Source organism: Bradyrhizobium sp. CCBAU 45321 (genome assembly GCF_028128975.1).
GTDB classification, from domain to species: domain Bacteria; phylum Pseudomonadota; class Alphaproteobacteria; order Rhizobiales; family Xanthobacteraceae; genus Bradyrhizobium; species Bradyrhizobium yuanmingense.
In genome coordinates, this window is sequence record NZ_LFKZ01000109.1 from 1 (window position 1) to 43,647 (window position 43,647).

The window sequence follows — 43,647 nt, forward strand, 5'->3', positions numbered from 1 at the left end:
CACTGCATCGCTTGTTGATTTTGCCCGCGAGGTGCGAATCGCACTGAGCGAGTTCGATCATTACGCCTGACGCAGTGACGCTTTTCGCCACACCCCATCAGCCGGAAGGAGCCAGCGCCAATCGCCCGAGAGAAAAGCCAGCCCAGAGCAGCTAACGGGCCCACTGACCGAGTTGGAGGCATGTCTGCAAACTGACGTAACTTGGCGTGCCGCCGATGCTCTCTTGGGAGGTGCAACTTGCCCGGCTTGGCGCGGGGAACTTCGACCACTGGCTTGCGAGCTGCCGCTTCGCTTTCTGTTCATCGTTCACGCAGCTCTTTATCGACTGATCAACGGAGAGGCCGGCGGTGGCGGCGACGTCGAGCTTGCAACTCCGGGCAATGTCGAATTTCGGCACTCCGTCTGCCACCGGCGCAACCAACTGCGTCCCCAACACGATCATCGAAACGGTGATAGGCATTTTCGGCCTCCCGATCGGCCCGACGCCGGCCCGCACGGCTCAGGCTCTCACTCAATTTCTAATCGAGCTTTGTGGGTTCGTCCATATGGCGCCGACAATCCCAAACTGGGCAGCCATGGCTGCCCTAAGCAGTACTCTCTTCAGGTACTCCCAGCGGACTTATTCCAGTGGGCAACTGCCGCGCTGCAATATTGACGCGACACCGGCATAAAAATCCAAGTCTCAATTTCATAACCAAGCGCAATGGCACGATAAGTCTGGCCGAGGTCCGCTTGGGGTCAAAACCGGCAATACTCTGATTGAGCAGAAACTTTCTGCTTAGGCTCCAAAAGCAGACGTCTGCGCCTTTATGAGTACACGCCCTGGCAACCAGTTTACGCTCTTGACGGCGGAGCCGAACTTATAGATCGGCGCCATCCGCCCGAAGGCGATGCCCGTGATCCTGACCACGCCAGACGAAGGTCGAGACAGAAATGATCACAGTTCCTGACCAGCCATGAAGCTGCAGCAGGCTGTCGCAGGCCAAACTTGGTTGTCGACGCGACAGATCGCGAAGCGTCTAACCAAGCCGTCCAAGAACTCGCTTGACTGTCACAGCATGCCATAGTCCACCCGATGGTGTCGCAACCTTGCGAGCATTTAGTTCGGCGGCGATCGCACGGTGAGATTTGCCCGCAAGCTCCGCCAATATTGGGCGCAACGACTCGGCTCGTTCCTGGGCCTCTTGCTGATTGGCCATACCCTTTGCGTTTAGCCCTCCCAATTTCACGCCCTTGGCCCTCTTGGCGGCCAAAGCATCTTTGGTGCGCTGGGAGATGTACCGGCGTTCCTTTTCGGCCAGCGCGGCGTAGATGTGAAGCATGAACGGATCCGCATCAGCTCCCAATTCGGCGACGATAAACGGGGTTTTGTGGGACATTAGGCCTGAGATAAAGTGCACGTCACGGCTTAGCCGGTCGAGCTTAGCAACGATGATGGGCGCTTTGTGCTTCCGCGCCGCCTTCAGGGCGGCCGCCAGCTGGGGGCGACGATCCAGAGCATCGGCACCCTTACCGGTCTCGATTTCTTCGAACCTCTGGATCAAGGAAAAGCCCTCGGCTTCCGCAAAGCGCGCTAGAGCGGCCTGTTGCGCTTCGAGACCTAGCCCTGATCGCGCCTGTTTAGAGGTGGAAACACGGATATAGGCGATTGCGGCCTTCATCGAGCCCCTATCTGTAACATAGCAACGAACGTTGGCATGTTACGCCCGTGTGCTTTACACATCAAGGGGGTCTGCAATGGCCGGTTAGCGCTGCTACGACGTGCTACCACACCGACGTCAGACGCTCAGGACCTTGATGGTGCCGCCAGATGTTCGGCAAGTCGGAGACGGTGACGAGGGTCAACCCGTACGTTCGATAGCCAGGCGCGATGGCAAGAGTGAAGGATCGACTTCTCACTCAGGTCGCTACCTCTATCCGGGGGTCGATATCGATACGCTTCCCAGGGTGATCGTGATCTCGATTGGCCCGGACGAGACGAAGCGCGCGGCGCCCAGGACGCCGGCCTTTGCCTTACGGCCGATCGCATCCACGGTAACGAGCACTTCGCTGAAAAGTCCGCGGATCTGCCCCGTCTTCACCGCGGCGCGGACGGCCTGACGGGCCTCATAATCGGCATGGTCGGCCTGATCTAAATCAACGACTCCGGACAAGGCGTTGGTCGAAGGTCACCTTGACGGGCGGCCGGGGGTGGGCGAACCTGACTACAGTATGAGGAGAGCACATCTCGGTCGGTCCTAGTGATCCAGCTCTTCCAAGACCTCTGGCTGACGTCCGGCGCCTCAGGGCGCCTGCTTTCTAGTCGAAACTGGCACGCGGCCTGAGTCGAGCAACAGAGAATTGCCGTGACAAGGTCGAAACCGCTCGGGAGCTTTCAGTTTTTTGTCGCCTTCAATATCCGGATCAACTTGCCCGGATCGAATCCGATCGCGGCTGCAACATCCATGAACTCCAGCACGTCCAGACGCCGATCTCCACCCTCGTATTTTGCCACATAGGACGGCGGTTTTCCCAACCGCGTCGCAACTACCGTTTGGGTAAGGCCAGCCGCTTTGCGCTGCATTTTGAGCAGTTCGCAGAATCTCCTGTGACGGTCGGTGTAGATGGATTTTGGCAATCGGAAAGCCCTAAGTTTGGGCTTCCGATCAACATCAGACTGGAGGATTCTCCCAAAATAGGAGAAACTACCCTTTTGGGGGCTCATCGCTGAGCGACGGAAGGCTAGGTGCACTCCGGAGCGGTGAACCGGGAAAGGCGTTTCATGACGGTTTGCATGCTTCGTTTAGTTTCAACGACGATGATAGTGACGGCCGTCGGTGGACGGGGGCAGCGATGAAGACTATTCTAGCGCTGATTGCCGCTGCAGCGATCATGTTTGTACTCTATGATTTGCAGCATCCCGAGGACCCCGCCAAAGCGCTTGTCTCAAGACAAGTTGCCGCCGACGTGACGTCGCGGCTCGATTCCGGGCCCTATCGACGAAGCTTGAGAATCGATCGTGCAATCTCCGGGAATTTGGCGTTCACGTTAGAATATCTGGACCTGCCTCGTGGGGGTCTGATGACCGTGGAGATCGACACCAAAGATGTCGCGAGGGCAGTTCTTGCGCAGTTAGTGAAAGCTGGCCGATCGCCAACGCAAGAGGGCATCACTGTGTTTATAAGTGCTCAGCAAACCGGTCTGAAAGGCGAGACCGGGATGCCTCTCGTCAGATCTCTGGGGCAGACGTACTACGATCCTAATTCCGATGCCCTGACCTTTAAGCCCCCATCATGACAATTTCCTTTACCTCTGCTCCACGCGCGCCCGCTGGTCATCGCTGGATCATAGATAGAGGCTGAGGGGTATCTAACGGACCGCTGTCACCGTGTTTAGTACGCCCTCTAGCTTTCCGACGGTAGTATTTGAGGCGAGCATGAAACGGCGAGAATTTATCGCGCTTGCAGGTGGTCTACGATGTGGCCGCTTCAAGTGCACGCTCAGAAATCTGAAAAGATTTGGCGGCTTAGGGATGTGGCGGTTGCGAAGGTCGGCTAGGTTGCGGGTAGGCCCCATGTCTTCCGCTTGAATCGCTGCAAGCGGTCGATATGCTCTTGCCTGACGCTCAAGATCGGTTTTCAGAGCGGTGTTCTCATCGGCAGCAAACCGCTCGATGACTTTAGCAAGGTAGTGAAACAAAGCATCGATCATCTGCCTGCTCCGGCAGCATGGGGCTATATGTTGATCGTTTTCCGAGTGATGGAGGAAGAGAGTTGCCGCGTCTATCATGAAAGTGTCGCGCGCCGACAGGCTTCGGGTCGCTCACTTCCGCGTTGTCCAACTCTTGATTTAAAATCAAATCAATCAATCGGCCGGAACCAGGCGGAGGGCCGCTTCCCTTCTATAATAGTAAAAATGGAGGAAGCTTCATCTGGTGAGTTGTCGTGCGACGCGCTGCAGACGCGCGCCCTCGCCGGTTCTCGACCTCCGCGAGGCCCGCTACTCGTGCTTCGGCGGCCGGAACGATGGCGCCGCTTCCAAGAGTTCCTTAAGTCGCTCCCTCGGGACGCGGTCCCAGGCTTCTGCAGGGAGGAGTGAGCCAAAGAGGCTGGCGTCAAAGACGTGCTGCCGGCGCATCACTCGGTCCCACTGGAAAGCGTCGTAGGTGCCCTCGAAGATTAGCTGACGAACCTCGATGAACGGAGGCTCTCCTCGCGATCCTTCATCGAGCCATGTCTGGGCAATCCGCTCCCACAGACTGCCCTTGCGGTCGACACGCCCGATCTGCTGCTCGAGAACAGCAGGATTCCATTCAGCGTGAAATTGGACCACGACACGACAGGACTCATGCAGGTTGAGCCCCTCACGCCCGACTTGACTTTGCGCAATGAGAACCCATGGTGAAGCGCCCGGACGGTTGAACGCGGCCTGGAGATAGCGCCGAGTCTCCCATCCCGTGGCCCCCTGAAGGAGACGTGCGTGAAAGCTTTGGCGACCGTCGTCGTCCTTCAGAAGCGCTTTCAGCGACGCCTGTCGCAGCGTCGCCTGCTCTTCGTTGAGGTCCTCGTCGCCTAGCTCGCCGAGCAGCGGACGCAGGCGCTCTTCAACGAACTCGGTGGTGAGTGCGTCGAACCGCTCGTCGGTGACTTTATCGGACTCCGAGGTTGCCGCGAGAAAGTCATCGAGGATGAACGAGACGAGGTGGTCCTCCAGCGCCCCCTCGAGCTCACGGTCGGGACGGGTGCCACCCAGCAGGGACCGATCGCTCCTCCAGGCGACGACCGGCTTCTTCGCGCGCCTCCGCACCTTGTCCCGCAGTCTCACGTAGGCCTTGTGGCTGTTAGCCAACGCACGGCGCACCTCCGCGCCGTTCCTCATCGAAAGACGACCCGAGAGCATCCCCTCCGCGCGAAGCCGATCGAGCTGGCAAAGCGCGATTCCCAGCAGCGCCGCGTCACTGTGGACAGCGTGAGCGATCGGTCGACCGGCGTCGGCAGCGCGCAGTGCGTGGCGAACGTTGAGCACATCGCGCAGCAGTCGAAGCGGGCGCAAAAAGACGCCGAACACCAGCACCTTCTCGCGCTTTAGCGTCCAGCCTTCGATCTCTTTCACTGCGGCGAGAACGCGCGGATGCTGGGCGTCTGCATCGAGCTCGGCGCCGTTCACGGGGGACAGCCCTTCGAGCACACGCTTGCGCCCAGCGCGGAGCTGCCGATACCAGTAGGCGGCGCGAGCAATCTTGCCTCGCGTATGGTCATCGACGACGCCGAGCTCGGGCACGCGAAGCGGTTCGCTCGTTTCAGACAGGTCGATGCTGACGTGCCCCGCCGAGAGCTTCGTGTACGCGTCGCGCACGGCGCGAGGCCACTCTGCGGTGTCCTTCAGCGTCAGCCCACGAGCGCTCTGGCTCATGCACTCGGCCGCGAAAAGCACATCCAGCCAGGGCGAGCTCTGGCCGACAGTGTCTGTCCAATCGATCTGCACGCGCCGAAGGCGACGATGCGGATGCGGCCGTCCCTCCGGCAGCTCCGCTCTCTCGCGGAAGCTCGTGACAAGCGGGTCCTCGTCGCGCCGCCGCCGCGTCACATGTGGAGACAGCGTCTTGGTGAATTCCCGCGCGGCTGCGCAGAGCTCGTCGAGACGCCTCCCTTCGTCGGGGGCAACTGCGGCGCGCGAGGCAGCATCATGCAAGCGCTTCACGACCTGTCGCCCTCGCTCTTGGTTGAGCCCGCTGCGCGCGCGGCCAAAAAGGTCGAGCCACTGCGACAGTTCCAGCTCCATAGGCGTCGCCGTGAGGCAGAGCCGCCGACCGTCCCCGGGCTGCTTCAAGAGCGCGTCGACCAGACGCGCGAGTACCGTTCCCGATGCCGCGTCCAGTGCCGTGTCTTCGACGTCCACCTCGCCGCGGCTCTTGTGTGCCTCGTCGATGACCAGAAGGTCGAACTCGCCAAGCCAAAGACCCAGCAGCTCCTCGGTCAGCGGACGCCCGTCGCCGCCGTTGCCGAACTGAGCGAGAAGCGCGTCGTTGTTCCAGCTCGACACGTTGAGCGGAGGCAGCGCCTCGATGCGCTTCCGCAGGTCTCGACGCCCGTGCACGCGCGGGGCGACCTCACTCGCGATGCGAGCCATCCCATTCCAGCCCCACCACGACGCCCCCGCATTCTCGATCTCCCGCTGTAGCTTGCCGATCCGTGTTCGCCCGTCTTCGCGCTCGGAGCGCGGGGCGAGATGCAGCTCAACGAACGCCGGGAGCGCAGCACGCCAGACGTGGGAGTTGCTGCGGACCAGCGGCGCGCGGAACCCGTGGGAGATCAGCCACCACTCGGACTCGTTTGGGCGCGGGCTGAGGTCCTTCCACGACGCCTCGTCCGGTGACACCTCGCGCAGAAATTCCGTGAAGGTCGTGAGCTCCTTCGGCGCGGGGCTTTCCGCGCGAAGTTTTCGCGACTCGGCGACCCACTGGTGCATAAGGCCATGAGGCACGACGACGGCCGCGCGACCACCCGCTTCGAGAACCGCGTGAGCCAAGGCGCACGCAATGCGTGTCTTGCCGGTGCCGACCTCGTCGGCGAGCACGAAGCCATTTTGCGGCAGCCGCCCGGCCATCCACGTGAGCGACGCCCGTTGGCCGTCGTCGAGGTGCTGCTCCTCGCGCTGCTTAGCGGCATCCTCCGCGACCAACTTCCGAAGCGCGCTAGCGGCGCGGGCCCACGAGAAGGTCACCTCAGCCCCCACGCGCGCGCCGCGCCGTCGAGCACCTCGAAGTACCGGACCCGCTGCTTGTCAGTAAGGAGCGGAGACCGCAACTCGGGTTCCCGGAGGTGTGCGAACACGTCGAGCCGGTGCATTCGCCACGTGGCGATGAGGGGCTCGGGGAACGCCCCCCGGAACATCCGGTCGAGATGATCGAGCCAGTCGTCGAGCATCGACTCAGGCAGGGCCGCCTGAAGCGCAGCGACCTTCTCGATGAGCTCAGCGGCGGCATGCAGTGCGTAACTCTTCTTCTGCTCGATCGCCGCCACTGTTGCCACACCATTGGTTCCGACGCCTTCGCCGTCATCGCCATCGCCGTCGTCGCTCGCCTCGGTAGGACGGATCGGGAAGTCGAGCAGCGCCGCGAGCGCATCAGCATAGGTGTCGAAGCGCGGCGGCTGCCATCCAACGCGCCCCGCGGCATCCGCGACGGGCACGACCCACCTGCGGTCGCTCCCGCCGGACACGTTGAGCGCGGCCGGATTCTCGTCATTCTGCAGCGGGACCTCGTCCCCTTGCTTCACGTCGAGCCAGTTGCGGCCCGTCCAGCAGATCCTCACGCGGGACGCGCCCGAGAAGTCGTCGCGCCAAAGCAAGCGTAGGTGTCGGGAAGGCGCAGCCTGGATCATCGCCGAGAGAATCGGGGGTGCTTCCAAGATGGGCTGCGCGTCTGGCGCGTCGCCCACCTGACCGATGGTCCACTCCTGGTCGCCGATGGTCTCGGCTTCGTCCGACCAAAACAGCCAACGCTCGATCGCCTCGCCATCGAGCCGTTCGTCGACCGCGAGGACCACGCCGGCCTCAACGTTCCCCTCGGCCATCCCGCCGTGAGTGAGCATGCCGCGCCGTGAGAGGTTACCGGATCCGAGATAGAGCCAGCCGTTGCTCACGTGACCGTCGCGGAGATAGCCCGCGTACACGAACTTGGCGTGGAGCCGCCGATTCTGGTCGAGCGCGTCGTAGGGGCGGACGACCTCCCAGCCTTCCGTATCGCCTCCCCTTGCCCACGTTGCCACTGCGCCCGCTTCGCCGGGCTCGACGAGCGCTACGCGCCGCGCGTTCGTAGTAAACACGCCGAGGTCCTCAAGCTTGCCGAACACGGCCGGCTTTCGCGCCTTGGCGGATGGCTCCTCGTAAAACCCCGAGCCGCATAGTAGCAGGTTTCTCGGCTTGTCGATCGCGCTGCGCATGCGCTCGCGGATCTGGTCGTACAGAGGCCTGTCGAGCGAATGGATGAAGCGCGGCTTTCGGCTCGCAGGAGCAAGCGAAGATGCCGTTGCGAGGAGCACGTCGAGCCGTGCGGTCAACTTGTGCTCCTTCAACGGGAGCGTCTGCTCATCCCGATGGAATCGCCGCGCAAGAATTGTCTCGACGAAGGCACCCGCCGCTGCGACGTCGGCGCGGTCCTCGACACGGGCGCTGCCGATGAGCGGAAGATCGACGACCCACGCCAGCTCTAGCTGCTGCCGCGCCGAGGTGTATGTGTAGTTGGCTGTGAGCACGGCGAGCCGGAGATGGACCGGCCCGCCCGTCCGGTTTGACGCGAACGCCAGCAGCGCGACCTTTGCGTGGAGGAGCGAACCGGGCTCAACCTCCCGCGGCTGAAACTCGTGGAGACCGGGGATGCGTCCAGGTGGAAGTACCTCCTGCCGCGATGACGACGCATGCCCGTCCAGCATCAGGTACACGAGCACGTTGCCAAGCTCCGCGCGCTGCCGTGGCCGGAGTCCCGTGAAACGCTCCACGGCGTCCTCAAGGAAGTCCTCCGCGCCGGTCATAGCGACGAGCGCGGCGCTGTGCCCGACCATGCCCTCCGGTGGCACGAAGATGTCGAGCAGTGTGTCGGCGCTCATCCCGCACCTCGCCGGTCGACGTCGCGCAGGAGCGAATGGAGGTTCGCGATGCGGAACGTTCGCCCCGTCCGATCGGGCTCGATACTCGCCGCACCGTCCTCTAAGTCGCTTGCTTCATCGGCACCGTCGAGGACCCGGAACAGCGAGCCGCGGGTGACCGACCCGGCGGCGATCCCGATCACGTCTCCAGAGCGTCGAGCGAGGATCCCGATGGCTTCCGCGTCGTCGCCAGCGACGACTGCGTTTGAGAACGACCGGCTCGTCGCCTCGTTGACGCCCGCTGTGTTCGCCTTGTCGACGTAATTCTTCGAGGCGGTCCGGAGATCCTTGATAGACCTCTTGAGCAACGAGTCCCTGGCCAAAGTTGAGAGCTTCACACCGCCACGCCCGGGCTCGACCGCACGGGTCAGACGCGCGACCGCGTCACGCGCTCGGTCGAGCACTGCACCGAACGCACGCGCCGCCACGACTTCGTTGGCCTGCTCGCGATGACCGGCCTCGCGGAGACGACCGACGACCCCATCCTCAATGCTGGGCAGGTCTACTGCGCGTCCGATCGCGCGTGCTAGCCGCCGCCGCTTCTCGCTCGCAGGCGTAAACGTTCCAAGCAGCCGTGAGCGGACCAGCGCGCGCTCGTCATCGGTGGCGTATTCGGGCGACAGCGCCTGCAGGAGGGTCTTGGGCCAGCCAGAGATTTCCCGGTCGCCCTCGAGCCATCCAAACAGCCACTTGCGAAGGCTGGTGCCGCCTTTGCCGACGCGCTGCTCGAGGAATGCGTTGGCCAACGCACGCCCGACAGGTTCTAGCTTGAGCAAATCGAAGCGCGAGCCACTCGCGAAACCGAGCCCACCGTCGATACGGAGTGCGCGCGTCGCGGCTTGGCGGTGTGTGTTGCGGACGTAATTCGTCCCTTGGCGTAGGCGGAGGAACGACCAGACCTCACGCTCGGCGTCACGAGCAAACGCGCGTCGCCCGAGGATCCGGCGCGAGGGGTCTTGCGGATCGACGAAGTACTCCAGCTTGCAAGCGAGCGCTTCGATGCCGTGACAGATGGCCGTGGGCTTCGGCGGGCTCAAGCCATGGCTCGCTAGGTCCTCGTGGAGCGCAAGCGCGGCCAGGGGCCACGAGAGCTGCCGAGCGAACCAAATGCGACCAAGCTCAGGCACCACGAGTTCGCGGAAGAACAGGTCGGCCGCACGCAGTTCGAAATCTAGCGATAACCGCGAAGACGAGACTTGGCTTGGCGCTGGCGAGAACCAGTATGTTGCTGCGTCGCTCATGGGTTCGAGCGTCGCTCTGCAAGGCTCAGTGAGATATTGCTGAAGGCGTCGTGCTGATCGCCGGTGCGGCCTTCAAGGGCGAAGCCGCACGCCGCAAAAGCCGAATAGACCTCGGCGATCCCCGAGCCCTGCCGCGGGACGTTCGGAGGACGCGTAGGACGATTTTGCATACTATGGGTCACTCACCAGCCCGACCATGAAAACAGCTTTACGCGTCCTGTACGCCCGTTCCAACCCCATTCTATCGCCTCTCCCCCTCCGGGGGCTCACATCATCAGGCCACCCAAGATCGCCTCTCTCCAATTTGCGAATCTCGGCATGCAACTCTGCCCAGAAGGGCTCAAGATCGACGTGTCTGTTAGGCTGTTCGGTTGGCGGGACTTGCACTGCAAGTTCTTGAGCTAGCATTGAATTGGCTACAACTATCGGTCGGAATTTCGCGTCGTCTGGAGAGACCGCATTCAGGATGCCATGGCAAGTGGTCGGGGGGATGTGCCTTTCGAGTGAGAACTCATAGAACAACGCAGCTTGTTCGACTTGCCGATGCTCCATCATGATCTTCAGTCCTGCCAACTAGACAGACTGAATCACTGATCTCTCTGCGTCGCAACCGCTGCCTTTTTCAACAGAATCGGTCACTAGCGGTCTTCACATGCAGTTGGCGGGACGTCCGCAATAAGTCTGGAAGCCGAAGCTGACTGCCCTGCGTCTCGGAATGTTCAAATCCGTTGCTGCCTCAGATCCGCATTCCCGGATTAACATGCCTGAATCCAAAACCGGGAAAATTCGGCTAAGATCCTACTTTCCCTTGTTGGGGGCATCTGATGTTCGACACGGCGACCACCGCGCTTTTTGCGCGCGGTCTTCGAAGATGTGAATGCTCATTGAACATTGACCCCCATCGGCGGCGTCGAGACCCCTTCAGGACGTTGATTTCATTTAATTGTATGGCGGGACCCGTACGCCGATCATGGTCGAGACCCTACGCCGAAACACAGCCCCATGCGACTCTCATGACGCCGCCATTTTTTGCAGAACGTGAGCGAGCTCACACCGCCGCTCTCCGAAAGCCCATACTCTTGGACCGTATTGCACGTCATTCACGAAGAGCGAACGAGGCGCCGAGCCAGGTGTCGCTCTGTCTGTTGAAGCATCAGTCGCAAGGTCGGCAAGCAAGAGGCGCACATGGTCAACGCATGGCAGGCCCGCCACAACCTCTCGGGCGCTGATTTTCAAGGCGCATTCGATCTTCTGAAGAACCAGGGCTTTCGTCCCATCGACGTGAATGGCGGCAGCGCCAACGGCGTCGAACGGTTCTCCGGCGTCTGGGAGCAATCACCGGGACCCGCAACCCAGGTACGCCACGGCATCAACGCAGCCGCGCACCAGCAGCTGTTCATGACCCTGCCCGCCCAGGGATTCCGCCCGATCGCAGTGAGCGGTCATGACACGGCAGGCGGGATACGCTTCAGCTCCATCTGGCAGGCCATCCCATCGCCGGAAGTGAGGGCGCGGCATGGCCTGACCCCGGCACAATGGCAGAACCAGGTGGACACGCTTCCGAACGAAGGCTTCCGCCCGGTGGACCTGTGTGGCTACGCCGAAGCCGGCCAAGTGCGCTTCGCCTCCATATGGGAGCGGACAACGACGCCGGAATGGGTGGCACGCCACGGCATGACGGCCGGAGAATATCAGCAGCAGTTCAATCATTGGGCCACCCACGGCTTCATCCTGCACCGGGTGAGCGGCTACCTGGACGGCGGGCAAACCCGCTACGCGGCACTCTGGAGCCGCGGACCGGACCTAACCTGGCAGGCCCGGCACGGGATCGACGCCGCGCAACATCAGACTGAATTCAACGCCCTGGTGAATCGCGGCTATCGGCTGGTCAAGGTAAACGGGTATCCCGAGGGCGGCACGGTTCACTACGCCTCGATCTGGCACAAGCCCTTCCTGTCGGATCGCGATGAGACGACGATCCGCCAGGCGGTGCAGAACTTCATGACCGCTCACAACGTGCCCGGTGTCTCGATCGCGATGACCCGCAACGGCGCGCTGATGTTCGCACGCGCCTTTGGCAACGCGGATAGCGCCGGAACGCAGGTCCTGCCAAGCCACCTCTTTCGTATCGCTAGCGTGTCAAAACCGATCACCTCGATGGCGGTCTTCCGGGCGATCGAAGCCGGATTGCTGGCGCTCACCGATCGGGTCTTCGGGCAAGGCGGCATCCTCGGCACGCAGTTCGGGACACTGCCCTATCCGGATCAGCGGGTCACGCAAATCACAGTGCAGCATCTGCTCGAGCACACCAGCGGCTGGAGCGGCGCGCAGGACCCGATGTTCGGCCAGCCCAGCGCCACACACGCGGATCTGATCGGCCAGATGCTTGGCCTCACGCTTGCAAACAACCCGGGGGCGATCTTTGACTATCTGAACTTCGGCTATTGCGTGCTCGGCCGCGTGCTGGAGCAGGTGTCCGGGTTGAGCTACGCCGACTTCGTGCGACAGCGGGTGCTCGCGCCCTGCGGCGTGACGGACATGCACATCGCCGGAGACACCCTGGCTCAGCGCCGTTCGAACGAGGTCACCTACACCCAGCAGGGAACGTTTAACCCCTACGCCCTGCCCGTCGCTCGCATGGATGCCCATGGCGGCTGGATCGCCAACCCGACCGACCTCTTGCGCATCGCGCTCCGGTTCGACGGCTTCCCGTCGAGGCCGGACCTGCTCCAGTCGACGACCGTCGCCACCATGGCGACCGCCGCCACGGCGCCGGCTGCAGGCGGCGGAGCCGCCAACTACGCCAAGGGCTGGGCCGTGAACAGCGCGGGCAACTGGTGGCATCTCGGCGACTTCGCCGGCACCATCAGCGAACTGGTCCGGACCTCCGACGGCTTCTGCTGGGCGATCCTCGCCAACACCCGCAACGACGCCCAGCTCAACGCCATGCGAACGGCGATCGACAATCTCGGATGGACGATCAAGAACGGCATCACCGACTGGCCGGCGGGCGACGCGATTTGAGGTGGTGTCGGATCATTCACTGTGTTCCCACGACCCAGTGAGGATTCTGGCGGACGCTCATCCAGTTGCCAAAGCGCGCCAGCCTCCAACTCGTTGCTTTCATCGGCGGCTCGCCGGCGCGTCCTGGAAGGGGCAGATGATGAAGTGCGCCGACATCATGAGCAACAGGCCGAGCATAGCCAAGCACGATCTCAAGGTGGACGTCCCGGATGGCACTGACATCGACGCGATACTCGATGACGGTGCTCCGCAATGGGAAGACCGCTGGGAAGAATAGTGCTGGAAATCTTACCGGGGCCAGGCGCAACAAGGCGCTGCGCTAGGCTCGCGAACGCTGATCGAATAGTGACGCCTAATTGGCGTCGCCATGTGCCCTTCAGACCATTGAACTATATGAAATGGAGTGGTGGGACCCCGCGCCGATCATGGTTGAGAGCCCACGCCGATGCACAACGGGCCGCTTGGAAGATCGGCGGGTTGGTTCCGGTCTACCTCGATGAGCCGACAATTGTGGGCGCCGCCCGAACTTCGCATTCGGGCCACGTGCGGACCTGATCAATCTAATCGATAAGGTCGCCCGGGCGCCGAGTTCGCTACGGCGCACGAGGACTAAGCGCCTTGCTAGCGTTTGCTGCAACGGTCGGCTATCGTCGGACCTTCTGCCATGAATTACCGTTTGGCCTATCTTCCGAAATCGTTACCCCTCCATCGCGAAAGTCAAAGCTTATCGGTTGACTCCACCAGTACCCGTGATTGTCGTCCACAACGCTCAACCGTGACACGTTCCCACACTCATTAGTGGCGAAAACGGCTCCCGTACCGTCCATAGTAATCTTCGCAAGATTTGTCGGGAATGAATTAGGGGCACCGCCGTTACAGCCTCCACCCGGCCCGAGCCGCACTTGGTAATCGCCCACAAATACTTTGGGAATATCCGGGGCCGTCGGTGGTGGCGGCGCCGGTACGACCGCAGGGATGAAGAACCGCGCACCGTCAATCGTGGAATTGGCAACAACGCTGACCGCTCCGGTCCCTGATCTCTGGCAGGTCTGATATTTCTTAGCGTTGGTTATGACAGTCCGGTCCTTCACTGCCGGACTTGCACAGGTCGCGCCAATTACGACCGGGTCTCCCGTCACTCTTGTCTCCGTCACAGCGCCGAACGGACGAAATCTAAACTCAAGTACGAGAGTATCTCCATTCAACTCTCCATTGATAAAGAAACCACCCGATTTCGTACGGCACTCCGTCCATGCAGACACTATCTCAGGAGCCACTACTTTCTGCAGAATATTTTCGTAGGTAGCGTCAGTCAAAGACGAAGATGAGCTACCACACGATCCTTGTTCATGTAGACTAGAACGCGTTTGACCGAAATTCCCACGAAACCTCACAGGGACACCCTTGATCGGTATCGTGGCATCCCCACCGGCGCTGGTGGACCTTCCACTGCTATCAGTACTCGATTGGCAGAACGCCTCCTGGAATTCCGTTTTTAGATTTCTTGTCCGCAGGGCTTGATATGTATTGAAGACTCCCTGCTCCAATATAGCGGAGCATTCATCCGCGACAGATACCTCCGAAATTCCAACTAACAACAATGCGGAAATGAAGACAGATTTAGCGTGTGCAACCACGGAAACCTCCCTTTCAAGAATGAAATTATAGAGCGATATTAAATCTTACTCCGATTTGGCAAAAGGGGGCAGTCGCTGCCCGGCTCGGTTTTTTAGTCGCAGGCTGCCGTAACCAGTTCACTGGTCCGAGTTCAATATTTCTGGACTAAGTTTCGCCAGCGCCGAGCGAATTCGTCAAGAAGCACTGTTTCCTAGTCCACGCCCCTGCAATGGCGCGCTGCGAAAATCCCCCATCCATTATTAAATCCCCCATCCATTATTAGGGTGTTTAAAGGGCCGCTCTTCGTGAGCCTCCTTTAGGCCCGGATTGGGTTCACAAGCCGCGATCACGCTCGGCGTGGAGAGTTCCGCTTTGCACTCGTAAGCCGACGTTTATGAGTACACCGCAGCTGACTTAACATCCGTCATCCCAGATCAGCGAGCTTAGTCTACTGGTGTCGAACTTTGTCCGGCTCGCCCAAACGCGTCGAGATCTGCCGATAACGGACGCCACCGGCAAGGGCCGCCGGCCGCGTGATCGTTCAGCCAGCATGGTCCAGAGCATGTTTGGAGACGCGTAGGACCATTTTGATTGCCCACGCCATCGAAGCGGCTCGAGGTGTCCAACTCTCTCTCACGCATCCTTCAAGGCCCGTTCTGAGCCCATCTCTTGCCGGAGCGTAGGCGCTCAACCTGAATGCGTTCATTGTGAGTGTCCTCGATCGCTCTCGGATTGACGACGTTCAAGCGGCCGTCGGGCAGAAGCCCGATCGGCCAGTCGTCGTTAGTCATAGTTCCGCGGCTCGATACCGACTTTCGCGGAAGTTTTTCCTTCTTCTCAACTTTCTCAAACATTCTTACTCCGTAGAAATAACAATCTAAAGCAGGCTGCGGCCGGCTTAAAGCCGGCGCACACGTTCGTTTTCTAATTTGAACTCGTTGCCTGTTGGTGGGACCTGAGCGAAGGGCATAGGACGACCAGCCCCGCCAAAATGGCGGAGTTGGTCCCTAGTCCCTCGCGATCTTGCCTGCCGGAGCCGACCGTCGCTTCGGGCGATGACCTCGCGACGCTGCGGATCATCTCGATGCCAACTTTACGGCGCTAAGCGTCGCGCCGGCGATCAGCCCTCGCATCTTTCGGACCGGGCCTTGTCTCTGATCGCGCCCCACAGTAAACATTCCATCGCGTGACGATGGTGGCGCCGCTGCCGTGACTCGCTCCGACCAGCGCCATTGGTGCGGGCTCGACCCTAGGGGTCGGGCCCGTCGTCATTCAGCCGTAATCCTCCGTTCGCTAAGACGGTTCTCCCTGGCCGGCGCGCTGCCAAGACCAATCCAAGCCGGGAGCCCGGCCAAAATGGCGGCAGCCGTCGGGCCGCTGGGGCCAGCGTATTCTCGCGTACAGCGGATCAGCGCCTCAGAGCTCCGGCAGTAGCTGCGACCACGCCAATCGTTTCTACGCGACCTTTTTGGCGATCCTCGGTGCTGAAGGATCCACTGGATCCCGTCCCGGCATTCGACAATGCGCCAATTGGAGTTGAGCTGCGCGACCAAACCGCAATAGTCATCCGCTGTCTCTACGCGACTCATAGGCCGGCTCCCAACGGAGCTGCGGCCCATTGGGACGCCGCGAAGTGGACTTGGTCGGCCTGGCCACCGGGCCGGGAGCAGAGTTCTTCCCGATGCACGATCGTTTCTGAGGGTGAGCCACCACCGGGAAAACCCGAAACCGCATAGTCGAAGGCTATAGCTTGGTGAGCCAGACTAAGCCTTTGACTTTGGCCCACATAGTCGTCCTGCCGGGATCGCCAGCTCGTTGCCTCTCCGCCGCTCTTCACGAACGCGTGGGTAACCATTTGCCGGCCTTTGAACGGCGCCGATCGCCCCTATCTAAGCGCCGGGTGAGACGCACCCATAGGTTTCTGAATGCAGCAATCCGAATTGACGAGAATGGCGATCGCATCTGCGGTCGCGACCGTTGCGATCTCGTATTTGGCCGTCGATGCGGGCGTGGTGAACACAAACGTGGTCACGAGGCCCATCAAGGTGGTCCAGGCCTCGATCATTGGCGCCGCAATGGGACAACGTCAGCCTGCATTTGCCGTTGAGGACTGGAAGAACGGCCACGACAAGCCGCGCCGCGAATATTGCCTGGCGCTCGACTGATCGACGTGCCCGCCCTGCGGCCTATCCACCGCCTGCCCGCTGATGACCGCGCCACCACCGCGCAATGGCCGCGGTGAGATCATCCCACACCTCCGTCGGCAGGTCCGGGACCGCCACCCGGACGCTGTACTGGTCCGTCGTCGCGTCGTGAAACCATTCGGTCGCGGCGAAATCGAAGCCGAAGCTGCCGGCGTGACGGATGGGAAAGCCCTCGCGGCGCAATTCGCAGCTCATGTCCTCGGCAGCCTGCCGCGCCGTCGCCTCGTCGAGCGCGCGCCTTCCGCGAAGGGTCACGTAGAGACCGTGGGTGAAGCGCAGCTGAGCCGAGAGCGCCGGGATCTCGGCGGCAAAGTATCGCGCCGTATTGCGACCGTTGCGCAAGATCACCGCCACGCGCCGCTTCGTCAGCGCCCAATACGCTGCGCTGCCCGCGAACGGCGGGAAGTGAGCCGGCAAGGCCGCGCCGCCGAGCAGCCGCACTGCATTGCGGGTTTCCGACGCGAGACGTGTCCATTCAACTTCCCCTGCTCGCGACGGACGCTCAGGCCCGTGCACGAAGACGGCCGAGCCGAGCCGGCCATATTCCGCTCCGAGCGAATCGAGCTTGTTGTGGCTTCGCACCAGCACCAGCGCAATTCCGTGTCGCCTGGCCCACCCCACCACTCGCCTGATGCGGCCCGACCTGCCGGCGAAGCACGTCGTATCGAAAATCAGGAGATCGAGGCCCGAGCCGTCACGGCGCAACACCGCCTCGATGGCGCCGGCGACGGAGCAGGAATCCAGCAGCAAGATACGCGGTGACTTCTCCGGAGCAAGCGCATCGCCGAGCGGCAGCGGCAAGGGTTCGATCCGCAAATGCGGCATGAAGCTTCGGATCAGCTCCAGCGTCTCGCCGTAGGAGCCCGGCAGCACCAGGATATCGGCTTTCGCGACGATCCGCGCGGAAGCAAGCAGCACGGCGGAGATCGCCGCCATCCCCGAGGCGGTGTAGATCGCCGTGCTCGTGCAGCCACCATCGAGCTCGTAGAATGAAGGACCGCGTACTGTCAGATCGGCCCGCTGGTAGTCGTAGCTGAACTCGAACGGCCCGCTTGCGGGATCGGCCGTGTGCGACCAAGCTGTTTCCGTCGCCTTCCACTCGTGCAATTCATGCTCCGCCCTGAGCGCGGCCGTGATCTGGAATTTGGATCTGACGACGTCATCGACGGAACTCGGCGACGCCAAATCGAGCGGGTTTCTCAGGCCGTCGTTCAACAGCTTGAGTTCCCAGTGCTTGCGTTCCAGATAGGCCCGAACGGTCTCCATCGCGCTTCTTGACAGATCCAATCAGGCGTCAACGTCCGGAAATCCCAACGGGTCCAACGTGCCTGCTGCAACGAACCGGCGCCTTCGCAGTTGAAGCCATGCAAGGAGGACAGCATGGCTGACATCAGAGAACACATGAAAATCATCGGCAAGGACGGCGCCCATGTCGGCACCGTCGATCGTCTCGAGGGCAACCGCATCAAGCTGACGCGCAAGGACAGCCCGGAAGGTCACAAGGACCATCATCACTACATCGACACGAAATATGTCGGTGCCGTCGAAGGCGACGTGGTCAAGCTGTCGGTGAATGCCGACGCCGTCCCGAAGACGGAAGCCGCGTGAAACACTGAGCCCCTGCGGGGGCTTTTTGTTTGTTCACGGTCCGACTCCGCTTCGTTCGCAAGCACGAATCGCGACCGCAATTCGATTGCGCGGAGCATTCGTTAACGCTGACTTTCTGCGGAAGGTCGCTGCAATGCGATCGGATTTCAGCGCTGCAGATTGATCGGAACGAATGCGCGGTCCGCGCGTTGGATAACCGAACAGAGTGGTGCCGACCCGCCAGCCCCGGTCGGCTTTGAAGGACCCCGTGCTTGCCCCCGAGCACGGGGTTTTTCTCATCTCAGCGCTATCGGGCCAAAGGCCTGCGCCCGGCTGGATGTGAGGGGCCGGCTTGCTCATCGTGCAGATCGCGGGCGAGTTCGTGCCATGCCAGGGCCAGCTGGATCAGCCGTTGCCTGTCGGCACCCTCGGCCTCCGCGGCGCGCTTCATAGCGGCCTCGGCCTCGTGTTGCGGATCGTACTCGGTGTACATGCGCAGACTCTAGCCGGCCATCTGGACGAGTGCGTGGCAATTTCGTCCGTATGATTGCGGGGTAACCACCAGCCTTCCTGCACCGGTCTGTGAACCACGTCACAGCCTGTCCGCGACATCTCCGCTAAACTACGTGTCCAGGCTTCATGGGTGATGTCCGGTCATGACACGCAAAGCAGCAACCGAAGTCATCGTCCCGAGGCAGCGACATCGCGCGGACCTGCTCGGCATCGCCTATCTCGGCACCATCGGCGTCGTCATGGTGGCCTGGATCGCCGGCCTGGTCTGGGCCTCGATTGCATTCTTCGACTGGCTCGTGTCCTGACGGAGCAAGGCAATTCGCCTGCCCGCCGATCCCGCCTTTAGAGCATGATCCGGAAAAGTGTGAAGCGGTTTTCCGAAAAGATCATGCTCAAACATAATCTAAAGCGCGATGACGATTCATCCTAATCGCATCGCGCTTTAGAGCAGGTAGGGCAACGCCTGCGAGAGTTTAATTCCGCCGCAAACGATCATGGCCCAGAGCGCCACGCTGATCTGGATGGCATCCAGCATGTCCCACATCCCCCGCGAATCATCCCGCCATTTTTCTTTGAAATTGACGTGAGGGGGCGACGAGCACCAGGGCTATTTCAATGCAACCGCCGCGTGCAAAAGGATGAGGCGGGCCCGAAGCCCGCCTCCATGCTCCAAACCGGCCAAGCGAATTCAATAGCAGGCGCGGGGATCGGCCTGCACATATTGGCCGTTCGGATAGCGGTAATAGCAGGTGCCCTGCGCCCAGTAATAGCCGGGCTGGGACGCCGCGGTCGCGCCGGCGATCGCACCCGTTGCGCCCCCGAAGACCGCGCCTGCGGCGGCCCCCGTTGCATTGCCTGAGATCAGGCCGCCCAGCAGGCCGCCGACGATCGCACCGCCTAGCGCGCTGGCGCCAGGATCGGCCGGCGGTGGCGGCGGCGGAGGGGGCGGCGGAGGGGGCGGCGCATAGGCCACCGGAGGCCGGGCGTAGACCACCGGCACGTCGTCGATATAGTCCTCCGAGATGTAGGCCGGCGGGCCGGCCATACGCTGCGGATAATAATACCAGACACCGCCAACGTCCCACCACCAGCCGGATCGGCCATGGCGGACTTCGTGGCGCCAGCGTCCACCCTCCCAGGCAAGATTGCCGCGATAGGTGTGCCCACCCCAATCACGTGTGGGAGCAGGACCGCGCGCGACGTGACGTCCGGGCGGCGGGCCCCCGGCGTTGTGACCGGCATGGGGCTGACCGCCGGGCTGCGCAGGCCTGGTCGCCTGCTGCGGCGGAGGGCCCTTGCGCATAGGCGGATTGGCCTGTGGCGGCGCGCCTGCTGCCGGCCCGGCCGGCGGTTGGACGACCTCTTGCCGGGACCTGGCCTCTTGCGCCTGCGCCGACAGCGCGAGCAGCGACGTGGCCGAAACCAAGGGAATGAAGATCTTCATATGTTTGGACGCACTCATGCGTGCTCGCCCCCTGCTCGCTCATGGCCGTGAATCCCGCGCGCGATCGACGAATCGCCGCGCGCCGGGCTGATGCCGGCCGAATTCACTGCCCTGCTTGATCGGCTAAGTCCCGTTACAAATGATTAAGATCAGGGCAATTTTTCGGTCCCATCGGCCATGCTGTAGCGCGCGCCTAGCGAGCCGGCTCGATCACATTGCAATTGCTTCGCCCGGACATCAGGCAATCCTGCATCTTGCTGGCTGCCGTCAGATCCCGGGCAAGCCACCAGCCGACGCCGAGGATCACGACCGCGATGATCAATCCTGCAAGCGCGCCGCGGCGGTCGCCGGACGGAGGCTTGGGCTGACGGTTCGGTCGAGGATGGGGCTCGTCGCCCGGTTCGGATCTGGACTCTGGCTTCGACATGGCCGCCTGGTCACGCTGGCGCGCTGGCTTTACCACCTCTGCGGCGTCGCGTCACATCCCGATCGTCCGGCCCCATTCAGCCCCGGGTCTGCTGGATTGCATCCTTGCGCAAGGTTTCGACCGCCGGAATTGCCTCCTGAACGCGCGGTGCGCAGCTCGTGAGCACGAATGCGGTCTGGGTGCATTCCCAATCCGCTCCCAGCACGGCACTTTCGATGGGCTGCGGACGAGCCAGCAGCAAGGCGGCGCCGGCCGCGCCCGCCAAGGCGAAGGCAATCGCCAGCGCTTTCAGGCTCGGTCTTGAGATCGTCATGCCCGTGCTCCGTCTCGTCGCGGGCGGACGCTAGGCGTCGCCCATGTGCTCCCTTATGAGGGAGATCACAATTCGGCAGTTTTTTCGGGCTACGAGAGATCGTCGGGGGGCGATTTTTCGTTGACCTGATCGGCTGCGATTATGGGTGGCTTCGCGACGCGCGCCGATGTACACGCTTCTGCGTCGCGTGGCGCCTGCTATGCCCAGCCGACTTACCAACAGGCACCGATGTAGGATCGAAAGCGAGGAAGACAAGGCTCGTCGATGAGTGGATTCAGGGAACCCGGCTTTGCAGACCGGCAAAAGGCGGCGCAAGACGCCCGCAAAAATCTTTTGAACAAGTTCAAGTCGCAGCCGGGGCCCGATGATCCCGCGGTGGCGGCGAAGCGCGCCGAGCGTGAGGCGCTCGCGGCCAAGCGCGCCGAGGCAAAGGCCGCGCGGGAGGCCGAAAAGGCCGAGCAGAAGCGCCTCGAGGAAGAGGCCAAGGCAGCCGAAGCTGCTCGGATCGCGCGGGAAGCCGAGGAAGCCGCCGAGAGGCAGGCTGCGATCGAGGCCGAGCAGAAGGCCAAGCGCGACGCGCGCTACGCCGCCCGCAAGGCGAAGCGCAAGTAAAGCGCGCTGGTCACGTTCAATTGAACTTGAACTGAGCCATCATTCCGGCGGCCTCAAATGCCGCCGGAATTCGAGAGGACGCGGCCCGCCCAAGGGGCGTTGCGCGATGACGACCCGGGATCAGTTCTTCTTCATCATCCCGTCGTCCTTTTTCATGCCGTCCTTCGACATGTGATCCTTCTTCATGCCGTCGTCCTTGGACATGGTGTCCTTCTTCATCATGCCGTCCTTGGACATCGTGTCCTTTTTCATCATGCCATCATCCTTGCCCATCTTGTCCTGAGCAAAGGCGGCCGGCGCAAACGCGAGGCCTAGCGAGAGAGCGGCAGCCGAGACGCCGAGCACGATGCGAGTGCGAATGGTCATGGTTCATCTTCCTTCGTGATGGTGTTTGTCAGCGACGGACGCCGCTATCCTGTCTCGACGGATAGCCGTGTGGCGTTGTTACGCTGACCATCGATAAATTTCTGCGGCCAGCCTCCCTCGTTGATTGGCGAGCCCGCATGGATCGGAAGTGCTGCAGCGCAGCACAACCGGCACTTGCCGCGGCACTCTGTCTCGAACTATCAGATGAAAGACCATCGGATGGAGACCGGCTTGGATTGGCCCCGCGGTCGCGAAGAACCCAGTTCAAATCACCTCTGCCAAAAACACTCCGAGAAACGCCCAAAGAAACGCCCAAGGGGATTACATCATGTTCACGCGCCGCCATCTGCTCGCGACCGCCGTCGCGGCACCTGCCATTCTCCGCTTCGGCACCGGCACCGCGCAGGCCGCGACCACGCTGAAGATCTCGCATCAGTTCCCAGGCGGCACCATCGACAAGGGCGATTTCCGCGACCGGCTGTGCCGCATGTTCGCCGCCGAAGTGAGTAAGCGCAGCAATGGCGACATTGCCGCCGAGATCTATCCGAACTCCTCGCTGATCAAGACCAACGCGCAGTTCTCCGCCATGCGCAAGGGCGCGCTCGATATCAGCCTCTATCCTATGCCCTATGCCGGCGGCGAAGTGCCGGAAACCAATATCGGCCTGATGCCGGGCCTCGTGACCACCTACGACCAGGGCCTGCGCTGGAAGAAGGAACCGGTCGGCAAGGCGCTGACCGACTTCCTCGCCGACAAGGGCATCATCCTGCTCACCTGGGTCTGGCAGGCCGGCGGCGTCGCCAGCCGCTCCAAGCCGATCGTCGCTCCTGAAGACGCCAAGGGCCTCAAGGTGCGCGGCGGCTCGCGCGAGATGGACATGGTGCTGCAGACCGCCGGCGCCTCCGTGTTGTCGGTGCCGTCGAACGAGATCTACGCAGCGATGCAGACCGGCGCCTGCGATGCCGGCATCACCTCCTCGACCAGCCTGATCTCGTTCCGCCTGGAAGAGGTCGCTAAGTCGCTGACATCAGGCGCGGGCACGTCCTACTGGTTCATGCTCGAGCCCCTGATGATGTCGAAGGCGATCTTCGACAAGCTGCCGAAGAACCATCAGGACATTCTGCTCGCGGTCGGTACCGAGCTCGAAGCCTTTGGCCGCAAGGGCGCGCAGGACGACGATGTCGATGTCGCCAAGGTCTACGAGAAGGCTGGCGCCAAGGTCTCGGCGCTCGACGCCGCCACCGTCGGAAAATGGCGCGACATCGCCCGCGACACCGCGTGGAAGGACTACAGCGCCAAGACCGCGACCGCCGCAAACCTGCTCAAGCTAGCGATCGACGTCGCAGCATGAGCCACGGTCCGCTTCCGGATCGTGACGACCGGACGAGCGTTGCCGCGGGGACCGGCCCTGCGGCGGCGATCGATCGCGGTCTCGCCGTCCTCAACAGCATCATCGTCGTGTTCGCCGCGATCGCACTTGTCGCGGCCTGTGCAATCCTGAGCTACAGCGTGCTCAGCCGCGCGCTGTACAAGGCTGCGAACTATTGGCAGGACGAAGCCGCCGTGTTCCTGCTGGTCGGCGCGACCTTCATGACGGCGGCCTATGTGCAGCAGCATCGCGGTCATATCGGCATCGAGGCCTTCGTCGGCCTGCTCTCGCCATTCGCGAACCAGGTCCGGCTCTGGCTGGTCGATGCCGCCACGTTCCTGTTCTGCGCCTTCTTCACCTGGAAGTCGTGGACACTGGCGCACGAAGCCTATGTCGACGGCCAGGTCTCCAACTCGATGTGGTCGCCGCCGCTCGCCATCCCCTACTCGCTGATGGCGCTTGGGATGAGCCTGCTCTGCCTCCAGATCCTCGTGCAGCTTGCGCTGCCCTTCACCGGAGCCAAGCGGCCATGAGCGTTTTCGGCATCGGCCTCGCCTACGGCATTGTGACGCTGCTGGTGATGTTCTCGGGCATGCCCATTGCGTTCGCGCTCGGCGCGGTCGCGGTGGTGTTCATGGCCATCTTCATGCCCTCGGCCTCGCTCGATACGGTGACGCAGAACGTCTACGAGGAGATGGCCTCGATCACGCTGTTGTCGATCCCGCTCTTCATCCTGAAGGGCGCGGCGATCGGCAAGTCCCGCGCCGGCCAGGATCTCTATCTGGCGCTGCATGCCTGGCTGCACCGCGTGCCCGGCGGCCTCGGCGTTGCCAACGTGTTCGCCTGCGCGCTGTTCGCGGCGATGGCGGGGTCTTCGCCGGCAACTTGCTCGGCGATCGGCTCGGCCGGCATCCCCGAGATGCGCAAGCGCGGCTATTCCGGCGGCTTCGCCGCCGGCATCATCGCAGCGGGGGGCACGCTCGGCATCCTGCTGCCGCCCTCGATCACGATGATCCTGTTCGCGGTCGCCGCCGAGAAGTCGCTCGGCCGCCTGTTCCTCGCCGGCATCGGTCCCGGCCTGCTGTTGGTCTTCCTATTCGGCGCCTATGCCGTCGTTCGCTTCCGCCAGGAATATGCCGCCGCCGAGGTGGCTTACAAGAACGGCGGACCGGAGGCTCCGATCTTGCATCGTGACGAGTACACGCTCGCCGAACGCTTCAGCGTGCTGCCACGCGTGATCCCATTCGTGCTGCTGCTCACCGGCGTCATGGTCGCGCTCTATGGCGGCTACGCCACGCCGTCGGAGACCGCCGGCCTCGGCGGCCTCCTGGCGCTGGCGCTGATCGCTGCGATCTACAGCGTGTGGCGGCCGAGCGACCTCGCGCCAATCATGAAGTCGACGATCCGGGAATCGACCATGCTGATGATGATCATCGGCATGTCCCTGCTCTATTCCTACGTGATGAGCTATCTGCACATCTCGCAATCGGTCGCCGAATCCATCGTCGCGATGCATCTGCCGCGCTGGGAGCTGCTGTTCGCGATCCTCGTCATGGTCGTCGTGCTCGGCTTCTTCCTGCCGCCGGTCTCGATCATCCTGATGACCGCACCGATCATCCTGCCGCCGCTCCGCGCCGCCAATTTCGACATCATCTGGTTCGGCGTCGTCATGACCATCGTGATGGAGATGGGGTTGATCCATCCTCCCGTCGGCCTCAACATCTTCGTCATCCGCAACGTCGCGCCCGATATTCCCCTGCGCGAGGTGATCTGGGGCACCCTGCCCTTCGTGCTCTTGATGATGCTCGCAGTGCTGCTGCTGTGCCTGGTGCCGGGGATTTCGACCTGGCTGCCGGACCTCGTGATGGGACCGGACGGGAGCAGGTAGAAGCGATCGCCGGTCTGTAGGGTGGATTAGCCGAAGGCGTAATCCACCTCTTCTGTCGCTGCGGAGACGAACAGCGGTGGGTTACGCCTTCGGCTAACCCCGCCGCGACTTCGGCGCGTTCGCCACCACCTGCAGCAGGTCCTTGCGCACGGCCTCGATGTGCCGCTCCAGGAATCGGCAGGCCTCCTCCACTTTCTGCGCACGACAGAGCGCGATCAGATGGGCGTGCTCCTTTTCGGCAATGCCCATCGCCTTGGTGTTGGAGAGTTGTAGCCGCGTGTAGCGGTCGCTGGTCTGCAGCAGCGACAGCACGATCGCGCGCGTGCGCGGCTGTGGGGCGTGAACGTAGAGCGCCATGTGAAAGTCGGCGTTGAGCTGGCCCCACTCACTGACGTTGCGCGCCTTGATCGCCTTCTCGAAGCTCCGGTGGATGTCGTCGAGCCCGTCGAAATCCTGCGTGGTGAAGCGCGGCGCCGACTGCGCCAGCAGCCGCGGCTCCAGGATACGGCGGAGGTCGAACACGTCGTTGATCTCGTCCAACGACAGCTCCGAGACGATGGCGCCCTTCTGCGGCACGATCCGCACCAGGCCTTCCGCCTCGAGCTGGAACAGCGCCTCGCGCACCGGGATGCGGCTGACGCCATAGGCTTCGCCCAACGCGTCCTGGCGCAGCTGCGATCCGGCCGGATAGGTGCCGTCGAGAATCGCCTGGCGGAGCTGGTCGACGATCGCAGCCGACAGGGTGCGATGCTTCAGAGGCTGTTTCATCTGATCGTCCGTTGTCCTTCCCGACTCGTGCGGCCGACACGGTCCCTGTCTTGCATGTCGAGCTGCCCGGCAAAAGCCGGGGCGCCGCATAGTGCCCAGCAAACGCGCGCCCTGCCGCCCAAATGACCGCAAACTCCGTTTGACTCCCACAATGTATAAATTATACATTTGGCAATCGCACGACAAATCTTCAGGGGGTTGGGGCCTCTTTCATGATCGAGCAGACCATGCCGGCCACGCGCGCGCTCAGCCTCCGACGCATCATCGTCCGGATGTCGAGCGCCCTGCTGGCCTGCGAACGGCTCGCGCTGATGGGCCTGATGTACCTGCTCACCGGTCTGATCCTGGTGAACGTCGTCACCCGCTACTCGCATTTCCCGATCTACTGGATCGATGAATCCGCCGTTTATTGCGTGGTCTGGCTGACCTTCATCGGGGCGTCCGCCATGACGCGGCTGCGGCTCGATTTCGCCGTGACCATGCTGACGGAGCGATTGTCCGCTCAGCACCAGAAATTTGCAAAAGTGATCTCGACCGGCCTCGTCGTGGTGTTCGGCATCGCCCTGATCGTCACCTGCGTGCTCTGGATGGACCCGATCGGCCTCACCCGCGCCGGCTTCGACGGGCGCAAGCTCGCCGCCGAGACGTTCAATTTCCTCTACACCGAGCGTACGCAAACGCTGAACTGGCCGACCTGGGTGCTCTATCTGACGCTGCCGATCTTCGCGGTATCGATGACCGTTCACGGCCTCGCCAACCTGCTGGAAGATCTCGAGCTGGTCCCGCGCACCGCGCCAAAAGGCTTCCAGCTCTCCGAGCTCGACGGGGTCAATTGATGATCACGTCAGCAGCCTTCATGGCGTTCATGCTGGTCGGCGTACCGATCGGCCTCTGTCTCTGCCTCGCCGGCCTCGTCTATATCGCCGCTTCAGGCAACCCGGTGCTGTTCCAATCCTATCCGCTGCAGCTGTTCGGCGGCGTCGACAGCTACGGCCTGATCGCGATCCCGCTCTTCATCCTGATCGGCGAGATCATGAATGGCGGCGGCATCACGCGGCGCATCGTCGACATGGCGATGGCCTTCGTCGGCTCGCTCAAGGGTGGACTCGCCTACGTCAACATCCTCGCCAACATGTTCATCTCGTCCATCCTGGGATCGGCGACCGCGCAGGTCGCGATCATGGCGCAGATCATGGTCCCCGAGATGGAGAAGAAGGGCTACGACAAGACCTTCGCGGCCGGCCTCACCGCCTATGGCGGCATGCTCGGCCCGATCATCCCGCCCTCGGTGATGTTCGTGGTCTACAGCGTGCTGGCGCAGGTCTCGGTCAGCGACATGCTGATCGCCGGCATCGTCCCGGGCGTCATCCTCACCGTGATGTTCTGCCTCGTCATCGCGCTGATGGGCTACATCTACAACTATCCGCGCGCCGACCATCAGACGCCGCGCCAGCGCGTGATGACGATCCTGCGGACCTCGCCGACGCTGCTGATCCCGATCGTCATCGTAGGCAGCATCCTCGGCGGCCTCGCCAATGCCACGGAATCGGCGGCCGTCGGCGCCGTTGCCGCGGCCTTGGTCGGAAAGTTCTGGACCAAGGAATTCGAGTTCTCGCAGCTGCCGCAGATGATGCTGCGCAGCGCGATCTATTCGGCGATCGTGCTGTTTCTGGTGGCGGCCGCCGCGGTGTTCTCCTGGGTGCTGATCTTCGGCAAGGTGCCGCAGGAGACCGCCGCCTGGATCCAGACCGTCGCCAAGGATCCGGTCAGCTTCATGCTGATCTGCAACGTCATCCTGCTGCTGATCGGCACGGTGATCGACGGCATTCCCGGCCTGATCATGACGGTGCCGATCCTGCTGCCGGTCGCAACCGAGATCTATCACATCGACCCCCGGCAATTCGGCGTGGTCGTGGTGATCAACCTCGTGCTCGGCCTGTTGTCGCCGCCGGTCGGGCTTTGCTTCTTCGTCGCGGCCGCCGTTACCGGCGCCAAGCCCGGCAGGATGTTCATGGTGACGCTGCCCTTCTTCGTCATCGCCTGCATCCTCCTGGTGCTGCTCTCGCTCTATCCCTCGCTCTCGCTGATCCTCGTCAAATAGACCCATCCGAAAGGAGCCCGACCATGCCGCTTTCCCGCCGCCGCTTTCTCGCCGCCAGTGCCGCCGCCTCGGTGTTCGCCCCGTCGCTGGCGCTCGCCCAGGCCAAGGAATTTCGCCTCGGCCTGATCACGCCGAACGGCCATTCCTGGAACAAGGCCGCGCTCAAATTCGGCGACGAGCTCAAGGCCGCCACCAACGGCCGCCTGACCCTGACCGTCTTCCACGCCGGCCAGCTCGGCAACGAGACCGCGATGATGCAGCAATTGCAGTCCGGCGCGCTCGACATGGGCTTCATCCAGGCCGCCGAGCTCGGCTCGCGCGTGCCGCACATCGCCGCGATCAACGCGCCCTACATCGTGCGCTCGACGCCGGCGGTGGCGAAGTTCGTGCGGCATCCGGCGGCGGTGAAGCTGTTCGAAGTGCTGCCGCAGGAGACCGGCACAATCGGGCTCGGCTGGGGCATCACCGGAATGCGCGCGGTGTTCTCCTCCAAGGACCTGAATTCGCTCGCCGACATCAAGGGCATGAAGCTGCGCATCAACCCGACCCCGGTCTATCGCGATTTCTATTCCTCGCTCGGCGCAGCGCCGACGCCGATCCCGACGCCGCAAGTGTTCGACGCCATGGCCAACGGCCAGGTCGATGGCCTCGAGGCCGACCTCGAATTCTCCTGGAACCAGCGTTTCGACAAGGTGTCGAAGGTGATCCTGCAGATGAACGCCGTCTTCATGCCGATGGCCGCGGTCGTCTCCGGCCGAGTCTGGCAATCGCTGCCCGCCGCCGATCGCGAGCTGATCACGAAAACGATCAAGACGACGCTGGACGCGCAGATCGACGAGCTCGCCGGCAACGAGCCCACGCTGATCCAGAACTTCAAGAACGCGCCGATCCCGATCCGCCAGGTCGACGCCAAGGATACCGAGGCCGTGATTGCCGAGTTCGACAAGATCTGGCTGCCCAAGGCCCCCGTTCTCGCCGAGCTGCGCAAGGTCGGCGCGACGCTCTGACCCTCATCCATCCTCTTCACGTCAATGCCCGGCGGATCGAACGATCCGCCGGCACAATTCCAATCGGAGCCAAACAATGAGCCCACGCATCTCCTGGGAAGGCGTCTTCCCGGCCGTCACCACCCAATTCCACGACGATCTCTCGCTCGACATCGACGCAACCGCCAAGGTGATGGACGGATTGATCCGCGACGGCGTCTCCGGCCTGATCGTCTGCGGCTCGGTCGGCGAGAACACCTCGCTGGAGCGCAAGGAGAAGGTCGCGATCATGGAAGCGGCGAAGTCGGTCGCGAAGGGCCGCGTGCCCGTGCTGTGCGGCATCGCCGAATTCACCACCGCCTTTGCGGTGGAGACCGCGAAGGAAGCCGCGCGCGTCGGCATCGACGGCGTGATGGTGATGCCGGCGCTGGTCTATTCGTCCAAGCCGCACGAGACCGCCGCGCATTTCCGCGCGGTTGCCAGCGCCACCGACCTCCCGGTGATGCTCTACAACAACCCGCCGATCTACAAGAACGACGTTACGCCAGACATCCTCGCCTCGCTCGCCGACGTCGAGACCGTGGTCTGCTTCAAGGATTCCTCGGGCGATACGCGACGGTTCATCGACACCCGCAACATGGTCGGCGATCGCTTCGTGCTGTTCGCAGGTCTCGACGACGTCATCGTCGAGAGCGTCGCCATGGGCGCCGTGGGCTGGGTCTCCGGCATGTCCAACGCCTTCCCGCGCGAGGGCGAGACGCTGTTCCGCCTCGCCAAGGCCGGGCGCTTCGCCGAGGCGATGCCGCTCTACGAATGGTTCATGCCGCTCCTGCACCTCGATGCTCGCCCGGACCTCGTCCAGTGCATCAAGCTGTGCGAGCACATCATGGGCCGCGGCACCGCCCTGACCCGCCCGCCCCGCCTCGCACTGCTGCCGCATGAAAAGGCAGAGGTCGAGGCCATGATGGCGAAGGCGCTCAAGAACCGGCCGCGTCTGCCGGATGTCGGGCTGAAGGCGGCTTGAGGCTACGGTCTCGTAGGGTGGGCAAAGCACAGCGTGCCCACCTTCGCCAATGATCGCGAAAGATGGTGGGCACGGCGCAAGGCGCCTTTGCCCACCCTACGAGAGCTGCCTCAGCCGTCATTGCGAGGAGCTCTTGCGACGAAGCAATCCAGACCGTCTCAACGGAAAGACTCTGGATTGCTTCGCTTCGCTCGCAATGACGGAGAATTAGGAATCCGCCCGCTTCTTCTTCGCGTTTAGCGCCGACGCCACGCGGCTCACGGGCGGCTTGCCGAGCACGACGCTCATCGCGTTCGTCGCCGCCAGCAGCTTCTCCATATCAACACCTGTCGTGATCCCCATGCCTTCGAGCATGTAGACGACGTCTTCCGTTGCGACGTTCCCCGTCGCGCCCGGCGCATAGGGGCAGCCGCCGAGCCCGCCGGCAGCGGCGTCGATGACGCGGACGCCCTCCTCCATCCCCGCATAGAGGTTGGCGAGCGCCTGGCCGTAAGTGTCATGGAAATGCATCGCGAGCCTGGCCAGCGGGATGTTGGCGGCCACCGCGCGCAGCATCTCTTTCGCCTTGGCGGGCGTGCCGACACCGATGGTGTCGCCGAGCGAGATCTCATAGCAGCCGAGATCGAACAGCGTGCTCGCGAGATCGGCGACAGCCTTCGGCTTGATCTCGCCGTCGAACGGGCAGCCCAGCACGCAAGAGATATAGCCGCGCACCTTGACGCCATCCTCCCTGGCGCGCGCCAGCACCGGCTTGAAGCGCTCGATGGACTCCGCAATCGTGCAGTTGATGTTCGCCCGGGAAAACCCCTCGGAGGCCGCCGCGAACACGGAGACCACTTTGGCGCCCACGGCACGCGCGGCCTCGTAGCCTTTCTCGTTCGGCACCAGCACGTGAAATTCGGCGCCCTTCACATGCGCGATGCCGCGCAGCACGGCGTCCGAGCTAGCCATCTGCGGGATGGCCTTGGGCGAGACGAAGGCGCCGACCTCGACCGTGTCGAGACCGGCCCCGACCAGCGCCTCGATGAAGGCGATGCGGGCCTCGACGCTGACGGGGGTCTTCTCGTTCTGGAGGCCGTCGCGCGGCCCCATTTCGATGATGCGGACAGGATCGCTCATCTCATTCCCCTGAAGGTTCGACCAGAGCGAGCTCGACGCCCTCCTGCACGATGTCGCCGACCTTGCACTTGATGGATTTCAGCACGCCGGCATAGGGCGCGCGCAGTGTCTGCTCCATCTTCATCACTTCGAGCGTGAGGATCGGCGCGCCCTTCTCCAGCTTGGCACCCTCCTCGGCCAGCACGGCAACCACCGTGCCCGGCAAGGGCGCTGCGATCTTGTCCTCGCCGACATGCTCCTCGCTCTCGCCTCCGAACGGATCGACCCAATGCAGGTCGAAGCGGCCGTTGCGCGTGCGCAGGTACAGCTCATGGCCATCGATGACCGCTGCCACCGACGATTTGACGCCGTCGAGCGTCAGATCGAAGCCGCCATCCTTCGCTGCGATCGTGAACGCCATCTCGCGCTCGCCGATCATCAGCGTCGACGGTCCCCTGCCGTAGTTCAGAATGATCTTCTGCTCCGGACCATGGCCGACGCGGAAGGCAAAGCTGCGCTGGCGGCGACCCACCGGCTGCCAGCCGAAGGTCTGCCAGGGTGAATTCGCTTCCGCCTGCGCGGCCTGCCGCTCCTCGTTGACGATTGCGGCGACTGCGGCGCAGAGCTCGAGCTCTCCGGGTGCAGGCGCCGCTTCGGTCAGCACCGCCAGCTCACGCTCGATGAACCCGGTGTCGATCGCATTCGCCCGCACCTTCGGATGCGTCATCAGCGCCGACAGGAACGGGATGTTGGTGACGATGCCGCGGACGTCGGTCTGTTCCAACCCGCGGTTCAGCCGCTCGATCGCGACGTCCCGCGTCGGCGCCCAGGCGATCACCTTGGCGAGCATGGCGTCATAATACGGCGAGACCATATCGCCCTCGCGATAGCCGGCGTCGATGCGCAGGCCGCCCGTCTCGGCCGGCAACCGCCAGGTCGAGATCCTGCCGACCGACGGCATGAAGTTCTTGGTCGGGTTCTCTGCGTAGACGCGCGCCTCGACCGCGTGACCGTTGAGCTTGATCTCGTCTTGCTTGAGTGGCAGCGCCTCGCCGAAGGCGACGCGCAGCTGCCACTCGACGAGGTCGATGCCCGTGATCAGCTCGGTCACGGGATGCTCGACCTGCAGGCGCGTGTTCATCTCGATGAAGAACACGTCCTTGCCGTCGGAGACGAACTCGATGGTGCCGGCGCCGACATAGTTCACCGCGCCCGCCGCCTTTCGTGCAGCGGCGCAGACGGTTTCGCGCTGCGCGGCATTGAGCGTCGGCGATGGCGCCTCCTCGATCACCTTCTGGTGCCGGCGCTGCAAGGTGCATTCGCGCTCGAACAGCGAGAGCAGATTGCCATGGCTGTCGCCGATGATCTGCACCTCGATATGCCTGGGATTATCGACATACTTTTCGATCAACATGCGGTCGTCGCCGAAGGCGGCCTTGGCCTCGCGCTTGGCGCTGACGATCGCTGGGGCAAGCTCGTCGGCGGAGCGCACGATGCGCATGCCGCGCCCGCCGCCGCCGGCGGAGGCCTTCACCAGCAGGGGGAAGCCGATCTTGTCCGCTGCTTTCGAAAGCGTTGCGTCGTCCTGGGCCTCGCCGTGATAGCCGGGCACCAAGGGCACGCCGGCCTTCTCCATCAACTCTTTCGAGCCGGATTTCGAGCCCATCGCCGTCATCATCTCGGCGGTCGGCCCGACGAAGACGAGGCCGGCGTCATAACAAGCCTGCGCGAACTCGGCATTCTCGGACAGGAAGCCGTAGCCGGGATGCACGGCCTCCGCTCCGGTCTTGCGTGCGGCCTCGATCAGACGCTCGATATTGAGATAGCTGTCGCGGGCACGGGCGGGCCCGAGCAGCACGGCTTCGTCCGCGAGCGCGACATGCATCGCCTCGCGATCGGCCTCGGAATAGACCGCGACCGTGCGCAGGCCCATGGCCCGTGCGGTGCGGATGACGCGGCAGGCGATCTCGCCGCGGTTGGCGATCAGGAGCGTGCGAAAACGGCGGTAGAGCTTTGAGCGGTCCATCGCATCACATCCTGAACAGGCCGAATTTCGTCGGCTCGATCGGCGCGTTCGATGCCGCCGAGAGCCCGAGCCCGAGCACGAGGCGCGTGTCGGCGGGGTCGATCACGCCGTCGTCCCACAGGCGCGCGGTCGCATAATATGGGTGCCCCTGGCTCTCATATTGCGCGCGGATGGGCTCGCGAAACTTGTCTTCCTCTTCCCTGGACCAGCTGTCGCCCTTGGCCTCGATATTGTCGCGGCGAACCTGGCTCAGCACCATCGAGGCCTGCTCGCCGCCCATCACCGAGATGCGCGCGTTCGGCCACATCCACAGGAACCGCGGCGCGTAGGCGCGGCCGCACATGCCGTAATTGCCGGCGCCGTAGGAGCCGCCGATCACCACGGTGAATTTCGGCACCGACGCCGTCGCGACCGCCGTCACCAGCTTGGCGCCGTCGCGCGCGATGCCGCCCGCCTCGTACTTCTTGCCGACCATGAAGCCGGTGATGTTCTGTAAGAAAACAAGCGGAATGCCGCGCTGGCAGCACAGCTCGATGAAATGCGCGCCCTTCAGCGAGCTCTCGCTGAACAGGATGCCGTTATTGGCGATGATGCCGACCGGATAGCCCCAGATATGGGCGAAGCCGCACACCAGCGTCGTGCCATAGAGTTTCTTGAACTCGTCGAACTCCGAGCCGTCGACGATGCGCGCGATGATGTCGCGCACGTCGAACGGCTTGCGGCCGTCGACCGGCACCACGCCGTAGATTTCCTCCGCCGGAAACAGCGGATCGCGCGGCTGATGCATGTTCAGGTTGGGCCGCACCGAAGGCTTGAGCGTGCCGACGATACGCCGGGCGATGCCGATCGCATGCGCATCGTTCTGGGCGTAGTGATCGGTCACGCCGGACTGCCGCGAATGCACGTCGGCGCCGCCGAGCTCCTCCGCACTGACGACCTCGCCGGTCGCGGCCTTCACCAGCGGCGGGCCGCCGAGGAAGATGGTGCCCTGGTTGCGCACGATGATGCTCTCGTCCGACATCGCCGGCACATACGCGCCGCCCGCGGTGCAGGAGCCCATCACGATCGCGATCTGCGGAATGCCCTGCGACGACATCTGCGCCTGATTGTAGAAGATGCGGCCGAAGTGCCGCTCGTCCGGAAAGATCTCGTCCTGCAGCGGCAGGAAGGCGCCGCCGGAATCCACCATGTAGACGCAAGGCAGATTGTTCTGCCGCGCAATGTCCTGCGCGCGCAGATGCTTCTTCACCGTCATCGGGTAGTAGGTGCCGCCCTTGATGGTGGCGTCATTGGCGACGATCACGCATTCGCGGCCCGAGATGCGCCCGACGCCGGTGACGACGCTCGCCGAATGCACGTCGCCGCCATAGAGGCCATAGGCCGCGAGCGGCGACAGCTCCAGGAACGAGGTGCCGGGATCGACCAGGAGGTCGACGCGCTCGCGTGCCAGCATCTTGCCGCGCGCGGTGTGGCGGTTGCGCGAAGCCTCGCCCCCACCGCCGGCGACCAGGCTGAGCTTTTCGCGCAAGTCCGCGACGAGACCGCGCATGGCCTCGGAATTGCGCGCAAAATCTGATGACGACGGATCGATGCTGGAATGGAGCGGCATGGTGATTCCAATGAGGTGAAGGACTTAAGCCGTCTCGGCCATCAGTTCGCGGCCGATCAGCATGCGCCGAACTTCGGAGGTGCCGGCGCCGATCTCGTAGAGCTTGGCGTCGCGCCACAGGCGCCCGACCGGGAATTCGGAGGTATAGCCAACCCCGCCCAGCGCCTGGATTGCTTCGCCCGCCATCCACGTTGCCTTCTCCGCGGAATAGAGGATCGCAGCAGCCGCGTCCTTGCGCAGGGTGCGCGCGTGGTCGGCGCGGTCGCAGGCGCGGCCCACCGCATAGACATAGGCGCGCGTGGCTTGCCAGGTCGAATACATGTCGGCGAGCTTACCCTGCATCAGCTGGAAGTCGCCGATCGGCTGGCCGAACTGCTTGCGCTCGTGCATATAGGGCACCACCGCGTCCATGCAGGCCGCCATGATGCCGAGCGGCCCGCCCGAGAGCACCGCGCGCTCATAATCGAGGCCGGACATCAGCACCTTGACGCCCTCGCCCACCTTGCCCATCACATTCTCCTCCGGCACCTCGCAATCGTCGAAGAACAAGGGATAGGTGTTGGAGCCGCGCATGCCGAGCTTGTCGAGATGCTGGCCGTGCGTGAAGCCCTTAAAACCCTTCTCGATCAGGAACGCGGTCATGCCGCGCGGGCCGGCCTCCGGATCGGTCTTGGCGTAGACCACCAGCACGTCGGCATCGCCGCCATTGGTGATCCACATCTTGGAGCCGTTGAGCACGTAGCGGTCGCCGCGCTTGTCGGCGCGCAGCTTCATCGAGACCACGTCGGAGCCGGCGCCCGGCTCGGACATCGCGAGCGCACCGACATATTCGCCTGAGATCAGCTTGGGCAGATAGCGCTGCCGCTGCGCGTCATTGCCGTTGCGGCGGATCTGGTTGACGCAAAGATTGGAATGGGCGCCGTAGGACAGCGCCACGGCCGCCGAGCCGCGCGAGATCTCCTCCATGGCGACGATATGGGCGAGATAGCCCATATTGGAGCCGCCATATTGCTCCGGCGCGGTCATGCCGAGCAGGCCGAGGTCGCCGAAGCGCTTCCAGAGGTCTGCGGGGAAAAGATTAGCCTTTTCGATCTCGGCGGCACGCGGGGTGATCTCCGCCTCCACGAACGACCGAACGGTGTCGCGCAGCAGGCTGATGTCTTCGCCCAGATCGAAATCGATGCTCGGGATGTTCAAGGCGAGTCCTCCGTATTTTGGGCTCCGAACCTAGCCCGGTCCCGGCCCTCTTGCAGTCGAAAAGGTTGCATTTTCCGCCAAACTTGGCGAGGATTTCCGAAAGGAATTCCGATGCCTTTTCAAGCCGCCACCGCAATTCCGCGCCGCGCCGTCACGCCCGCCGCCTTCGTTCGCGGCGTGGTGGCCGCGTACGAGCATTACGGCCGCGATCCCGCCGAAGCCTTGAGCCGGGGCCAGGTCGCGCCGGAGCTTGTGAATTCTCCTGATGGGCGTGTGACCGCGGCCCAGTTCGAGGCGCTGGCGGGCCATGCCATGCGCGAGCTCGATGACGAGGCGCTTGGCTGGTTCTCGCGCCGGCTGCCATGGGGCACCTATGGCATGCTGTGCCGGGCCTCGATCACCGCACCGACGCTGGAGGTCGCGCTCAAGCGCTGGTGCCGGCATCACCGCCTGGTCACGGAGGATGTGCTGCTCGATCTCGAGGTCGGCGAAGAGACCGCCGTCGTGTCGATCCGTCAGCTCCGTGACCTCGGGCCATTCCGCGAGTTCTGCCTCGTCACACTGTTCCGCTACGTGCTCGGCTTCTCATGCTGGGCTGTCGACTCCCAAATCGCGCTCCGCGCGGCTGAGTTTCCTTACCCCGAGCCCGGCCACGTGTCGGTCTATCCGACCATCTTTTGCCGGAGCGTCCGCTTCGACGCGGACCGCGCGGCCATCGTCTTCGACAAGCACTATCTTTCGCTGCCGCTGACGCGCAGCGCGGCCGATCTTGACAACATGCTCAAGGGCGCGCTCCGGCTCACCGTGCTGCCCTACCGGCGCGACCGCCTGCTGGTCGAGCGCGTCCGCCGCGTGCTGCGAGAAGCGCGCGGACGGGTCCTCGGCGCCGAGGACGTCGCGCGCGAGCTCGCGCTTTCCACCCGCACGATGCATCGCCGCCTGCGCGAGGAGTCCACCTCGCTGCGCGATCTCAAGGAGGAGGCGAAATTCGAGCTCGCCAAACAGGAGCTGATGCGCGGCCGCACGCCGATCAAGCGCATCGCCGAAATCGCCGGCTTCCGCAACGAGAAGAGCTTTTCGCGGGCCTTTCGAACCTGGACCGGCACCTCCCCGCGCGAGTTTCGGGGGCGGTATCGCTGAGGCGCTTCGCTGAAGTTCAGATCCGTTTCCGCTGGGATATTCGCAGCCCTACCGGCTATGCCGCCGCGACATCGTGCAACGGCAGCGGTACGTCCTTGGCGACGCCGAGCACGGGGAAGCTGCGGACGTTCTTCACATTGGGCATCGCGGCGAAGTGCAGGAGCTGCTGGCGCATGCTCTCGACACTCGGGGCCACGCATTTGAGCAGATAGTCGGTGTCGCCGGAAATCCGCCAGCATTGCTGGATGCGCGGGATCGCGGCGATCGAGCTCTCGAACGCCTCCAGCACCGGCTGGGCCTGACTGCCGAGCTGGATCGACACGAACGACACCACCTCATAGCCGAGCAGCCGCTCGTCGATCACGGCGCGCACCGCCCGGATCACGCCGCGGCTGAACAGCGATTTCAGCCGCCGCAGGCAGTTCGGCGCGGACACGCCGACCCGCAGCGCCAGCTCGTTGTTGCGAACCCGCCCGTCCTGCTGCAGCTCGGATAGGATTTTCAGATCGACGCCGTCGAACTGGTCACGCCCCGCCATCCCCCACCTCGTTTTGGTCGTGTCCTGCGGGGCAGCGAAGCACGGGGCGGAATTGGTGCCAAGGGTTCTCAGGCGCGGGCGACCAGCCGCTCCCTTCGTCATGGCCGGGCTCGTCCCGGCCATCCACGTTCTTCGTCTACCGCCAAAAACGTGGATGCCCGGGCCTTCGCCTCGCCGAAGCGGCTTCGGCCGCGCAGGCGGGACAAGCCCGGGCATGACGGCACTTTCGATGCTTCGGGTGAGAATGGCCCCTCAATGCGTCCAGGGCTCGCCGCGGCGGAACGAGAAATTGTCGGCATAGGCAACCGGCCGGCGGATCGACTCCTTGGGCTCGATCACCTGATAGGCGATGCCCTTGCGCTCGCAATAGGCGATCGCCTCTTCCTTGCTGTGGAAGCGCAGCGTAATTTGCTGCTTCATGTCGGCCGACGACGTCCAGCCCATCAGCGGCTCGACCGAGCGCGGCTGCTCCGGCTCGTAATCGAGCTGCCATTCCCTGGTCTTGGACCGGCCGGATTGCATCGCGTTTTTGGCGGGCTTGAAAATGCGTGCGGTCATGACTGGTCCGGGCCTCTTGATCTTTCCGTTCGATTTCGATGCGTCACGGTGGCAGTTGGTGGAAATCTCGGGGATAGTATAGAGAAGCCGGTTGGGAACTGATCCTGATTCCGGCCCCGGCAACCCTCGCCAACGGTATAGTCATTATGCTGCACCGTGACAATTGCGTACCCGCGTCTCATCCTGGGACCCCGATTGGCGGCCCGGTTTCATCGATCTCCGCGCTTCTGTCCTCTCTGAAAGCTCCCGACGCATGGCCTTCCTGAACGTCAGCGCCACGCTTCCCGACAAGGGTCGCGACCTCCGGCTCGACCTGTTTCGCGGTGTCGCAAACTGGGCGATCTTTCTCGACCATATCCCCGACAACGTCGTGAACTGGATCACGACCCGCAACTACGGCTTTTCCGACGCGGCCGACCTGTTCGTCTTCATCTCCGGCTACACCGCCTCCTTCGTCTATGCGCGGATGATGCTGGACCGCGGCTTCATCGTCGGCGCCACGCGGCTGACCAAGCGGGTCTGGCAGCTCTATGTCGCCCACATCATCCTGTTCGTGATCTACATCGCCTCGATCAGCTATCTCGCGCTGCGCTTCGGCGATTCCGAGATGATCAACGAGTTCAACGTCGCCGGCCTCGTCGACAACGCCACCGAGACGCTGCGCCAGGGCCTGTTCCTGCGCTTCAAGCCCCTCAACCTCGACGTGTTGCCGCTCTACATCGTGCTGATGGGCCTGTTTCCGCCCGTGCTCTGGTTCATGCTGCGCAAGCCCGATTTGACGATGATCCTGTCGATCGTGCTGTGGCTCGTCGCGCGCCATAACGGCTGGAACCTGACCGCCTATCCGGCCGGCCAGTGGTACTTCAACCCCTATTGCTGGCAGGTGCTGTTCGTGTTCGGCGCCTGGTGCTCCATGGGCGGTGCGCGGCGCTCGATGGCGCTGATCAACTCGCCTGTTACGCTGTGGGTCTGCCTCGGTTATCTCCTGTTCGCGCTGGTCATGACCATGGCCGGCCGCTTCCCCACCTTCGGCGGCATGTTCCCGGAATGGCTGTTCTCGGCCTTCAACCCCAATGACAAGACCAACCTCGCACCGTATCGCTTCCTCCACTTCGTGGTGATCGTGATCCTGGTGATCCGCTTCGTGCCGAAGGAGTGGCCCGGGCTGGAGTGGAAGGTGTTCGACCCCTTGATCGTCTGCGGCCAGCAGTCGCTCGCCGTGTTCTGCGTCGGCGTGTTCCTGTCCTTCGTCGGTCATTTCGAGCTGTCGATGAGCTCGGGGTCGCTGCTCGCGCAGATCTTCGTCAGTGTCGCCGGCATCGCGATCATGACGACCGTGGCTTATTACATCTCGTGGTCGAAGAAGCAGGACAAGCCGCTGAAGCCGCCGCCGGCCAAGCCGGCTGCGGAAGCGAAGGCGGCCTGAGAGAGGCGGCAGTTAAGCCGCCTCTTCGCCGTCGAACTCGGTGAACTTCTTGTAGATCCAGTCGCGGCCGTCGTGGCGACGCCAGACCTTGCCGAGCACGAACTGCCCGTTGATGGAGCGGCGCGGCACGATCACCGTCCAGAGGTGCCAGATCTCGGTCCAGTTTGACTGCGGACCGATGGTCCCGATGTTGCGGTCAATAGCCATGGCAGAACTCGCTGGCGCAGAACTTAGGCTGATCCGCGCGCCGCGACGAACAGTCATCTGTGGTGGCACAGAGTGGACAGCCCATCGCGAGCCGGGACCGACCTGATAGCAGCCAGCCAAACGGCCGCAACAGCCGCTCGTCTTTAACCTTGCCGATCAACCTTACTTCTTGGGATGGCGCGGCGCGTTTGGTTGAAAGCCCGCGCCGGTTTTTCTAGAATGTCCGTGATTTGAGGACGAGCGCGCCGTTTCGGCGCAGGGTGATTTTAAGACTGAACTTTGCAGACGATCGGACGTTTGGAAGCAAGTAGATTGCTGGGGGGACGACAATGATGAAATTGCAATGTGCGCGTCTGCGCCTCGCGTTGCGCGTGATCCCGCCCGCGCCAATCGTGAGCACGGCCTCGCAACGGCCGCCGCAAGCCGCCAACGACAATCAGATGGCCTGGCCGTACGTGCCATTTCCGCCCGGCTGGTACGCCTCGAACTGACGAGCGCGCCGGGCAAAACGCAACGCCGCACAAGCGGAATATTCATCGCTTGGCGGCGTCCGTTTAGACATTAGGCGCTGAAATCCCCAACACGGATTTGTCTATCGCGACGGACGAAGGTTCGATGAGGCTTTGCTGATTTCCAGGCGAAGCGAAGGCCGGACGCGTGGATGCCAGGCCATGCCGGTTCGATGCTGACCTCTAGGCCAGCGCCGCCCGGGGAATGGTCGGGGCAGCTGGATTCGAACCAACGACCTGCAGTACCCAAAACTGCCGCGCTACCAGGCTGCGCTATACCCCGAATGTCCGGCGAGCCCCGTCGATACACGCTTCCCGGAGCGCCAGCAAGCTTTCCAAAGCCGCCGGCCTGGGCCGCAATCGCCCCTGCCCGTCCTATTTGCCGCCGAACAGGGGGTGGCCGACGCGATCACCGGGGCGGATGCCGTACTTCTGCGCCGTCCCCGCCACCACCTCCAGCACGGCCCGGGCGGGTCCCCGGGAGGAGATGATCTTCGTCGACAACGGCTCGGTATTCTCCGCAATGCGCAGGATGCGGCCATCGGCGCGGATGAAGATCATGTCGAGCGACACATAAGTGTTCTTCATCCACATCGAGATTTCCTGCTCGGGATTGAAGTCGAACAGCATGCCTTTGCCGTCGGCCAATTCCTTGCGGTACATCAGGCCGGTCTCCTTCTCCTCCGGGGTCGTTGCCATCTCGACCGAGAACACCTGCACGCCGTTCTTGGTGACGATCTCGAGCGGCTGGAAGCTGGCGGCGCCGGCCGGCGCGCCGGCGACGGCCCAGCCGGCGATGACGAGGATGGCGGCAAGCCAGCCCTTCAGAGCGGACCAGGCGTCCTTTCGATCAGAAGTCATGGGGGCTCTCATGGCGTGGGACTTCAGTCAGTCCTTACGCGGCGACCGCCGGAAAAGGAAGAGGCGCGCCGGACTTGCGGCGCGCCTCTGCTCACAATTGCTGGAATTCATAGCCTTAGTGCGACTGCAATCCCGGCGATCCGGTCTCGGGATGGATCTCGGCCGCCATCATGCCCTTGGAGCCGGGCCCGAAGCGGACCAGCACATACTGACCCGGTCTCAGCTCAGTCATGCCGAAGCGGCGTAGCGTCTCCATGTGCACGAAGATGTCGGGCGTGCCCTCGCCGCAGGTCAGGAAGCCGAATCCGCGCAGCCGGTTGAACCATTTGACCTGGGCCCGTTCCAGCCCGCTGGTCGGGGTGACCGTGACATGGGTGCGCGGCGGCAGCATCTGCGCCGGGTGGATCGCGGTCGACTCGTCCATCGAGACAACGCGGAAGGCCTGGTAGCCCTTGGCGCGCTGGATGCACTCGACGACGATGCGGGCGCCCTCATAAGCGGTCTGGAAGCCGTCGCGCCTAAGCACGGTAACGTGCAGGAGCACGTCCGGCCAGCCGTTGTCGGGAACGATGAAGCCGTAACCTTTAGAGGCGTCGAACCATTTGATGACGCCGGTGACCTCGACGAGATTGGCGCTGGCTTCGCCCAATCCGGTGAAGGGATTGAGCGCATTGTCGCGGCCGGCTCCGCCATGCTCGCCCGGCGTCAATCGCCCTGGCGAGGTGCCCTGTCCGGGAACTCCAAGCTTCTTGGACTCAAATCCGTCCGACGACCCCATAACCCCGGACCCCACACTGCCATGCAACCCGCCACATTGGCGGCGCTCGAATCACGCGTCTTAAGAGAATGTTCTCAATTCGACGCGACGCGAATCTTTCGACTCAAAAGATAACACTCCCGGTTGAGACGCATAGACAAAAAAGAGATTCGCCGGAACCTATGAACAGCTTGCACAGCCGCGAATCAAATTGATGCCTCAATTGCCGACAAAGGGCCCGAGCGTCTCGCCGATGTCGTGGTGGATGACGAGGTCGGCGATGTCGTCCTGCTCGGTCGGCTCGCGATTGATGATCACTGGCCATCATCGGAAAGCCGGCCGCCGGCCAGACCACCAGCGAGGAACCGATCGCGATGAAGAGATCGCAGGCCTGCGACAGCGCTGTCGCGCGCTGCATCTCCTCGTCCGGCATCATTTGCCCGAAGGAAATCGTGGCGGTCTTCACCGGCGCGTCGCAGGCGGTGCAGTTGGGCGCGATGCCATCGCCGTCGAAACGGCGCTTCACCCAGTCCAGCGGATAGTCCTGCCCGCAGCCGATGCAGCGCGCATAAGTGGTATTTCCGTGAAGTTCAATCACGTGCTCCGGCGCGAATCCCGAGGCCTGGTGCAGATTGTCGATGTTCTGGGTGATGACGGCGGGAACCTTGCCGGCGCGGTAGAGCGATGCCAGCGCCCGATGGCCGCGGCCGGGTTTCGCTGCGGCGAAGACCTCCTCCATCGCAAAGCGGCGGCGCCAGGATTCGTCCCGCGCTGACTGGCTCGCGACGAACTCGTCGAACGGGATCGGACGGTTACGCGTCCAAATTCCACCCGGCGAGCGGAAGTCGGGAATGCCGCATTCGGTCGAGATGCCGGCACCGGTGAACGGCACGATGGTCCTGGCCTCGGCGATCATGTCGCCGAGCCGTTCGATACCGCTCTGCAGATCCGATGCGATCAATCGCGCCTCCCCGATAGTTTGGCCTGACAGCAACATACGCAAGCGACCATCGTTGACGCTCTTATCAAGCGCCAATGCAATGCACTCGGCAATTTCTTCCGACCTTCGCATATCACAATCCTGCAATGCCTCCTCCCCATTGACGCCCCATTCGGAAGTGCCAATGGATGTGTTGACGCGACTCAACGTGATTGCGGCGGCAGTGCTTGAGTTCGGATGTGCACATACTCAGGTGTCGAGGGGATTTGACATGACCGAAGACGAACAGCGCAAAGAGCGCGAACGCGAAGAAATCGCCGCCCGTGTCGCCGCCTTCCGTGCCACACAGGAAAAGTTCAAGCGCGAGCGCGAGGAATACTTCGTGGCGACGCTGGAGAATGCCCGCAAGGTCGAGCGGCCCTCGCTCTGGCCGTAGGCATCATCGCGCCGGCAGGCGCAACGACATACGAATGACGACATGCGAACGAAAAAAGCCCGGAGCACCGCTCCGGGCTTTTCGCTATTCGCCGACTACCAATAACGGTAGTGGTGGTGACGGTAGTACGGCCCGCCGTAATAGGCGTACGGACCCGGTCCGTAATAGGCGGGACCGTCGTAATAGCGGTAGCGGGGACCGTAATAGCCATAGGGCTGGGAAGCCGCGACTGCGCCC

43 protein-coding genes, 1 tRNA gene and 1 pseudogene are annotated in these 43,647 nt (G+C 63.2%); 18 read left to right on the forward strand and 27 right to left on the reverse strand.

From position 1 onward, the window contains the following. Positions 1-151 precede the first annotated feature (151 nt). The 4 genes from ACM43_RS12795 to ACM43_RS12810 form a co-directional block, all read right to left on the reverse strand. On the reverse strand, positions 152-460 hold the full coding sequence (locus ACM43_RS12795) for a hypothetical protein (RefSeq protein WP_271540368.1): 309 nt from the start codon (positions 458-460) through the stop codon (positions 152-154). Between the two features lie 559 nt (positions 461-1,019). Continuing rightward, positions 1,020-1,661 carry a recombinase family protein gene (locus ACM43_RS12800; protein ID WP_271540369.1) on the reverse strand — a complete coding sequence of 214 codons (642 nt, stop codon included), beginning with the start codon at positions 1,659-1,661 and terminating at the stop codon, positions 1,020-1,022. Between the two features lie 252 nt (positions 1,662-1,913). Continuing rightward, the gene (locus ACM43_RS12805; protein WP_271540370.1) at positions 1,914-2,153 is read right to left on the reverse strand and encodes a hypothetical protein; all 240 of its coding nucleotides are present in this window, start codon (positions 2,151-2,153) and stop codon (positions 1,914-1,916) included. Between the two features lie 221 nt (positions 2,154-2,374). Beyond that, positions 2,375-2,617 carry a helix-turn-helix domain-containing protein gene (locus ACM43_RS12810; protein WP_271540371.1) on the reverse strand — a complete coding sequence of 81 codons (243 nt, stop codon included), beginning with the start codon at positions 2,615-2,617 and terminating at the stop codon, positions 2,375-2,377. A gap of 215 nt (positions 2,618-2,832) precedes the next feature. Between ACM43_RS12810 and ACM43_RS12815 the strand changes: the two genes are divergently transcribed. Continuing rightward, entirely contained in the window at positions 2,833-3,276 is a 444-nt protein-coding gene (locus ACM43_RS12815; protein WP_271540373.1) for a hypothetical protein, read from the forward strand. Positions 3,277-3,348: 72 nt separating this feature from the next. Here ACM43_RS12815 and ACM43_RS12820 read toward each other — a convergent pair whose 3' ends face one another. From ACM43_RS12820 to ACM43_RS12835, 4 genes are all read right to left on the reverse strand, one after another. Further along, a complete protein-coding gene (locus tag ACM43_RS12820; protein ID WP_271540375.1) occupies positions 3,349-3,690 on the reverse strand; it encodes a hypothetical protein in 342 nt (113 codons plus the stop codon). Between the two features lie 288 nt (positions 3,691-3,978). Next, on the reverse strand, positions 3,979-6,702 hold the full coding sequence (locus tag ACM43_RS12825; RefSeq protein ID WP_271540377.1) for a helicase-related protein: 2,724 nt from the start codon (positions 6,700-6,702) through the stop codon (positions 3,979-3,981). Continuing rightward, positions 6,699-8,585 carry a hypothetical protein gene (locus ACM43_RS12830; RefSeq protein WP_271540379.1) on the reverse strand — a complete coding sequence of 629 codons (1,887 nt, stop codon included), beginning with the start codon at positions 8,583-8,585 and terminating at the stop codon, positions 6,699-6,701. Before ACM43_RS12830 ends, ACM43_RS12825 begins: the two co-directional genes overlap by 4 nt. After that, positions 8,582-9,865 carry a hypothetical protein gene (locus ACM43_RS12835; RefSeq protein ID WP_271540381.1) on the reverse strand — a complete coding sequence of 428 codons (1,284 nt, stop codon included), beginning with the start codon at positions 9,863-9,865 and terminating at the stop codon, positions 8,582-8,584. Before ACM43_RS12835 ends, ACM43_RS12830 begins: the two co-directional genes overlap by 4 nt. Positions 9,866-11,050: 1,185 nt before the next feature. On the opposite strand from ACM43_RS12835, the gene ACM43_RS12840 reads away from it, so the two are divergent. Both ACM43_RS12840 and ACM43_RS12845 read left to right on the forward strand, forming a co-directional pair. Next, on the forward strand, positions 11,051-12,889 hold the full coding sequence (locus ACM43_RS12840) for a serine hydrolase (protein WP_271540383.1): 1,839 nt from the start codon (positions 11,051-11,053) through the stop codon (positions 12,887-12,889). Between the two features lie 136 nt (positions 12,890-13,025). Then, positions 13,026-13,166, forward strand: coding sequence for a hypothetical protein (locus ACM43_RS12845; protein ID WP_212309400.1), 141 nt, complete (start codon positions 13,026-13,028; stop codon positions 13,164-13,166). 1,984 nt (positions 13,167-15,150) lie between these two features. Here ACM43_RS12845 and ACM43_RS12850 read toward each other — a convergent pair. After that, positions 15,151-15,360 carry a hypothetical protein gene (locus tag ACM43_RS12850; protein ID WP_271540385.1) on the reverse strand — a complete coding sequence of 70 codons (210 nt, stop codon included), beginning with the start codon at positions 15,358-15,360 and terminating at the stop codon, positions 15,151-15,153. A gap of 1,095 nt (positions 15,361-16,455) precedes the next feature. On the opposite strand from ACM43_RS12850, the gene ACM43_RS12855 reads away from it, so the two are divergent. Beyond that, the gene (locus ACM43_RS12855; RefSeq protein ID WP_271540387.1) at positions 16,456-16,671 is read left to right on the forward strand and encodes a hypothetical protein; all 216 of its coding nucleotides are present in this window, start codon (positions 16,456-16,458) and stop codon (positions 16,669-16,671) included. 21 nt (positions 16,672-16,692) lie between these two features. On the opposite strand, the gene ACM43_RS12860 is transcribed toward ACM43_RS12855, so the two are convergent. After that, on the reverse strand, positions 16,693-17,976 hold the full coding sequence (locus ACM43_RS12860) for a hypothetical protein (RefSeq protein WP_271540389.1): 1,284 nt from the start codon (positions 17,974-17,976) through the stop codon (positions 16,693-16,695). 114 nt (positions 17,977-18,090) lie between these two features. On the opposite strand from ACM43_RS12860, the gene ACM43_RS12865 reads away from it, so the two are divergent. After that, the gene (locus tag ACM43_RS12865; protein ID WP_025036201.1) at positions 18,091-18,318 is read left to right on the forward strand and encodes a DUF2171 domain-containing protein; all 228 of its coding nucleotides are present in this window, start codon (positions 18,091-18,093) and stop codon (positions 18,316-18,318) included. Positions 18,319-18,604: 286 nt separating this feature from the next. Here the strand turns inward: ACM43_RS12865 and ACM43_RS12870 are convergent, their stop codons facing one another. Next, positions 18,605-18,790: a hypothetical protein gene (locus ACM43_RS12870; RefSeq protein ID WP_157284271.1), complete on the reverse strand. Its 186-nt coding sequence runs from the start codon at positions 18,788-18,790 to the stop codon at positions 18,605-18,607. Positions 18,791-18,953: 163 nt separating this feature from the next. Between ACM43_RS12870 and ACM43_RS12875 the strand changes: the two genes are divergently transcribed. Beyond that, positions 18,954-19,115 carry a hypothetical protein gene (locus tag ACM43_RS12875; protein ID WP_035999590.1) on the forward strand — a complete coding sequence of 54 codons (162 nt, stop codon included), beginning with the start codon at positions 18,954-18,956 and terminating at the stop codon, positions 19,113-19,115. A gap of 383 nt (positions 19,116-19,498) precedes the next feature. Here ACM43_RS12875 and ACM43_RS12880 read toward each other — a convergent pair whose 3' ends face one another. From ACM43_RS12880 to ACM43_RS12890, 3 genes are all read right to left on the reverse strand, one after another. Next, positions 19,499-20,272, reverse strand: a complete 774-nt coding sequence (locus ACM43_RS12880) for a hypothetical protein (RefSeq protein ID WP_271540394.1) — start codon at positions 20,270-20,272, stop codon at positions 19,499-19,501. A 175-nt stretch (positions 20,273-20,447) separates the two neighbouring features. Then, on the reverse strand, positions 20,448-20,681 hold the full coding sequence (locus ACM43_RS12885) for a hypothetical protein (RefSeq protein ID WP_271540396.1): 234 nt from the start codon (positions 20,679-20,681) through the stop codon (positions 20,448-20,450). A 76-nt stretch (positions 20,682-20,757) separates the two neighbouring features. Continuing rightward, entirely contained in the window at positions 20,758-20,994 is a 237-nt protein-coding gene (locus ACM43_RS12890) for a hypothetical protein (RefSeq protein ID WP_271540398.1), read from the reverse strand. 264 nt (positions 20,995-21,258) lie between these two features. On the opposite strand from ACM43_RS12890, the gene ACM43_RS12895 reads away from it, so the two are divergent. Then, positions 21,259-21,606 (forward strand): DUF6481 family protein, encoded by a 348-nt coding sequence (locus ACM43_RS12895; protein ID WP_157284263.1) that lies wholly within the window; start codon positions 21,259-21,261, stop codon positions 21,604-21,606. A 120-nt stretch (positions 21,607-21,726) separates the two neighbouring features. Here ACM43_RS12895 and ACM43_RS12900 read toward each other — a convergent pair whose 3' ends face one another. Next, on the reverse strand, positions 21,727-21,972 hold the full coding sequence (locus tag ACM43_RS12900) for a pentapeptide MXKDX repeat protein (RefSeq protein WP_036027965.1): 246 nt from the start codon (positions 21,970-21,972) through the stop codon (positions 21,727-21,729). 328 nt (positions 21,973-22,300) lie between these two features. On the opposite strand from ACM43_RS12900, the gene ACM43_RS12905 reads away from it, so the two are divergent. The 3 genes from ACM43_RS12905 to ACM43_RS12915 are packed head-to-tail and all read left to right on the forward strand — an operon-like array spanning position 22,301 to position 25,229. Beyond that, positions 22,301-23,323, forward strand: coding sequence for a TRAP transporter substrate-binding protein (locus ACM43_RS12905; protein WP_128261779.1), 1,023 nt, complete (start codon positions 22,301-22,303; stop codon positions 23,321-23,323). Beyond that, complete coding sequence (locus tag ACM43_RS12910; RefSeq protein WP_036045576.1) at positions 23,320-23,874, forward strand: TRAP transporter small permease; 555 nt, start codon at positions 23,320-23,322, stop codon at positions 23,872-23,874. Before ACM43_RS12905 ends, ACM43_RS12910 begins: the two co-directional genes overlap by 4 nt. Then, positions 23,871-25,229, forward strand: a complete 1,359-nt coding sequence (locus tag ACM43_RS12915) for a TRAP transporter large permease (RefSeq protein ID WP_128261780.1) — start codon at positions 23,871-23,873, stop codon at positions 25,227-25,229. Before ACM43_RS12910 ends, ACM43_RS12915 begins: the two co-directional genes overlap by 4 nt. A 93-nt stretch (positions 25,230-25,322) precedes the next feature. Here the strand turns inward: ACM43_RS12915 and ACM43_RS12920 are convergent, their stop codons facing one another. Then, the gene (locus ACM43_RS12920; RefSeq protein WP_157284257.1) at positions 25,323-25,997 is read right to left on the reverse strand and encodes a GntR family transcriptional regulator; all 675 of its coding nucleotides are present in this window, start codon (positions 25,995-25,997) and stop codon (positions 25,323-25,325) included. A 227-nt stretch (positions 25,998-26,224) separates the two neighbouring features. Between ACM43_RS12920 and ACM43_RS12925 the strand changes: the two genes are divergently transcribed. The 4 genes from ACM43_RS12925 (at position 26,225) to ACM43_RS12940 (ending at position 30,108) form a co-directional block, all read left to right on the forward strand. Continuing rightward, complete coding sequence (locus ACM43_RS12925; RefSeq protein ID WP_271540431.1) at positions 26,225-26,833, forward strand: TRAP transporter small permease; 609 nt, start codon at positions 26,225-26,227, stop codon at positions 26,831-26,833. Then, on the forward strand, positions 26,833-28,098 hold the full coding sequence (locus tag ACM43_RS12930; protein ID WP_271540403.1) for a TRAP transporter large permease: 1,266 nt from the start codon (positions 26,833-26,835) through the stop codon (positions 28,096-28,098). Before ACM43_RS12925 ends, ACM43_RS12930 begins: the two co-directional genes overlap by 1 nt. A gap of 23 nt (positions 28,099-28,121) precedes the next feature. Next, positions 28,122-29,105, forward strand: a complete 984-nt coding sequence (locus ACM43_RS12935) for a TRAP transporter substrate-binding protein (protein ID WP_157284254.1) — start codon at positions 28,122-28,124, stop codon at positions 29,103-29,105. Positions 29,106-29,181: 76 nt separating this feature from the next. Beyond that, positions 29,182-30,108: a dihydrodipicolinate synthase family protein gene (locus ACM43_RS12940; RefSeq protein WP_271540406.1), complete on the forward strand. Its 927-nt coding sequence runs from the start codon at positions 29,182-29,184 to the stop codon at positions 30,106-30,108. 207 nt (positions 30,109-30,315) lie between these two features. On the opposite strand, the gene ACM43_RS12945 is transcribed toward ACM43_RS12940, so the two are convergent. From ACM43_RS12945 to ACM43_RS12960, 4 genes are read right to left on the reverse strand one after another with little or no spacing between them, the layout of a single operon-like run. Beyond that, positions 30,316-31,227 carry a hydroxymethylglutaryl-CoA lyase gene (locus ACM43_RS12945; protein WP_271540408.1) on the reverse strand — a complete coding sequence of 304 codons (912 nt, stop codon included), beginning with the start codon at positions 31,225-31,227 and terminating at the stop codon, positions 30,316-30,318. A gap of 1 nt (position 31,228) precedes the next feature. After that, the gene (locus ACM43_RS12950; protein WP_271540409.1) at positions 31,229-33,232 is read right to left on the reverse strand and encodes an acetyl/propionyl/methylcrotonyl-CoA carboxylase subunit alpha; all 2,004 of its coding nucleotides are present in this window, start codon (positions 33,230-33,232) and stop codon (positions 31,229-31,231) included. A gap of 4 nt (positions 33,233-33,236) precedes the next feature. After that, on the reverse strand, positions 33,237-34,841 hold the full coding sequence (locus ACM43_RS12955; protein ID WP_271540411.1) for a carboxyl transferase domain-containing protein: 1,605 nt from the start codon (positions 34,839-34,841) through the stop codon (positions 33,237-33,239). Between the two features lie 24 nt (positions 34,842-34,865). Further along, positions 34,866-36,038, reverse strand: a complete 1,173-nt coding sequence (locus ACM43_RS12960; RefSeq protein WP_271540413.1) for an isovaleryl-CoA dehydrogenase — start codon at positions 36,036-36,038, stop codon at positions 34,866-34,868. 111 nt (positions 36,039-36,149) lie between these two features. Between ACM43_RS12960 and ACM43_RS12965 the strand changes: the two genes are divergently transcribed. Then, complete coding sequence (locus ACM43_RS12965) at positions 36,150-37,178, forward strand: AraC family transcriptional regulator (RefSeq protein WP_271540415.1); 1,029 nt, start codon at positions 36,150-36,152, stop codon at positions 37,176-37,178. A 55-nt stretch (positions 37,179-37,233) separates the two neighbouring features. On the opposite strand, the gene ACM43_RS12970 is transcribed toward ACM43_RS12965, so the two are convergent. Both ACM43_RS12970 and ACM43_RS12975 read right to left on the reverse strand, forming a co-directional pair. Beyond that, the gene (locus ACM43_RS12970) at positions 37,234-37,716 is read right to left on the reverse strand and encodes an Lrp/AsnC family transcriptional regulator (RefSeq protein WP_271540417.1); all 483 of its coding nucleotides are present in this window, start codon (positions 37,714-37,716) and stop codon (positions 37,234-37,236) included. A gap of 252 nt (positions 37,717-37,968) precedes the next feature. After that, a complete protein-coding gene (locus ACM43_RS12975; protein WP_024337795.1) occupies positions 37,969-38,274 on the reverse strand; it encodes an ETC complex I subunit in 306 nt (101 codons plus the stop codon). A gap of 253 nt (positions 38,275-38,527) precedes the next feature. Here ACM43_RS12975 and ACM43_RS12980 point away from each other — a divergent pair, with 253 nt between their 5' ends. Next, complete coding sequence (locus ACM43_RS12980; protein WP_271540420.1) at positions 38,528-39,700, forward strand: OpgC domain-containing protein; 1,173 nt, start codon at positions 38,528-38,530, stop codon at positions 39,698-39,700. Between the two features lie 12 nt (positions 39,701-39,712). Here ACM43_RS12980 and ACM43_RS12985 read toward each other — a convergent pair whose 3' ends face one another. Then, the gene (locus ACM43_RS12985; RefSeq protein WP_271540422.1) at positions 39,713-39,907 is read right to left on the reverse strand and encodes a hypothetical protein; all 195 of its coding nucleotides are present in this window, start codon (positions 39,905-39,907) and stop codon (positions 39,713-39,715) included. 329 nt (positions 39,908-40,236) lie between these two features. Between ACM43_RS12985 and ACM43_RS12990 the strand changes: the two genes are divergently transcribed. Beyond that, on the forward strand, positions 40,237-40,398 hold the full coding sequence (locus ACM43_RS12990; protein WP_271540424.1) for a hypothetical protein: 162 nt from the start codon (positions 40,237-40,239) through the stop codon (positions 40,396-40,398). Between the two features lie 224 nt (positions 40,399-40,622). Here the strand turns inward: ACM43_RS12990 and ACM43_RS12995 are convergent. The 4 genes and pseudogenes from ACM43_RS12995 to ACM43_RS13010 form a co-directional block, all read right to left on the reverse strand. Further along, positions 40,623-40,699 (reverse strand) — tRNA-Pro (locus ACM43_RS12995). 92 nt (positions 40,700-40,791) lie between these two features. Then, on the reverse strand, positions 40,792-41,277 hold the full coding sequence (locus ACM43_RS13000; RefSeq protein WP_271540426.1) for a DUF192 domain-containing protein: 486 nt from the start codon (positions 41,275-41,277) through the stop codon (positions 40,792-40,794). A gap of 115 nt (positions 41,278-41,392) precedes the next feature. Continuing rightward, positions 41,393-42,055 carry a cold-shock protein gene (locus ACM43_RS13005; protein WP_157284234.1) on the reverse strand — a complete coding sequence of 221 codons (663 nt, stop codon included), beginning with the start codon at positions 42,053-42,055 and terminating at the stop codon, positions 41,393-41,395. A 198-nt stretch (positions 42,056-42,253) separates the two neighbouring features. After that, positions 42,254-42,995 (reverse strand): annotated as a pseudogene (locus tag ACM43_RS13010) (Sir2 family NAD-dependent protein deacetylase). A gap of 163 nt (positions 42,996-43,158) precedes the next feature. Here ACM43_RS13010 and ACM43_RS13015 point away from each other — a divergent pair. After that, entirely contained in the window at positions 43,159-43,410 is a 252-nt protein-coding gene (locus tag ACM43_RS13015; protein ID WP_271540429.1) for a hypothetical protein, read from the forward strand. Positions 43,411-43,647: the final 237 nt, after the last annotated feature.

Coding starts and splice junctions, on each gene's coding strand:
- ACM43_RS12915 (WP_128261780.1), top strand. CDS start 23,871: ATGAGCGTTTTCGGCATCGGCCTCGCCTACGGCATTGTGACGCTGCTG.
- ACM43_RS12905 (WP_128261779.1), top strand. CDS start 22,301: ATGTTCACGCGCCGCCATCTGCTCGCGACCGCCGTCGCGGCACCTGCC.
- ACM43_RS12835 (WP_271540381.1), bottom strand. CDS start 9,865: ATGAGCGACGCAGCAACATACTGGTTCTCGCCAGCGCCAAGCCAAGTC.
- ACM43_RS12925 (WP_271540431.1), top strand. CDS start 26,225: ATGCCGGCCACGCGCGCGCTCAGCCTCCGACGCATCATCGTCCGGATG.
- ACM43_RS12870 (WP_157284271.1), bottom strand. CDS start 18,790: ATGTACACCGAGTACGATCCGCAACACGAGGCCGAGGCCGCTATGAAG.
- ACM43_RS12890 (WP_271540398.1), bottom strand. CDS start 20,994: ATGACGATCTCAAGACCGAGCCTGAAAGCGCTGGCGATTGCCTTCGCC.
- ACM43_RS12980 (WP_271540420.1), top strand. CDS start 38,528: ATGGCCTTCCTGAACGTCAGCGCCACGCTTCCCGACAAGGGTCGCGAC.
- ACM43_RS13000 (WP_271540426.1), bottom strand. CDS start 41,277: ATGACTTCTGATCGAAAGGACGCCTGGTCCGCTCTGAAGGGCTGGCTT.
- ACM43_RS12975 (WP_024337795.1), bottom strand. CDS start 38,274: ATGACCGCACGCATTTTCAAGCCCGCCAAAAACGCGATGCAATCCGGC.
- ACM43_RS12910 (WP_036045576.1), top strand. CDS start 23,320: ATGAGCCACGGTCCGCTTCCGGATCGTGACGACCGGACGAGCGTTGCC.
- ACM43_RS13005 (WP_157284234.1), bottom strand. CDS start 42,055: ATGGGGTCGTCGGACGGATTTGAGTCCAAGAAGCTTGGAGTTCCCGGA.
- ACM43_RS12885 (WP_271540396.1), bottom strand. CDS start 20,681: ATGTCGAAGCCAGAGTCCAGATCCGAACCGGGCGACGAGCCCCATCCT.
- ACM43_RS12900 (WP_036027965.1), bottom strand. CDS start 21,972: ATGACCATTCGCACTCGCATCGTGCTCGGCGTCTCGGCTGCCGCTCTC.
- ACM43_RS12795 (WP_271540368.1), bottom strand. CDS start 460: ATGCCTATCACCGTTTCGATGATCGTGTTGGGGACGCAGTTGGTTGCG.
- ACM43_RS12860 (WP_271540389.1), bottom strand. CDS start 17,976: ATGGAGACCGTTCGGGCCTATCTGGAACGCAAGCACTGGGAACTCAAG.
- ACM43_RS12985 (WP_271540422.1), bottom strand. CDS start 39,907: ATGGCTATTGACCGCAACATCGGGACCATCGGTCCGCAGTCAAACTGG.
- ACM43_RS12920 (WP_157284257.1), bottom strand. CDS start 25,997: ATGAAACAGCCTCTGAAGCATCGCACCCTGTCGGCTGCGATCGTCGAC.
- ACM43_RS12935 (WP_157284254.1), top strand. CDS start 28,122: ATGCCGCTTTCCCGCCGCCGCTTTCTCGCCGCCAGTGCCGCCGCCTCG.
- ACM43_RS12965 (WP_271540415.1), top strand. CDS start 36,150: ATGCCTTTTCAAGCCGCCACCGCAATTCCGCGCCGCGCCGTCACGCCC.
- ACM43_RS12815 (WP_271540373.1), top strand. CDS start 2,833: ATGAAGACTATTCTAGCGCTGATTGCCGCTGCAGCGATCATGTTTGTA.
- ACM43_RS12880 (WP_271540394.1), bottom strand. CDS start 20,272: ATGAGTGCGTCCAAACATATGAAGATCTTCATTCCCTTGGTTTCGGCC.
- ACM43_RS12970 (WP_271540417.1), bottom strand. CDS start 37,716: ATGGCGGGGCGTGACCAGTTCGACGGCGTCGATCTGAAAATCCTATCC.
- ACM43_RS12800 (WP_271540369.1), bottom strand. CDS start 1,661: ATGAAGGCCGCAATCGCCTATATCCGTGTTTCCACCTCTAAACAGGCG.
- ACM43_RS12820 (WP_271540375.1), bottom strand. CDS start 3,690: ATGATCGATGCTTTGTTTCACTACCTTGCTAAAGTCATCGAGCGGTTT.
- ACM43_RS12895 (WP_157284263.1), top strand. CDS start 21,259: ATGAGTGGATTCAGGGAACCCGGCTTTGCAGACCGGCAAAAGGCGGCG.
- ACM43_RS12990 (WP_271540424.1), top strand. CDS start 40,237: ATGATGAAATTGCAATGTGCGCGTCTGCGCCTCGCGTTGCGCGTGATC.
- ACM43_RS12840 (WP_271540383.1), top strand. CDS start 11,051: ATGGTCAACGCATGGCAGGCCCGCCACAACCTCTCGGGCGCTGATTTT.
- ACM43_RS12930 (WP_271540403.1), top strand. CDS start 26,833: ATGATCACGTCAGCAGCCTTCATGGCGTTCATGCTGGTCGGCGTACCG.
- ACM43_RS12865 (WP_025036201.1), top strand. CDS start 18,091: ATGGCTGACATCAGAGAACACATGAAAATCATCGGCAAGGACGGCGCC.
- ACM43_RS12850 (WP_271540385.1), bottom strand. CDS start 15,360: ATGTTTGAGAAAGTTGAGAAGAAGGAAAAACTTCCGCGAAAGTCGGTA.
- ACM43_RS12950 (WP_271540409.1), bottom strand. CDS start 33,232: ATGGACCGCTCAAAGCTCTACCGCCGTTTTCGCACGCTCCTGATCGCC.
- ACM43_RS12830 (WP_271540379.1), bottom strand. CDS start 8,585: ATGAGCGCCGACACACTGCTCGACATCTTCGTGCCACCGGAGGGCATG.
- ACM43_RS12875 (WP_035999590.1), top strand. CDS start 18,954: ATGACACGCAAAGCAGCAACCGAAGTCATCGTCCCGAGGCAGCGACAT.
- ACM43_RS12955 (WP_271540411.1), bottom strand. CDS start 34,841: ATGCCGCTCCATTCCAGCATCGATCCGTCGTCATCAGATTTTGCGCGC.
- ACM43_RS12845 (WP_212309400.1), top strand. CDS start 13,026: ATGATGAAGTGCGCCGACATCATGAGCAACAGGCCGAGCATAGCCAAG.
- ACM43_RS12940 (WP_271540406.1), top strand. CDS start 29,182: ATGAGCCCACGCATCTCCTGGGAAGGCGTCTTCCCGGCCGTCACCACC.
- ACM43_RS13015 (WP_271540429.1), top strand. CDS start 43,159: ATGGATGTGTTGACGCGACTCAACGTGATTGCGGCGGCAGTGCTTGAG.
- ACM43_RS12945 (WP_271540408.1), bottom strand. CDS start 31,227: ATGAGCGATCCTGTCCGCATCATCGAAATGGGGCCGCGCGACGGCCTC.
- ACM43_RS12855 (WP_271540387.1), top strand. CDS start 16,456: ATGGCGATCGCATCTGCGGTCGCGACCGTTGCGATCTCGTATTTGGCC.